Origin of the sequence: Citrobacter sp. Cu231 (assembly GCF_030332265.1) — a bacterium.
GTDB lineage: Bacteria > Pseudomonadota > Gammaproteobacteria > Enterobacterales > Enterobacteriaceae > Citrobacter > Citrobacter meridianamericanus.
In genome coordinates this window covers 173,014-230,684 of sequence record NZ_JAOWIE010000048.1, presented here as the reverse complement: position 1 = coordinate 230,684, position 57,671 = coordinate 173,014, and the positions used below count along the sequence as shown (strand labels likewise).

General features: G+C 52.0%; 52 protein-coding genes and 2 pseudogenes (2 of these 54 only partly in view). 33 read left to right on the top strand and 21 right to left on the bottom strand.

What is annotated here, in order from left to right:
* Both mog and OGY15_RS22050 read left to right on the top strand, forming a co-directional pair.
* Positions 1-317, top strand: the 3' portion of a protein-coding gene (gene mog, locus OGY15_RS22055) for a molybdopterin adenylyltransferase (RefSeq protein ID WP_278238272.1). Its footprint begins 271 nt before the window's first position; only the last 317 of its 588 coding nucleotides appear in the window; the start codon falls outside the window, past its left edge; the stop codon is at positions 315-317.
* A 124-nt stretch (positions 318-441) separates the two neighbouring features.
* Complete coding sequence (locus OGY15_RS22050) at positions 442-1,749, top strand: MFS transporter (protein ID WP_151216689.1); 1,308 nt, start codon at positions 442-444, stop codon at positions 1,747-1,749.
* Positions 1,750-1,783: 34 nt separating this feature from the next.
* Here OGY15_RS22050 and satP read toward each other — a convergent pair whose 3' ends face one another.
* From satP to OGY15_RS22035, 3 genes and pseudogenes are all read right to left on the bottom strand, one after another.
* On the bottom strand, positions 1,784-2,350 hold the full coding sequence (gene satP / locus OGY15_RS22045; RefSeq protein WP_187253704.1) for an acetate uptake transporter: 567 nt from the start codon (positions 2,348-2,350) through the stop codon (positions 1,784-1,786).
* 148 nt (positions 2,351-2,498) lie between these two features.
* Positions 2,499-2,685, bottom strand: a pseudogene (locus tag OGY15_RS22040) (hypothetical protein); the annotation flags it as partial.
* A gap of 72 nt (positions 2,686-2,757) precedes the next feature.
* A complete protein-coding gene (locus OGY15_RS22035; RefSeq protein WP_187259123.1) occupies positions 2,758-3,162 on the bottom strand; it encodes a DUF2541 family protein in 405 nt (134 codons plus the stop codon).
* 383 nt (positions 3,163-3,545) lie between these two features.
* Between OGY15_RS22035 and dnaK the strand changes: the two genes are divergently transcribed.
* From dnaK to nhaR, 8 genes are all read left to right on the top strand, one after another.
* Entirely contained in the window at positions 3,546-5,468 is a 1,923-nt protein-coding gene (gene dnaK / locus OGY15_RS22030; RefSeq protein ID WP_151216692.1) for a molecular chaperone DnaK, read from the top strand.
* 87 nt (positions 5,469-5,555) lie between these two features.
* Positions 5,556-6,689, top strand: a complete 1,134-nt coding sequence (gene dnaJ / locus OGY15_RS22025) for a molecular chaperone DnaJ (protein ID WP_008786151.1) — start codon at positions 5,556-5,558, stop codon at positions 6,687-6,689.
* A 443-nt stretch (positions 6,690-7,132) separates the two neighbouring features.
* Positions 7,133-7,897, top strand: a complete 765-nt coding sequence (locus tag OGY15_RS22020; RefSeq protein ID WP_286541107.1) for an outer membrane protein OmpK — start codon at positions 7,133-7,135, stop codon at positions 7,895-7,897.
* A 20-nt stretch (positions 7,898-7,917) separates the two neighbouring features.
* Positions 7,918-9,411 carry a sulfatase family protein gene (locus tag OGY15_RS22015; RefSeq protein ID WP_286541106.1) on the top strand — a complete coding sequence of 498 codons (1,494 nt, stop codon included), beginning with the start codon at positions 7,918-7,920 and terminating at the stop codon, positions 9,409-9,411.
* A gap of 103 nt (positions 9,412-9,514) precedes the next feature.
* On the top strand, positions 9,515-10,711 hold the full coding sequence (locus OGY15_RS22010; protein ID WP_286541104.1) for an anaerobic sulfatase maturase: 1,197 nt from the start codon (positions 9,515-9,517) through the stop codon (positions 10,709-10,711).
* A gap of 26 nt (positions 10,712-10,737) precedes the next feature.
* Positions 10,738-11,997, top strand: coding sequence for an IS1/IS1595 family N-terminal zinc-binding domain-containing protein (locus OGY15_RS22005; RefSeq protein ID WP_286541102.1), 1,260 nt, complete (start codon positions 10,738-10,740; stop codon positions 11,995-11,997).
* A gap of 133 nt (positions 11,998-12,130) precedes the next feature.
* Positions 12,131-13,297, top strand: a complete 1,167-nt coding sequence (gene nhaA / locus OGY15_RS22000; RefSeq protein WP_286541100.1) for a Na+/H+ antiporter NhaA — start codon at positions 12,131-12,133, stop codon at positions 13,295-13,297.
* A 36-nt stretch (positions 13,298-13,333) separates the two neighbouring features.
* Positions 13,334-14,227, top strand: coding sequence for a transcriptional activator NhaR (gene nhaR / locus OGY15_RS21995; protein WP_151216694.1), 894 nt, complete (start codon positions 13,334-13,336; stop codon positions 14,225-14,227).
* A gap of 159 nt (positions 14,228-14,386) precedes the next feature.
* Here nhaR and rpsT read toward each other — a convergent pair whose 3' ends face one another.
* Positions 14,387-14,650: a 30S ribosomal protein S20 gene (gene rpsT / locus OGY15_RS21990; RefSeq protein WP_038637070.1), complete on the bottom strand. Its 264-nt coding sequence runs from the start codon at positions 14,648-14,650 to the stop codon at positions 14,387-14,389.
* A 117-nt stretch (positions 14,651-14,767) separates the two neighbouring features.
* On the opposite strand from rpsT, the pseudogene OGY15_RS21985 reads away from it, so the two are divergent.
* The 9 genes and pseudogenes from OGY15_RS21985 (at position 14,768) to OGY15_RS21945 (ending at position 23,204) form a co-directional block, all read left to right on the top strand.
* A pseudogene (locus tag OGY15_RS21985) lies at positions 14,768-14,971 on the top strand (DUF2575 domain-containing protein).
* 7 nt (positions 14,972-14,978) lie between these two features.
* Positions 14,979-15,917 (top strand): bifunctional riboflavin kinase/FAD synthetase, encoded by a 939-nt coding sequence (ribF, locus tag OGY15_RS21980; RefSeq protein WP_151216695.1) that lies wholly within the window; start codon positions 14,979-14,981, stop codon positions 15,915-15,917.
* A 37-nt stretch (positions 15,918-15,954) separates the two neighbouring features.
* Positions 15,955-18,771: an isoleucine--tRNA ligase gene (gene ileS / locus OGY15_RS21975; protein ID WP_187253706.1), complete on the top strand. Its 2,817-nt coding sequence runs from the start codon at positions 15,955-15,957 to the stop codon at positions 18,769-18,771.
* Positions 18,771-19,268, top strand: a complete 498-nt coding sequence (lspA, locus tag OGY15_RS21970; RefSeq protein WP_003018932.1) for a signal peptidase II — start codon at positions 18,771-18,773, stop codon at positions 19,266-19,268. The genes ileS and lspA overlap by 1 nt, the downstream gene beginning before the upstream one ends.
* A gap of 117 nt (positions 19,269-19,385) precedes the next feature.
* The gene (gene fkpB, locus OGY15_RS21965; protein WP_003018929.1) at positions 19,386-19,835 is read left to right on the top strand and encodes an FKBP-type peptidyl-prolyl cis-trans isomerase; all 450 of its coding nucleotides are present in this window, start codon (positions 19,386-19,388) and stop codon (positions 19,833-19,835) included.
* A gap of 1 nt (position 19,836) precedes the next feature.
* Positions 19,837-20,787 carry a 4-hydroxy-3-methylbut-2-enyl diphosphate reductase gene (ispH, locus tag OGY15_RS21960; protein ID WP_151216696.1) on the top strand — a complete coding sequence of 317 codons (951 nt, stop codon included), beginning with the start codon at positions 19,837-19,839 and terminating at the stop codon, positions 20,785-20,787.
* A gap of 66 nt (positions 20,788-20,853) precedes the next feature.
* A complete protein-coding gene (rihC, locus tag OGY15_RS21955) occupies positions 20,854-21,768 on the top strand; it encodes a ribonucleoside hydrolase RihC (protein WP_286541093.1) in 915 nt (304 codons plus the stop codon).
* A 97-nt stretch (positions 21,769-21,865) separates the two neighbouring features.
* The gene (locus tag OGY15_RS21950) at positions 21,866-22,429 is read left to right on the top strand and encodes a glucose-6-phosphate isomerase family protein (RefSeq protein WP_187253707.1); all 564 of its coding nucleotides are present in this window, start codon (positions 21,866-21,868) and stop codon (positions 22,427-22,429) included.
* Positions 22,422-23,204 carry a glucose-6-phosphate isomerase family protein gene (locus tag OGY15_RS21945; RefSeq protein ID WP_286541090.1) on the top strand — a complete coding sequence of 261 codons (783 nt, stop codon included), beginning with the start codon at positions 22,422-22,424 and terminating at the stop codon, positions 23,202-23,204. Before OGY15_RS21950 ends, OGY15_RS21945 begins: the two co-directional genes overlap by 8 nt.
* Before the next feature lie 40 nt (positions 23,205-23,244).
* Here the strand turns inward: OGY15_RS21945 and OGY15_RS21940 are convergent, their stop codons facing one another.
* From OGY15_RS21940 to OGY15_RS21920, 5 genes are read right to left on the bottom strand one after another with little or no spacing between them, the layout of a single operon-like run.
* Positions 23,245-24,063, bottom strand: coding sequence for a PTS system mannose/fructose/sorbose family transporter subunit IID (locus OGY15_RS21940; RefSeq protein ID WP_286541088.1), 819 nt, complete (start codon positions 24,061-24,063; stop codon positions 23,245-23,247).
* Complete coding sequence (locus OGY15_RS21935) at positions 24,063-24,863, bottom strand: PTS mannose/fructose/sorbose/N-acetylgalactosamine transporter subunit IIC (protein WP_151216701.1); 801 nt, start codon at positions 24,861-24,863, stop codon at positions 24,063-24,065. The genes OGY15_RS21940 and OGY15_RS21935 overlap by 1 nt, the downstream gene beginning before the upstream one ends.
* Positions 24,864-24,873: 10 nt before the next feature.
* Positions 24,874-25,368, bottom strand: coding sequence for a PTS sugar transporter subunit IIB (locus OGY15_RS21930; RefSeq protein WP_151216702.1), 495 nt, complete (start codon positions 25,366-25,368; stop codon positions 24,874-24,876).
* 11 nt (positions 25,369-25,379) lie between these two features.
* Entirely contained in the window at positions 25,380-25,808 is a 429-nt protein-coding gene (locus tag OGY15_RS21925; protein WP_151216703.1) for a PTS sugar transporter subunit IIA, read from the bottom strand.
* Positions 25,809-25,812: 4 nt separating this feature from the next.
* The gene (locus OGY15_RS21920) at positions 25,813-27,558 is read right to left on the bottom strand and encodes a class I mannose-6-phosphate isomerase (RefSeq protein WP_151216704.1); all 1,746 of its coding nucleotides are present in this window, start codon (positions 27,556-27,558) and stop codon (positions 25,813-25,815) included.
* A gap of 187 nt (positions 27,559-27,745) precedes the next feature.
* Here OGY15_RS21920 and OGY15_RS21915 point away from each other — a divergent pair, with 187 nt between their 5' ends.
* From OGY15_RS21915 to caiF, 5 genes are all read left to right on the top strand, one after another.
* Positions 27,746-28,753, top strand: a complete 1,008-nt coding sequence (locus OGY15_RS21915) for a LacI family DNA-binding transcriptional regulator (protein WP_151216705.1) — start codon at positions 27,746-27,748, stop codon at positions 28,751-28,753.
* A gap of 133 nt (positions 28,754-28,886) precedes the next feature.
* A complete protein-coding gene (gene dapB, locus OGY15_RS21910) occupies positions 28,887-29,708 on the top strand; it encodes a 4-hydroxy-tetrahydrodipicolinate reductase (RefSeq protein WP_151224536.1) in 822 nt (273 codons plus the stop codon).
* A gap of 455 nt (positions 29,709-30,163) precedes the next feature.
* Positions 30,164-31,312, top strand: a complete 1,149-nt coding sequence (gene carA / locus OGY15_RS21905) for a glutamine-hydrolyzing carbamoyl-phosphate synthase small subunit (RefSeq protein ID WP_187253708.1) — start codon at positions 30,164-30,166, stop codon at positions 31,310-31,312.
* 17 nt (positions 31,313-31,329) lie between these two features.
* Positions 31,330-34,557 carry a carbamoyl-phosphate synthase large subunit gene (gene carB / locus OGY15_RS21900; protein ID WP_151216707.1) on the top strand — a complete coding sequence of 1,076 codons (3,228 nt, stop codon included), beginning with the start codon at positions 31,330-31,332 and terminating at the stop codon, positions 34,555-34,557.
* A gap of 272 nt (positions 34,558-34,829) precedes the next feature.
* Positions 34,830-35,225: a carnitine metabolism transcriptional regulator CaiF gene (gene caiF / locus OGY15_RS21895; RefSeq protein ID WP_151216708.1), complete on the top strand. Its 396-nt coding sequence runs from the start codon at positions 34,830-34,832 to the stop codon at positions 35,223-35,225.
* Between the two features lie 76 nt (positions 35,226-35,301).
* On the opposite strand, the gene caiE is transcribed toward caiF, so the two are convergent.
* From caiE to caiT, 6 genes are all read right to left on the bottom strand, one after another.
* A complete protein-coding gene (gene caiE, locus OGY15_RS21890) occupies positions 35,302-35,898 on the bottom strand; it encodes a carnitine operon protein CaiE (RefSeq protein WP_151216709.1) in 597 nt (198 codons plus the stop codon).
* A gap of 6 nt (positions 35,899-35,904) precedes the next feature.
* A complete protein-coding gene (gene caiD, locus OGY15_RS21885; RefSeq protein WP_116360653.1) occupies positions 35,905-36,690 on the bottom strand; it encodes a crotonobetainyl-CoA hydratase in 786 nt (261 codons plus the stop codon).
* 54 nt (positions 36,691-36,744) lie between these two features.
* A complete protein-coding gene (gene caiC, locus OGY15_RS21880) occupies positions 36,745-38,298 on the bottom strand; it encodes a crotonobetaine/carnitine-CoA ligase (RefSeq protein ID WP_286541078.1) in 1,554 nt (517 codons plus the stop codon).
* A gap of 62 nt (positions 38,299-38,360) precedes the next feature.
* Entirely contained in the window at positions 38,361-39,578 is a 1,218-nt protein-coding gene (gene caiB, locus OGY15_RS21875) for an L-carnitine CoA-transferase (RefSeq protein ID WP_286541076.1), read from the bottom strand.
* Positions 39,579-39,683: 105 nt separating this feature from the next.
* Entirely contained in the window at positions 39,684-40,826 is a 1,143-nt protein-coding gene (caiA, locus tag OGY15_RS21870) for a crotonobetainyl-CoA dehydrogenase (protein ID WP_005124373.1), read from the bottom strand.
* 34 nt (positions 40,827-40,860) lie between these two features.
* The gene (caiT, locus tag OGY15_RS21865) at positions 40,861-42,378 is read right to left on the bottom strand and encodes an L-carnitine/gamma-butyrobetaine antiporter (protein WP_151216712.1); all 1,518 of its coding nucleotides are present in this window, start codon (positions 42,376-42,378) and stop codon (positions 40,861-40,863) included.
* Between the two features lie 481 nt (positions 42,379-42,859).
* Here caiT and OGY15_RS21860 point away from each other — a divergent pair, with 481 nt between their 5' ends.
* The 9 genes from OGY15_RS21860 (at position 42,860) to folA (ending at position 51,146) form a co-directional block, all read left to right on the top strand.
* Positions 42,860-43,630, top strand: a complete 771-nt coding sequence (locus tag OGY15_RS21860; RefSeq protein WP_286541073.1) for an electron transfer flavoprotein FixA — start codon at positions 42,860-42,862, stop codon at positions 43,628-43,630.
* A 15-nt stretch (positions 43,631-43,645) separates the two neighbouring features.
* Positions 43,646-44,587, top strand: coding sequence for an electron transfer flavoprotein subunit alpha/FixB family protein (locus OGY15_RS21855; RefSeq protein WP_151216714.1), 942 nt, complete (start codon positions 43,646-43,648; stop codon positions 44,585-44,587).
* Positions 44,588-44,636: 49 nt separating this feature from the next.
* Complete coding sequence (locus OGY15_RS21850) at positions 44,637-45,923, top strand: FAD-dependent oxidoreductase (protein ID WP_286541071.1); 1,287 nt, start codon at positions 44,637-44,639, stop codon at positions 45,921-45,923.
* Positions 45,920-46,207, top strand: a complete 288-nt coding sequence (gene fixX / locus OGY15_RS21845; RefSeq protein ID WP_000203736.1) for a ferredoxin-like protein FixX — start codon at positions 45,920-45,922, stop codon at positions 46,205-46,207. The genes OGY15_RS21850 and fixX overlap by 4 nt, the downstream gene beginning before the upstream one ends.
* Positions 46,208-46,311: 104 nt before the next feature.
* Complete coding sequence (locus tag OGY15_RS21840) at positions 46,312-47,655, top strand: MFS transporter (RefSeq protein ID WP_151216715.1); 1,344 nt, start codon at positions 46,312-46,314, stop codon at positions 47,653-47,655.
* A gap of 90 nt (positions 47,656-47,745) precedes the next feature.
* The gene (locus OGY15_RS21835; protein ID WP_003018880.1) at positions 47,746-47,979 is read left to right on the top strand and encodes a YgdI/YgdR family lipoprotein; all 234 of its coding nucleotides are present in this window, start codon (positions 47,746-47,748) and stop codon (positions 47,977-47,979) included.
* Positions 47,980-48,082: 103 nt separating this feature from the next.
* The gene (kefF, locus tag OGY15_RS21830; protein ID WP_151216716.1) at positions 48,083-48,613 is read left to right on the top strand and encodes a glutathione-regulated potassium-efflux system oxidoreductase KefF; all 531 of its coding nucleotides are present in this window, start codon (positions 48,083-48,085) and stop codon (positions 48,611-48,613) included.
* Complete coding sequence (gene kefC / locus OGY15_RS21825; RefSeq protein ID WP_151216717.1) at positions 48,606-50,468, top strand: glutathione-regulated potassium-efflux system protein KefC; 1,863 nt, start codon at positions 48,606-48,608, stop codon at positions 50,466-50,468. Before kefF ends, kefC begins: the two co-directional genes overlap by 8 nt.
* Positions 50,469-50,666: 198 nt before the next feature.
* Positions 50,667-51,146 carry a type 3 dihydrofolate reductase gene (gene folA / locus OGY15_RS21820; protein WP_003018873.1) on the top strand — a complete coding sequence of 160 codons (480 nt, stop codon included), beginning with the start codon at positions 50,667-50,669 and terminating at the stop codon, positions 51,144-51,146.
* 110 nt (positions 51,147-51,256) lie between these two features.
* Here the strand turns inward: folA and apaH are convergent, their stop codons facing one another.
* The 6 genes in view from apaH to lptD are tightly spaced (at most 54 nt apart) and all read right to left on the bottom strand, a layout consistent with a single transcriptional unit that may run on beyond the window.
* A complete protein-coding gene (apaH, locus tag OGY15_RS21815) occupies positions 51,257-52,105 on the bottom strand; it encodes a bis(5'-nucleosyl)-tetraphosphatase (symmetrical) ApaH (RefSeq protein ID WP_151216718.1) in 849 nt (282 codons plus the stop codon).
* Between the two features lie 10 nt (positions 52,106-52,115).
* The gene (gene apaG, locus OGY15_RS21810; RefSeq protein WP_003018867.1) at positions 52,116-52,493 is read right to left on the bottom strand and encodes a Co2+/Mg2+ efflux facilitator ApaG/CorD; all 378 of its coding nucleotides are present in this window, start codon (positions 52,491-52,493) and stop codon (positions 52,116-52,118) included.
* Between the two features lie 2 nt (positions 52,494-52,495).
* Complete coding sequence (gene rsmA, locus OGY15_RS21805; RefSeq protein WP_187253710.1) at positions 52,496-53,317, bottom strand: 16S rRNA (adenine(1518)-N(6)/adenine(1519)-N(6))-dimethyltransferase RsmA; 822 nt, start codon at positions 53,315-53,317, stop codon at positions 52,496-52,498.
* On the bottom strand, positions 53,310-54,302 hold the full coding sequence (gene pdxA, locus OGY15_RS21800; protein ID WP_151216720.1) for a 4-hydroxythreonine-4-phosphate dehydrogenase PdxA: 993 nt from the start codon (positions 54,300-54,302) through the stop codon (positions 53,310-53,312). Before pdxA ends, rsmA begins: the two co-directional genes overlap by 8 nt.
* Positions 54,302-55,588, bottom strand: a complete 1,287-nt coding sequence (gene surA / locus OGY15_RS21795) for a peptidylprolyl isomerase SurA (RefSeq protein WP_187253711.1) — start codon at positions 55,586-55,588, stop codon at positions 54,302-54,304. The genes pdxA and surA overlap by 1 nt, the downstream gene beginning before the upstream one ends.
* A 54-nt stretch (positions 55,589-55,642) precedes the next feature.
* A protein-coding gene (gene lptD, locus OGY15_RS21790; protein WP_151216721.1) for an LPS assembly protein LptD crosses the window boundary here: on the bottom strand, positions 55,643-57,671 show its 3' portion. It continues 332 nt past the right edge of the window; only the last 2,029 of its 2,361 coding nucleotides appear in the window; its start codon lies beyond the right edge, outside the window; its stop codon occupies positions 55,643-55,645.

Below are 57,671 nucleotides of genomic sequence, written 5' to 3'. Positions count from 1 at the left end.
TCGCTGACCGTCAGATGCCAGGCTTTGGCGAACAGATGCGCCAGATAAGTCTGCACTTTGTGCCAACGGCGATCCTCTCCCGTCAGGTCGGCGTAATTCGTAAACAGGCGCTGATCCTGAATCTGCCTGGACAGCCGAAATCGATCAAAGAAACGCTGGAAGGCGTGAAAGAGGCTGACGGTAAGGTTGTCGTGCCCGGCATTTTTGCTAGTGTACCGTATTGTATACAGCTATTAGATGGACCGTATGTCGAAACCACACCGGCTGTTGTAGCATCTTTTCGTCCAAAAAGTGCAATACGCGATACAAACGCCTAAAAGTAGCCCGATCGCGGCATAAGTGCCAATGACAGTGGAGTATTGAATTGTTTACGATATAGTAATTTTTGCTTTACATATATCGACAGACAGATTCAATAACTCCACTGACTGATGGTTTGCTATGTCACAACACAATCGACCGCTGAATCGCCAGGATTATAAAACCCTAACGCTTGCTGCTCTTGGCGGTGCGCTTGAGTTTTATGATTTCATTATCTTTGTCTTCTTTGCCGCTGTTGTTGGCGAACTCTTCTTTCCTGCAGATATTCCTGAATGGCTACGTCAGGTGCAAACCTTCGGCATCTTTGCCGCCGGATATCTGGCGCGTCCACTGGGTGGCATCATCATGGCGCATTTTGGTGATCTGGTCGGGCGTAAGAAAATGTTCACGCTGAGTATTTTACTGATGGCAATACCAACGCTGGCGATTGGACTGCTGCCTGATTACGCCTCAATTGGGATCCTGGCGCCGCTGCTGTTACTGCTGATGCGCATTTTGCAGGGCGCAGCCATTGGGGGGGAAGTACCAGGTGCGTGGGTATTCGTGGCCGAACATGTACCAGAGCGTCGCATCGGCATCGCCTGCGGAACGTTGACCGCTGGGCTAACGGTGGGAATTCTGCTGGGGTCAGTGGTTGCGACGTTAGTGAACACCAGTTTTACGCAGCAAGCGGTGCATGACTATGGTTGGCGTATCCCTTTCCTGCTGGGGGGCGCGTTTGGGTTGGTGGCAATGTATCTACGCCGTTGGCTGCAGGAGACGCCCATCTTCCTCGAAATGCAGCAGCGTAAAGCGTTGGCGCAAGAGCTACCGGTGAAATCGGTGGTGAGTAAACATAAAAAAGCAGTGGTGGTGTCAATGCTACTAACCTGGCTGCTCTCTGCCGGGATTGTGGTAGTGATCCTGATGTCGCCAGTCTGGTTGCAGAAGCAATATGGCTTTGCGCCGGCGCTGACGTTACAAGCTAACAGCGTCGCCACAATTATGCTGTGCATCGGTTGTTTACTGGCGGGGTTTATTGTCGACCAGGTTGGTGCCAGCAAAACTTTTATTGTCGGTAGCCTGCTGCTGGCCTGTTCGAGCTGGTTTTTCTATCACCTGACCGGCAGTCATCCCGAATACCTGTTTGGGTTGTACGGCCTGGTAGGGTTATGCGTTGGCGTCGTGGGGGCAGTGCCTTACGTGATGGTGCGGGCGTTTCCGGCAGAAGTCCGTTTTACCGGTATTTCCTTTTCCTATAACGTCTCGTATGCCATTTTCGGTGGGCTAACACCCATCGCAGTAACGGTGTTGATGAGCGTGTCGCCAATGGCTCCGGCCTGGTATGTACTGGCGTTATCGCTGGTAGGGCTTGGTTTGGGAATTTGGCTGCGACAGGATATTTATCATCGCGATTCGAACGTACAGGCAGAGTTACAGCAGTTGTAAGAACTATCCCCCCGGAAGGGGGGATAGTATCAGATTAATGTGCTTCACCAATCGGCAGGATGGTGCGGCCAAACTGTTCGTTCAGCACTTCACCCATCGCTAGGTAAATGGCGCTTGCGCCGCACACTAAGCCAACCCATCCAGCAATGTGAATGATTGCTTCGTTACCTGCAATGTTGCCAACGGCCAGCAGGGCGAACAGCACTGTCAGGCTCAGGAACACGAACTGCAGCATGCGCGCGGCTTTCAGCGTACCGAAGAACATGAACAGAGTGAACACACCCCACAGACCCAGATAAGCGCCCAGGAACTGACCATTGGTTGCATCCGCGAGGCCCATTTTCGGCATCAGCAGGATCGCAACCAGCGTCAGCCAGAACGAACCGTAGGAAGTAAAGGCGGTTAAACCGAAGGTGTTGCCTTTTTTATATTCCAGCAGACCGGCAAAAATTTGCGCGATACCGCCGTAGAAAATGCCCATCGCCAGAATAATAACGTCTAAAGCGAAGAAACCCGCATTATGCAGGTTAAGCAGAATGGTGGTCATGCCAAAGCCCATCAGGCCCAGCGGTGCCGGATTAGCCAACTTAGTGTTGCCCATAATTCCTCAAAATCATCATTGATTGAATGGTGAAATAGTTTCCCCGAATAACGATCACTGTCTTCGGGGCGCGGCATAATAATCAGGGGAGAGAGCACTGTCTATGATCTAACGAAGGGAAAACGAATTATTTTCCCTGTGATGGGCATCACGTTTGTGTGTGGTTGAGCATTCTGCGCAGGCAGGCGATGTGGAGTACCGCTGGGATCGTCACGCGATAGGCGCTGCCGCTTACCGCTTTAACCTCGTTTTAGGCCGCCAAGTCCGGCTCCGCGCAGTAATCCGTGCCCGATTACGCCGACGGCGGCGTGGGTTCGCAGAATTTTGGTTAACTCTCTATCAGCTTTTAGCTTCATCAAATAGGTGACATTCATGTTTCTGAGGCATCTGAATAAAAGTATGGCGAATTAGTCGTCGCCGATGATTTTCAGCGTCGCCATATCAGAAGAGTTCACCGTATGACCGGAGAAGGTTATTTTTTTCACGCAGCGCTTATTGTCGTTGTCGCTATTGATGTTGATCCAATTGGTTGTTTGCCCTTCTTTGATGGAGGAAGGCACGTTCAGACTCTGGCTGGACATGCGGGCAGCCTTGAAGTAAACCGATGCACCACTGAGCTGTAAATCACCATGATCGGCCGTAAGTTGAATGCGTTTCACCACGCGGCAAACGGGTAGTTTCAGCGTTAGATCGGTGGTTTCATTACGGGGCATGGCGATCACACCGAGGACTTTATGATCGTTAGCGCGTGCGGCGCTGCTCAGCAGCAGGCCCATAAGCAGGCTGGCGGAAAGGGTTAATACGGATTTCATGGAATTTCTCTTTGACGGCTGTAAAAGTGTGTCGTTTCAGACCATCTTACCGCTGTCAGAATCATGATTCATGCTTGTAATATTTTCTTTTTATTACAATTTTTATGTGAATGGCTGTGCTGAATTTATCTGTTTTATGAATTAGTTTTGATTTGAGACTATTCATTTTTTAATCTTTTAGCCTTTTTTCTGCGATTTTATTGCCACAAGGCTAAAAAAAATTTTCATGCCCCCCTTGATGACGTGGGTTACGACCCCATCTTGTAAGCAACCGCAGTGGTGAGTCTGAAAAAAAACGATTCAGGGTAGTTGAAACCGCACGTTTCGCCCTTATTACAGATTCACAACCACATGATGACCGAATTTTTAGTGGAGACGTTTAGATGGGTAAAATTATTGGTATCGACCTGGGTACTACCAACTCTTGTGTAGCGATTATGGATGGCACTACTGCACGTGTGCTGGAGAACGCCGAGGGCGATCGCACCACGCCTTCTATCATTGCTTATACCCAGGATGGTGAAACTCTGGTTGGTCAGCCGGCTAAACGTCAGGCAGTGACAAACCCGCAAAACACCCTGTTTGCGATTAAACGCCTGATTGGCCGCCGCTTCCAGGACGAAGAAGTACAGCGTGATGAAGCCATCATGCCGTACAAAATCATCGGTGCTGACAACGGTGATGCATGGATTGACGTTAAAGGTCAGAAACTGGCACCGCCGCAGATTTCTGCTGAAGTACTGAAAAAAATGAAGAAAACGGCTGAAGATTACCTGGGTGAACCAGTAACTGAAGCTGTTATCACCGTACCTGCATACTTTAACGATGCTCAGCGTCAGGCAACCAAAGATGCTGGCCGTATCGCAGGTCTGGAAGTAAAACGTATCATCAACGAACCAACCGCAGCTGCGCTGGCTTACGGTCTGGATAAAGAAGTCGGCAACCGTACTATCGCGGTATATGACCTCGGTGGTGGTACTTTCGATATCTCTATTATCGAAATCGACGAAGTTGACGGCGAAAAAACCTTCGAAGTTCTGGCAACCAACGGTGATACCCACCTGGGTGGTGAAGACTTCGACAGCCGTATGATCAACTACCTGGTTGACGAGTTTAAGAAAGATCAGGGTATCGACCTGCGTAATGACCCGCTGGCGATGCAGCGTCTGAAAGAAGCCGCAGAAAAAGCGAAGATCGAGCTGTCCTCTGCGCAGCAGACCGACGTGAACCTGCCGTACATCACTGCAGACGCGACTGGTCCTAAACACATGAACATCAAAGTGACCCGTGCGAAACTGGAAAGCCTGGTTGAAGACCTGGTTAACCGTTCTATCGAGCCACTGAAAGTTGCTCTGCAGGATGCTGGCCTGTCCGTATCTGATATCAACGACGTTATCCTCGTTGGTGGTCAGACGCGTATGCCGATGGTGCAGAAGAAAGTCGCTGAGTTCTTCGGTAAAGAGCCGCGTAAAGATGTTAACCCGGACGAAGCCGTAGCAATCGGTGCAGCTGTTCAGGGTGGTGTATTGACCGGTGATGTTAAAGACGTGCTGCTGCTGGACGTTACCCCGCTGTCTCTGGGTATCGAAACCATGGGTGGCGTAATGACTCCGCTGATCGCGAAGAACACCACCATCCCGACCAAGCACAGCCAGGTGTTCTCTACCGCTGAAGACAACCAGTCTGCGGTAACCATCCATGTGCTGCAGGGTGAACGTAAACGTGCTGCTGATAACAAAGATCTGGGGCAGTTTAACCTGGATGGTATCAGTCCGGCTCCGCGCGGTATGCCGCAGATCGAAGTTACTTTTGACATCGATGCCGACGGTATTCTGCACGTTTCCGCGAAAGACAAAAACAGCGGTAAAGAGCAGAAGATCACCATCAAGGCTTCTTCTGGTCTGAACGAAGAAGAAATTCAGAAAATGGTTCGCGAAGCAGAAGCGAACGCAGAATCTGACCGTAAGTTTGAAGAGCTGGTTCAGACCCGTAACCAGGCTGATCATCTGCTGCACAGCACTCGCAAGCAGGTTGAAGAAGCAGGCGACAAACTGCCGGCTGACGACAAAACTGCCATCGAGTCTGCACTGACCGCGCTGGAAACTTCTCTGAAAGGCGAAGACAAAGCGGATATCGAAGCGAAGATGCAGGCGCTGGCACAGGTTTCCCAGAAACTGATGGAAATCGCTCAGCAGCAGCACGCCCAGCAGCAGGCTGGTGCAGCAGGCGCTGATGCTTCTGCAAACAACGCGAAAGATGACGACGTTGTCGACGCTGAGTTTGAAGAAGTGAAAGACAAAAAATAATCGCCCTGATGCAGGGTAGTTAATCGGCACGGGCGTAGAGGTTTCCTCTTCGCCCGTGCTCGTATGTTAAGGGGCTTAAAAAAACCAATGGCAAAGCAAGACTATTACGAGATTTTAGGCGTTTCCAAATCAGCGGAAGAGCGTGAAATCAAGAAGGCCTACAAGCGCCTGGCCATGAAATATCACCCGGACCGCAATCAGGGTGATAAAGAGGCCGAAGCCAAGTTTAAAGAGATCAAAGAAGCGTACGAGATCCTGACCGATGCGCAAAAACGTGCGGCTTACGATCAGTACGGCCATGCAGCGTTTGAGCAAGGTGGTATGGGCGGCGGCGGCGGTTTTGGCGGCGGGGCAGACTTCAGCGATATCTTTGGTGACGTGTTTGGCGATATCTTTGGCGGCGGTCGTGGTCGTCAGCGCGCCTCACGTGGGGCTGATTTACGTTACAACATGGATCTCACTCTGGAAGAAGCCGTGCGTGGCGTCACCAAAGAGATCCGCATCCCTACGCTGGAAGAGTGTGACGTCTGCCACGGCAGTGGCGCGAAGGCGGGCACACAACCGCAGACCTGTCCAACCTGTCACGGTTCCGGTCAGGTGCAGATGCGCCAGGGTTTCTTCGCCGTACAGCAGACATGTCCACACTGTCAGGGTCGCGGTACGCTGATCAAAGACCCGTGCAACAAATGCCACGGGCATGGTCGCGTTGAGAAGAGCAAAACGCTGTCTGTTAAGATCCCTGCAGGGGTTGATACCGGCGACCGTATTCGTTTAGCGGGTGAAGGCGAAGCCGGTGAGCATGGCGCGCCAGCGGGTGATTTGTACGTGCAGGTGCAGGTAAAACAGCACCCAATTTTCGAACGTGAAGGCAATAACCTGTACTGCGAAGTGCCGATTAACTTTGCGATGGCAGCCCTGGGCGGTGAGATTGAAGTCCCGACGCTGGACGGTCGCGTGAAGTTAAAAATTCCGGGTGAAACGCAGACCGGTAAACTGTTCCGCATGCGTGGTAAAGGCGTTAAGTCTGTACGCGGCGGCGCACAGGGCGATCTGCTGTGCCGTGTGGTTGTTGAAACCCCGGTTGGCCTCAACGACAAGCAGAAACAGCTGCTGAAAGACCTGCAGGATAGCTTTGGTGGTCCTACCGGCGAGCAAAACAGCCCGCGTTCCAAAAGCTTCTTCGACGGCGTGAAGAAATTCTTTGACGATCTGACGCGCTAAAATAAAAGTAGAGAAAAGGCCATTTCAGCGATGAGATGGCTTTTTTTTTACCTGGCAGACGGATATCCAGACCCTTACTGGCAGCGGACATATTATCCCAACCTTGTTGGGATAGTATGATGTGTGGATCAGTTCTACGGTTTTAGAACTAACATCTTTTTTTTGTTATTCACAGCTGCATACCTGGTTGATGTGATTGTTTTAACATCAATAAATAATCGTGGCCAACCTAATTCAAAAGGCAACTACAGTCATATTTCTGGCAAAATAATTACTTATCTCCTCTCAAGCAACATATTCTGACACACTACCAGTAATAACGATTCACCTTCCTTGATGTGAGATTTACATCACTATCCTGTCATTATATTTCATTATTATTCGTCACCGCGGGAATACAATATTTATTGATGGATTAATTATAATTATGGGGAATACATTCAATGCCTCGGATAAAAAATGGACTATTAGCTTGTCTTATACTTATAGTGCCTTCTCTTTTTAGCCATGCAGCACAAGCTCTGGAGTATAAAAATTCTTTTGGGTCGATTAATGCCGGTTATGCCGACTGGAATAGCGGGTTCGTCAATGTACACCGTGGCGAGGTTTGGAAAGCAACAGCTGATTTTGGTGTCAATTTCCGAGAAGCCGAGTTCTATTCATTTATTGAAAGTAATGTTTTAAATCATGCTGTTGCCGGTCGAAATCATACGGTGTCGGCGACGACCCATGTGCGTTTTTTTGATTCTGATTATACCTTCTTTGGCAAGATTTATGGCCAGTGGGATAACTCCTGGGGCGACGATCTGGATATGTTTTATGGGCTGGGTTATCTCGGCTGGAGCGGAGATTGGGGGTTTTTAAAACCCTATATAGGTTTGCATAACCAATCTGGTGATTATGTATCACAACGATATGGACAAACCAGCGGCTGGAATGGCTACGTTATTGGCTGGACTGCGGCTTACAATTTTACTTTATTTGGTGAGAAATTTGTTTTGTCTGACTGGAATGAAATTGAGCTTGATAGGAATGATGCTTATGCGGAACAGCAATTTGGCCGGAATGGATTAAATGGCGGATTAACACTGGCCTGGAAATTTTATCCACGATGGAAAGCTACGGTAACGTATCGTTATTTTGAAAACAAATTGGGGTATGACGGTTACGGGGACCAGATGATTTATATGATTGGGTATTCATTTTAAATAAAACCAAAGGATCGGAAATGAAAAAAACAGTCGTGGCGAGTTTGGTTGGACTAGCATTATGTGCCGGGAGCACATTACAAACAACATATGCAGCTTCAGCGAAACAGCCTAATTTAGTGATTATTATGGCTGATGATTTGGGCTATGGCGATCTCGCGACTTATGGTCATCAAATCGTCAAAACGCCTAATATCGACAAGCTGGCGCAGGAAGGGGTGAAATTTACCGACTACTATGCGCCCGCGCCGCTGTGCTCTCCTTCTCGTGCTGGTTTATTAACGGGACGTATGCCATTCCGTACAGGGATCCGTTCCTGGATCCCTGAAGGCAAAGATGTCGCGTTGGGACGGAATGAACTGACGATTGCCAACCTGTTAAAGCAACAGGGGTATGACACGGCGATGATGGGGAAATTGCACCTGAATGCCGGTGGCGATCGCACCGATCAACCGCAGGCGAAGGACATGGGTTTTGACTACACCCTGGTAAACCCGTCGGGATTCGTCACGGATGCTACACTTGATAACGCAAAAGAACGTCCCCGCTATGGCATGGTGCATCCCACTGGCTGGATCCGTAATGGACAGCATATTGGTCGTGCGGACACCATGAGCGGCGAGCTTGTCAGTTCTGAAGTCGTCAACTGGCTGGATAACAAGAAAGACGACAAACCGTTCTTCTTATATGTCGCGTTCACGGAAGTTCACAGCCCGCTGGCCTCGCCGAAAAAGTACCTCGACATGTATTCGCAATATATGAGCGCTTACCAGAAACAGCATCCGGATCTGTTTTATGGCGACTGGGCGGATAAGCCGTGGCGCGGAACGGGTGAATACTACGCGAACATCAGCTATATGGATGCTCAGGTTGGTAAAGTAATGGATAAGATCAAGGCAATGGGTGAAGAAGATAACACCATTGTCATTTTCACCAGTGATAACGGCCCAGTGACACGCGAGGCTCGCAAAGTATATGAACTGAATCTGGCGGGTGAAACGGATGGGCTTCGCGGTCGTAAAGATAACCTTTGGGAAGGCGGTATCCGTGTTCCGGCAATCATCAAGTACGGTAAACATATTCCGCAGGGGATGGTAACGGATACGCCAGTTTATGGCCTTGATTGGGTGCCGACGTTAGCAAACATGATGAATTTTAAACTGCCAGCAGATCGTACCTACGATGGGCAGTCTCTGGTTCCATTACTGGGACAGAAAACGTTAGCACGTCAGAAACCACTCATCTTTGGCATTGATATGCCGTTCCAGGACGATCCAACTGACGAATGGGCGCTCCGTGATGGCGACTGGAAGATGATTATCGATCGTGAAAATAAACCGAAATACCTCTACAACCTGAAAAAAGATCGCTTTGAAACCATTAACCAGATTGGGAAACAACCTGAAATCGAGAAACAACTGTATGGCAAGTTCCTGAAATATAAACAGGACATTGACAACGATTCGCTGATGAAAGCTCGCGGTGACAAGCCAACGCCAGTCACCTGGGGCTAACTGAAAAATTATAAGAAACATAAGGTATGCCACTTAGGGCTATGCCCGCCTGGTTCAGTATTTTTATGCTGAGCCGGGTTCTTTTATTTATGGAGCTATCGCGATGCAGACAAAAAGTTGTCAGGTCATGATTAAACCGACTGGCTCGGTATGTAATCTGGACTGTAAATACTGTTTTTATCTGGAAAAGGAGATGCTTTATCCGGATAGAAAAGCGAATTACAGAATGTCAGATGACATGCTTGAGTTATTCATCAAACAGCATATTGCCGCGCAGGATGTGAATGACGTGATTTTTGCGTGGCAGGGGGGAGAACCTACGCTGATGGGGCTGGCATTTTATCGGCGAGCGCTAGCATTGCAGCAGCGTTATTCTGGCGGTAAAACGATTATAAATACCTTCCAGACTAACGGTATATTGATTGACGACGAATGGGCTATTTTTTTTAAGCAGCATGCCTTCCTGGTGGGAGTTTCTATTGATGGTGATGCCGCGTTACATGATGAATGGCGGGTTACTCGTTCGGGTAAACCGACGCATGGAAAAGTTGAACAGGCCGTTAAATGCCTGGTACGTCACGGTGTAGAATTTAATACGCTGACGGTGGTGAATAGCACGAATATGAATCACCCGGTGCTAGTATATGACTATCTGAAAAGCATTGGCAGTCGCTATATGCAATTTATTCCGCTCATCGAAAGAAGCGCTGAAGAGGGCGGTATTGGTCTGGCACAGCCTGAAGACGAACAAACGAGAATGATGCCGTGGTCGGTTGATTCATTGCAATTTGGCCATTTCCTCAACGCTATTTTTGACGTCTGGGTCCGTAACGATATTGGCGATATCGGCATACAAATGTTTGAGCAGACACTCGCGGCGTGGTGTAGGTTACCGCCACAGGTCTGCGTGTTTGCGCCAACCTGCGGTAGTGCATTCGCAATGGAAATGAACGGTGATGTGTATAACTGCGATCACTTTGTGTATCCAAAATATAAGTTGGGGAACATTCAAGATTCGCCGCTGCGCGCGATGAACAATAGCGAAAAAAACCGGCAGTTTGGCGAGGATAAGCGACGCACAATGGCACAAGAATGTGACTCCTGCTCATGGCAGTTCGCCTTTTATGGCGGTTGTCCTAAGCACCGTTTTTTGCCGTCAATATCAGGTAAAAGAAATCACAACTATTTGTGCGCGGGATATAAGGCGTTTTTTTCACATATCGCAATGACGATGAATGCCATGAAAACACTCTACGAAAATGGTTTTTCACCTGTAGAGATAAAATCAGTATTTGCTTGAACGTATCGTATTCGCAGGGAGTGAATATGTTTTCTTGGATTAATGTCGATAGTTGTAAAACGCCTGGTTGCAAAAATGTGGGCATATTGAACAGCCCGGATTACCAAAACCAAGGGAAAAATATACTATGCCGGGCTTGCGGTTTTCTCTTCCCCGTTATTTCGGAACGATCGCTCAACCGTTTTCGTCAGTCGGTCAATCAGGCCTGGAAAGGATTGATTAAATCCTGCCCCAATTGCGGTGGGATTTCACTCAAAAAGTACGGTTTTTCCGCGCAAGGAGAACCGCGTATTTACTGTCAGCGCTGCCATAAAACATTTATTTCTCCTGCCATGCAGAAAACAGATGCACGTCAGGATTATCTCGCCACGCTGATTCAGGAAGGTGCGACACTGGCGGATATTCGCACCGCGCTCATGCTGGATAGCACCGGGTTGAATCGGGAGTTACAGAAGCTCTCTCGCAGTGCAAATCTGGCTGAACGCGAATTTACCTTTCCTACGTTTGATATCGCCATGAGCACGCGCGCCTTTCGGATCAAATTTAACGGTGGTGATAATTTTCTGTATGCGCTGGTCACCGCAGAAGAAAATACCGGTCGAATTGTTGCCGTGACCACAAATTACTCGGCTCATCCCGTAGAAGCCGAGTATCAGTATCATTCTGACTATGAAGAACGCCTGCCTCCCGGTTCGCTGGCGCATATTGTGCAACGTAAAGAAGTGATAACGATGCGGCGGGAGACGCTTTTTGATGTGGATTACGGCCCCGCAATATTGCACAAAAATGATCCTGGGATGTTAGTTAAACCCGTTTTACCAGCTTATCGCCATTTCGAGTTAGTTAAAATGCTCACGGATGAACGCTCTCTCAATATTCAGCATTATCTCGATCAGGAATGCTTTATCCTGGGAGGATGCATGATGGCGAATATACAGCATGTTCAGCAAGGGCGTTGCCATATTGCTTTTGTGAGAGAGCGCGGAGAATCAGCACCGCAAAAAGATATCCCGCCAAGACTGTTCCTGAGTGGCGGTATCCGTAATAACGTTTGGCGAACATTCTCCACGCGTGACTACGCGCTGGCAGTGTGTAACCTGACGCAGAACCGAAAAACGAGTATGCAGCGCAGCGCCACGCTTGCGAGTGCGACCCGTTTTATCCATTTTATCGATACACATCCTTTTCTGGCACACCTCAACCGTATGTCTCCGGCAAATGTGACGGCAACGCTTGACCATCTCAGATACGCGTTTAATGGGAGGCATCACGCCGATGCAGACTAACTAATCCTGTGTTCTCTCATTAGATAATGCTCGGGAAATACGATCTATTCATCATAAATAATCTAATTTTAACGAGCTTTTTGAGGGTGTAAGATAGTAATTACGAAGTATTCACCCAATAGAGAGAATAAAAGTGAAACATCTGCACCGTTTTTTTAGTAGCGACGCCTCGGGAGGTATCATTCTGATCATCGCTGCCGCAGTCGCTATGATGATGGCAAATATCGGGGTTACCAGTGGATGGTACCACGCCTTTCTGGAAACACCTGTCCAACTGCGGGTTGGCGCGCTTGAGATCAACAAAAATATGCTGCTGTGGATCAACGACGCGTTAATGGCGGTGTTTTTCCTGTTGATTGGTCTGGAAGTGAAGCGTGAGTTAATGCAGGGTTCGCTTGCCAGCCTGCGTCAGGCGGCGTTTCCGATCATTGCCGCGATCGGGGGCATGATTGTCCCGGCGTTGCTGTATCTGGCATTCAACTATGCCGACCCTATCACTCGTGAAGGATGGGCAATTCCGGCAGCAACGGATATCGCTTTTGCATTAGGCGTGTTGGCGCTGTTGGGCAGCCGTGTTCCGCTGGCGTTGAAAATCTTCCTGATGGCGCTGGCGATTATCGATGACCTCGGCGCCATCGTGATCATCGCGTTGTTCTACACCAGCGATCTCTTTTTGTTGTCTCTGGGCGTCGCCGCGTGCGCAATTCTCGTCCTGGCGGCATTGAATCTGTGTGGTGTGAGACGTACCGGTATTTATATTCTGGTTGGCGTCGTGCTGTGGACGGCAGTGCTGAAGTCCGGCGTGCATGCCACTCTGGCTGGGGTGATCGTCGGTTTCTTTATTCCGTTGAAGGAAAAACATGGGCGTTCACCCGCGAAGCGACTGGAGCATGTCCTGCATCCGTGGGTGGCCTATCTGATCCTGCCGCTGTTTGCTTTTGCTAATGCGGGTGTTTCACTGCAGGGCGTGACGATGGACGGGTTGACCTCCATCCTGCCGCTGGGGATTATTGCCGGCCTGCTTATCGGTAAGCCACTGGGGATCAGCCTGTTCTGCTGGCTGGCATTACGGCTCAAGGTAGCGCAGCTGCCTGAAGGTACGAATTTCCAGCAAATTATGGCGGTCGGTATTCTGTGCGGCATTGGCTTTACGATGTCGATTTTCATCGCCAGCCTGGCGTTTGGTAACGTTGATCCAGAGCTGATTAACTGGGCAAAACTGGGGATCCTGATCGGCTCTCTGCTGTCGGCAGTTATCGGTTATAGCTGGCTGCGTACCCGGTTGAATACGTCAGCCTGAGCAGATAACTCTTGGTGACAATTTCAGGGAGAGAGTATGTCTCATATAAATTACAACCACCTGTATTACTTCTGGCATGTGTATAAAGAAGGATCGGTGGTAGGTGCCGCAGAAGCGCTTTATCTGACACCACAAACTATTACCGGGCAGATCAAAGCGCTTGAGGAACGCTTACAAGGGAAGTTGTTTAAGCGTAAGGGGCGCGGGCTGGAACCCAGTGAACTGGGGGAATTAGTCTTTCGGTATGCAGACAAAATGTTCACCTTAAGCCAGGAAATGCTGGATATCGTGAACTATCGCAAAGAGTCGAATTTGCTGTTTGATGTCGGTGTGGCGGATGCATTGTCCAAACAACTGGTCAGCAGCGTGCTGGATGCCGCGGTGGTTGAGAATGAGCAAATCCACCTGCGTTGTTTTGAATCAACGCACGAGATGCTGCTGGAGCAACTCAGCCAGCATAAGCTGGACATGATCATTTCCGATTGTCCGATCGACTCAACGCAGCAGGAAGGGCTGTTCTCGGTGCGGATAGGCGAATGCAGCGTGAGTTTTTGGTGTACCAAGCCGCTGCCTGAGAAACCGTTTCCGGCCTGTCTGGAAGAGCGTCGATTGCTGATCCCTGGACGTCGTTCGATGCTCGGACGTAAGCTGTTGAACTGGATTAACTCACAAGGACTGAACGTTGAAATCCTTGGCGAGTTTGATGACGCCGCGCTGATGAAAGCGTTTGGCGCAACGCATAACGCTATTTTCGTTGCGCCTACGCTGTATTCGCATAATTTCTATGCTGATGATTCTATTGTTGAAATTGGACGCGTAGAGAATGTGATGGAGGAGTATCACGCCATATTTGCGGAGAGGATGATCCAGCATCCGGCTGTGCAGCGTATTTGTAATGCGGACTACTCGACATTATTTAAGCCGCAGTAATCAAGAAAGCCGTCATGATTCCGGCTGCGGTATGTTCCCGCAGCCGGAATCATTCTACATCTGCGGATCGCGGTTGCCTTCGAAGTTGGTTGCACAAACAACAGGCATAAAAAAACCCGCTTTCGCGGGTTTTTTCACAAAGCGACAACAGACGGGCGATTAAGCCAGTTTGTTGATCTGTGCAGTCAGGTTTGCTTTATGACGTGCAGCTTTGTTTTTGTGGATCAGACCTTTAGCAGCCTGACGGTCCACGAGTGGTTGCATTTCGTTAAATGCTTTCAGTGCAGTAGCTTTGTCGCCAGCTTCAATAGCTGCGTATACTTTCTTGATGAAAGTACGCATCATAGAGCGACGGCTAGCGTTGTGCTTGCGGGCCTTTTCAGACTGAACGGCGCGCTTCTTAGCTGATTTGATATTAGCCAAGGTCCAACTCCCAAATGTGTTCTATATGGACAATTCAAAGGCCGAGGAATATGCCCTTTTAGCCTTCTTTTGTCAATGGATTTGTGCAAATAAGCGCCGTTTAAATTCCAGCACTCGTTGCGTAGTGATGGCGCAGGATTCTACCAGCTTGCGTGGCGTGAATACAGCTTTTCCACGAGAAAAATTGCATTGGTGTGCCCGTGAAGGGCGTCAATTTGATTCATAACAATGAAAACCATCCTCTTTCTGTTTCGTAGAAACAATCGCCGGTTAACGTTGACCGCGGTACAGGGTATACTTTCACGATTTTCACTGTTTTGAGCCAGACATGAAGCTGATACGAGGCATACATAATCTCAGTCAGGCCCCGCATGGGTGTGTGCTGACTATTGGTAATTTCGACGGCGTGCACCGGGGCCACCGTGCGTTACTGCAGGGGTTACGGGAAGAAGGGCGCAAGCGCAATTTACCGGTAATGGTGATGATTTTCGAGCCGCAGCCGCTGGAGCTGTTTGCGACAGACAAGTCGCCTGCGCGCCTTACTCGTCTGCGGGAAAAACTGCGTTATCTGGCGGAATGTGGCGTGGATTACGTACTGTGCGTGCGTTTTGACAGGCGTTTTGCCGCATTAACGGCGCAGACCTTTATCAGCGATCTGCTGGTTAATCGCCTTGGTGTACAATTTCTTGCCGTTGGTGATGATTTCCGCTTTGGCGCTAGCCGTGCGGGCGATTTCTTGTTATTACAGGAAGCGGGCGCTGAGTATGGTTTTGATATCACCAGCACCCAAACCTTCTGTGAGGGCGGTGTGCGCATCAGCAGCACCGCGGTCCGTCAGGCACTGGCAGAAGATAACCTGCAACTGGCCGAAAGTCTGCTTGGGCATCCTTTTACTATCTCAGGACGTGTAGTTCATGGTGACGAGTTAGGGCGCACGATCGGTTTTCCGACGGCAAACTTACCGCTTCGTCGCCAGGTTTCTCCAGTGAAAGGGGTTTATGCGGTTGAAGTGATGGGACTGGGTGACAAACCTTTCCCCGGCGTCGCCAACATCGGCACCCGTCCGACGGTAGCAGGCGTACGCCAACAGTTGGAAGTGCATCTGTTGGATGTTGTAATGGACCTGTATGGTCGCCATATAGATGTAGTGCTGCGTAAAAAAATACGCAGCGAACAGCGATTTGCCTCGCTGGATGAACTAAAAGCGCAGATTGCGCGTGATGAGTTGACTGCCCGCGAATTTTTTGGGCTAACAAAACCGGCTTAATGCCTATACGAGTTTTAAATACGGAACCGAGAATCTGATGAGTGACTATAAATCAACCCTGAATTTGCCGGAAACAGGGTTCCCGATGCGCGGCGATCTCGCCAAGCGTGAACCGGGAATGCTGGCGCGTTGGACTGATGATGACCTGTACGGCATCATTCGTGCGGCCAAAAAAGGCAAAAAAACCTTCATTCTGCATGATGGCCCTCCTTATGCGAATGGCAGCATTCATATTGGTCACTCGGTTAACAAGATTCTGAAAGACATTATCGTGAAGTCCAAAGGACTCACGGGCTATGACTCGCCGTACGTTCCGGGCTGGGACTGCCACGGTCTGCCTATCGAGCTCAAAGTAGAGCAGGAATATGGCAAGCCGGGCGAGAAGTTCACCGCCGCTGAGTTCCGCGCCAAGTGCCGTGAATACGCCGCTACGCAGGTTGACGGACAGCGTAAAGACTTTATCCGTCTTGGTGTGCTGGGCGACTGGTCGCATCCGTACCTGACCATGGACTTCAAAACCGAAGCCAACATCATTCGCGCGCTGGGTAAGATCATCGGTAACGGTCATCTGCATAAAGGTGCGAAGCCGGTTCACTGGTGCGTTGACTGCCGTTCCGCGCTGGCGGAAGCGGAAGTTGAGTATTACGACAAAACCTCCCCGTCCATCGACGTGGCGTTCCACGCTGTCGATCAGGATGCGGTGAAAGCGAAATTTGGCGTTTCTGACGTCAACGGCCCGATCTCACTGGTTATCTGGACTACCACCCCGTGGACGTTACCAGCGAACCGCGCAATCTCCCTGGCACCTGATTTTGACTATGCGCTGGTACAGATTGACGGTCAGGCCGTGATTCTGGCGAAAGATCTGGTTGAAAGCGTCATGCAGCGTATTGGCGCGGCTGAATACACCATTCTCGGCACCGTGAAAGGCGCTGAGCTGGAACTGCTGCGCTTTACCCACCCGTTTATGGGTTTTGACGTGCCGGCGATCCTGGGCGATCACGTTACGCTGGATGCGGGTACCGGGGCGGTACATACCGCGCCTGGCCACGGCCCGGACGACTATGTCATCGGTCAAAAATACGGTCTGGAAGTGGCGAACCCGGTGGGTCCGGATGGCGCTTACCTGGCGGGAACCTACCCGACCTTGGACGGTGTGAACGTTTTTAAAGCCAACGATATTGTTGTCGCTCTGCTGAGCGAAAAAGGCGCGCTGCTGCACGTTGAAAAAATGCAGCACAGCTACCCATGCTGCTGGCGCCACAAATCGCCGATCATCTTCCGTGCAACGCCGCAGTGGTTTGTTAGCATGGATCAGAAAGGCCTGCGCGCGCAGTCGCTAAAAGAGATCAAAGGCGTGCAGTGGATCCCGGACTGGGGCCAGGCGCGTATTGAATCGATGGTTGCCAACCGTCCTGACTGGTGTATCTCCCGTCAGCGTACGTGGGGTGTGCCGATGTCTCTGTTTGTCCACAAAGACACCGAAGAACTGCATCCGCGCGCTATCGAACTGATGGAAGAAGTGGCCAAACGCGTTGAAGTTGACGGCATCCAGGCGTGGTGGGATCTCGATCCGAAAGATATTCTCGGCGACGAAGCTGACCAGTATGTCAAAGTCCCGGATACGCTGGACGTATGGTTCGATTCTGGTTCAACCCACTCATCCGTCGTGGATGTGCGTCCTGAGTTTGCAGGGCATGCGGCAGATATGTATCTGGAAGGTTCTGACCAGCATCGCGGCTGGTTCATGTCATCTCTGATGATCTCCACCGCCATGAAAGGCAAAGCGCCATACCGTCAGGTACTGACCCACGGTTTCACCGTTGATGGGCAGGGGCGCAAAATGTCCAAGTCTATCGGCAATACCGTTTCTCCGCAGGACGTGATGAACAAACTGGGCGCGGATATTCTGCGTCTATGGGTCGCTTCAACCGACTACACCGGCGAAATGGCCGTTTCTGACGAAATCCTGAAACGTGCTGCCGACAGCTATCGTCGTATCCGTAACACCGCGCGCTTCCTGCTGGCGAACCTGAACGGGTTCGATCCGGTAAAAGATATGGTGAAACCGGAAGATATGGTGGTGCTGGATCGCTGGGCGGTAGGTTGCGCGCAAGCGGCGCAGGAAGAGATCCTGAAAGCTTACGAAGCCTATGACTTCCACGAAGTGGTACAGCGCCTGATGCGCTTCTGCTCCGTAGAAATGGGTTCGTTCTACCTCGACATCATTAAAGACCGCCAGTACACCGCGAAAGCCGACAGTGTGGCGCGTCGTAGCTGCCAGACCGCGCTGTTCCATATTGCAGAAGCCCTAGTTCGCTGGATGGCGCCGATCATGTCCTTCACCGCAGATGAAATCTGGGGTTACCTGCCGGGCGAGCGTGAGAAGTACGTCTTTACCGGTGAGTGGTATGAAGGCCTGTTTGGCTTAGGCGAAACCGAAGCGATGAACGATGCCTACTGGGACGAACTGCTGAAAGTGCGTGGCGAAGTGAACAAGGTCATCGAGCAGGCGCGTGCGGATAAGAAAGTCGGCGGTTCTCTGGAAGCGGCAGTGACCCTGTACGCTGAACCTGAACTGGCGGCGAAACTGACCGCATTGGGCGAAGAGTTGCGTTTTGTACTGCTGACCTCTGGTGCGACGGTTGCGGATTTTGCAGCGGCTCCTGCTGATGCTCAGCAGAGCGAACTGCTCAAAGGTCTGAAAATAGTACTGAGCAAAGCCGAAGGTGAGAAATGTCCGCGCTGCTGGCATTACACTACCGACGTCGGCCAGGTGGCGGAACATGCAGATATCTGCGGACGCTGTGTCAGCAACATCGCCGGTGATGGCGAACAACGTAAGTTTGCCTGATGAGTAAGCCTCTTTGTTCAACAGGACTACGCTGGCTGTGGCTGGTGGTAGTCGTGCTGATTATCGATTTAGGCAGCAAATACCTGATCCTCCAGAACTTTGCTCTGGGGGATACGGTGTCGCTGTTTCCATCGCTTAATCTGCACTATGCGCGTAACTATGGCGCGGCGTTTAGCTTCTTAGCTGACAGCGGTGGCTGGCAACGTTGGTTCTTTGCCGGTATCGCTATCGGAATTTGTGTCATTCTGATGGTGATGATGTATCGCTCTAAGGCGACGCAGAAGCTAAATAACATCGCGTATGCGTTAATCATTGGCGGTGCGCTGGGCAATCTGTTTGATCGCCTGTGGCACGGTTTCGTGGTTGATATGATTGACTTTTACGTTGGTGACTGGCATTTCGCGACATTCAACCTTGCCGATACGGCGATCTGTATCGGTGCGGCATTGATTGTTCTGGAAGGCTTCTTACCGTCGAAAGAGAAAAAAGCCGCATAAAAAAATGCCGGATGGCGCTATGCTAATCCGGCCGACAATTTACTGCGATCCTTGTAGGCCCGGTAAGCGTAGCGCCACCGGGCAGACAGGCGGCAGCAATTTTAAAGAGCAACCTGCATGTCTAAATCAGTACAGAGTAACAGTGCGGTGCTGGTGCACTTCACCCTTAAGCTCGACGATGGCTCCACCGCAGAGTCAACCCGCAATAACGGCAAGCCTGCGCTGTTTCGCCTGGGCGACGGTTCTCTGTCTGAAGGGCTGGAGCAACACCTGCTGGGGCTAAAAGAAGGCGATAAAACCACTTTTGCTCTGGAGCCGGATGCCGCCTTTGGCGTGTCAAGTCCGGACTTAATTCAGTATTTCTCGCGTCGGGAATTTATGGACGCGGGTGAGCCAGAAATTGGCGCTATCATGCTCTTTACCGCAATGGACGGCAGTGAGATGCCAGGCGTGATCCGCGAAATCAATGGTGACTCGATCACGGTCGATTTCAACCATCCGCTGGCTGGGCATACCGTTCATTTTGATATTGAAGTGCTGGAAGTCGAACCGGCACTGGAGGCGTAAAATGCAGATCCTGTTGGCCAACCCGCGCGGTTTTTGCGCTGGCGTAGACCGCGCTATCAGCATTGTCGAAAACGCGTTGGCTATTTACGGCGCGCCGATTTATGTCCGTCATGAAGTGGTACATAACCGCTATGTGGTGGATAGCCTGCGCGAGCGCGGGGCCATTTTTATTGAGCAAATCAGCGAAGTGCCGGATGGCGCGATCCTGATCTTCTCTGCCCACGGCGTGTCTCAGGCGGTGCGTAACGAAGCCAAAGGCCGCGACCTCACGGTTTTTGATGCAACCTGTCCGCTGGTAACGAAAGTGCATATGGAAGTTGCCCGCGCCAGCCGTCGTGGCGAAGAGTCGATTCTGATTGGTCATGCCGGTCACCCGGAAGTCGAAGGCACGATGGGGCAGTACAGTAACCCGCAAGGGGGAATGTACCTGGTTGAATCACCGGAAGACGTGCTGAAACTGAATGTGAAAAATGAAGGCAAATTATCCTTCATGACGCAGACCACACTCTCCGTTGATGATACCTCTGACGTCATTGACGCACTGCGCCAACGTTTCCCGAAAATTGTCGGGCCGCGCAAAGATGATATCTGTTATGCCACCACCAACCGTCAGGAAGCGGTCCGTGCGCTGGCGGAACAGGCCGATGTGGTGCTGGTGGTCGGCTCGAAAAACTCCTCTAACTCCAACCGTCTGGCTGAACTGGCCCAGCGAATGGGGAAAGCGGCGTATTTGATTGACGATGCGACCGATATCCAGGAAGCATGGGTGAAAGAAGCCAGGTGCGTGGGCGTGACGGCTGGAGCCTCAGCGCCGGATATCCTGGTGCAAAACGTGATTGCTCGTCTGCAGGAGCTTGGCGGTGGGGAAGCTATTCCGCTGGAAGGCCGTGAAGAAAACATCGTTTTCGAAGTGCCGAAAGAGCTGCGTGTGGATGTTCGTGAAGTAGAGTAAGTCTTTCAGGTTACGATTATGAGAAGATGCCAGACTTAACGTCTGGCATTTTTTTATGGAGAAACCATGCGCTTACCGATCATTCTTGATACCGATCCCGGCATTGATGATGCCGCCGCTATTGCCGCTGCGCTGTTTGCCCCTGAGCTGGATCTGCAAATGATGACTACTGTCGCAGGCAATGTGTCGGTGGAAAAAACTACCCGTAATGCGTTGCAACTGCTGCACTTTTGGAATGCGGATATTCCGCTGGCGCAGGGGGCATCAATGCCGTTGGTGCGACCGCTGCGTGATGCCGCTTCCGTACACGGTGAGTCCGGTATGGAAGGGTATGATTTTGTCGAGCACGGCCGCCACGCGATGGCAAAACCCGCCTTCCAGGCCATTCGCGATGTGCTGATGCACGCCTCACAGCCCATGACGCTGGTGGCAATTGGCCCCCTGACAAATATTGCGCTGCTGCTGACTCATTATCCTGAATGCGTGTTCAACATTAAGCGCCTGGTGATTATGGGCGGTTCTGCCGGGCGGGGAAACTTCACGCCAAACGCCGAGTTTAATATTGCTATCGACCCCGAGGCCGCCGCGAAAGTCTTCCAGAGCGGGCTGGAGATTGTGATGTGTGGGTTGGATGTCACTAATCAGGCCATGCTCGCCCCGGACTACCTGGCGACGTTGCCTCAGCTTAACCAGACGGGAAAAATGCTGCACGCGCTGTTCAGCCATTATCGTAGTGGCAGTATGAATACGGGGCTGCGCATGCACGATCTGTGCGCTATTGCCTGGCTGGTGCGCCCGGAGCTGTTTACCCTGCAACCATGCTTCGTGGCGGTTGAAACCCAGGGCGAGTATACCTCGGGTACGACGGTGGTGGACATTGAAGGACGTTTAGGTCATCAGGCAAATGCGCAGGTCGCGCTGGGGCTGGACGTTGAGGGATTTCAGCAGTGGGTGGCAGAGGTACTGGCGCTGGCCCCGTGAGGTTGTGATCCGGTCCGCAATATGCGGACAGAATTAGCAGGTTAATCGATTAATCTGCTAATCTGATGTTGTTGTTCTCCTCGGGCCGGAGACACATATGAACCTTTCTTTTATCCAGCCACCGCAGGTGGCGTGGGCAAGCGGCGCTTTAGCCGATGGCCCATTATTGCGTAAATCCACCCGTATTCAGGATCTTACTGACGTTTTTGCCGATGAAATCGCCCGTCAACAGTTGACCGGCGAGCAGGTTGTGTATGACGTTGAAATGCTGGATACGTCTCCCGCTGAAGGCGAACTCTATACCGGCGTTACTCATCTTTATCCTGGCCGGGTTGGTTGCGAATATTTTATGACTCGCGGGCATTTCCATGCGCGCCGCGAACAGGGGGAAGTCTATTTTGGCCTGCGTGGCAAGGGCCTGCTGTTGCTGCAGACTGAACAGGGCGACGCGCGGTTGGAAAAGGTATTCGCCGGATCTGTCCACATCATCCCCGGTTTTACCGCGCACCGGTTAATCAACACCGGGGAAGAGGTGCTGTCGGCGCTCGCCGTATGGCCAGGAATTGCGGGTCATGATTATGCGGCGCTCACCAGGGGCTTCAGAATAAGAGTCTTTGAGGAGAATAAGACGGTCCAGGCGAAGGAGGTACAGAATGGCTGACTTAGCACATTCTTACGGCCTGGATATGACGGTCCATCATCACCCACTTGGTTTTAGCTATGGGGACGACGTTACCGGACCGATGCCAGAGATTCGTCAACTCGATCACATTCGTGCCTCGCTGCGCGATCCGCACTGTGAAGGACCGCAGGAGGTGTATGCCATTGCGATGGATGTTGCGCGAATGCAGGATCGCGAAGAATTGAAAAAGCGGATGCTGCTGTTTGGCGTGGTTACCTATGCAGCGGGAAGGTTGGGGAAAGAACCGGTGCGTAGTCAGGGACATGTTCATCGTATCAGTCAGCACAGCGGCTGGTCTCCGCCGGAGCTTTACGAAATCTGGCAGGGAAAAGCGATCATTTATATGCAGGAATATGTTGAGGATGACCCTGGCCGGTGTTTTGCCGTCATTGCCGGACCGGGAGAGAAAGTGCTGGTACCGCCCGGCTGGGGACATGCGACCATCTCCGCAGACCCGGATGTACCATTAACCTTTGGCGCGTGGTGCGATCGTGAATATGGTTTTGAGTACGACGCCGTGCGTGCACATAAAGGATTGGCATGGTATCCGCTACTGCAGGGCAACAACATTATCTGGCAGCATAATCCCCGTTATATTCCCGGACGACTGCAGGCCGTAACGCCCCGGCAATATACGGAGTTCTCGATTACTTCCGCGCCTGTTTACCAGCAATTCATCGAGGATCCAGCGCGCTTTCAATTTATCTCGCATCCGGACAAACACCCCGAGCTGTGGCAAAACTTTCATCCATAAAAAACCGGGGCATCGCCCCGGTTGTAATGTTTTCTGTGTATTAACCCGCAAACAGGCCCGTAGCGACGCCAAGAGCGGCCAGAATCAGCAGTAAAATCATCGCTTTCACTGGTGATACACCGCGCTTGGCCATCAGATACCAGGTGCCAAGCACCACAACCAGCGGCAGTAACTGCGGGAAGATACCGTCCAGCATCTGCTGAACGTGAATGTTCACCCCATCTTTAGTGATAAATTCCAGCCCGGTGCCAAGCTTCACGTAGCTTGCCGCTACGCCTCCCATGACAAATACTCCCAGCAGCGATAACGCTTCACGCAGACGGGCAGATTTGCTACTCACCAGCATTTCCACCGAGCCAGATCCCATTTTGTAACCTTTCAGGAACAGGAACCACGAACCAGGAATGATGATGGCCAGCCAGGCAACGGTATAAAACAGCGGTCCCAGAATGTTACCGCCGGCCGCCAGGGCCATGCCGATACTGAGCAGGATAGGGATCAACATCCCAGGGATCATGGAATCGCCGATCCCGGCGATCGGGCCCATCAGGCCAACCTTCAGGGTATTAATGGTCTCGCCATCGATCGGCTCACCGTTCGCTTTTTTCTCCTCCAGCCCCAGCACCATACCATTTACGATTGCGCCAATCTGAGGTTCCGTATTATAGAACGAGGCGTGGCGGCGCAGCATTTCAGTACATTGGGCTGGATCGGGATAGAGTTTTTTTGCCACCGGAAGCATGCTCAGACAAAAGCCAAAAGATTCCAGACGTTCAAAGCTCATCGATGACAAGTTGTGCATCATCCATGCACGCCAGCAGCGGCGAAGATCTTTACGCGTAAGTGTACGTTCTTCCATCAGAATTCATCCTCATCATCATCCACAACCGACTTTGCATTCGCGGTCTGCTGTGGTTCCGGTTTGTAGTTGTAATGGATCAACGCCAACAGCGAACCGACGATCACCAGCGCGACCATGTTGAGTTTTAAAAAGACGATGCAGACAAAACCCACGAGAAAGTAGATCAACATGGTGTAGTTTTTGATGATCTGTTTCAGCAAAATCGCGATCCCGACGGCGGGTAAAATGCCGCCCAGTACGTTCATCGTCGACAAGACAATTTTCGGCAAACTGTCCATAAAACCGCTGATGTATTGCGCCCCAAAGTAGACTGCAATAAAGGTCGGTACAAAACGCAGGACAAAGTTTGTTACCTGTGGCCAGATGGCGCTGTTCAGGTAAATACCGCGTTCGTCGCCTCGTTCCAGCGCCACATCTGCCCGGTGATTCCAGAAGGAATTCAGTACCATCATCGCGTTAAACAAAATGGTTCCGGCGATACCGATAGTGGCTGCCAGCGCGACCGCAACCTCGGGGCCTTTTCCTGAAAGGATACCTAAAGCAATTGCCGGGTAAGCAACAAAGTTGAGATCGGCCGGCATCGAACCGCCGGGCGTTACCATCGCGATATACACTGCCTGAACCGCGACGCCAATCATGATTCCGGTTTTAATGTCGCCGAGGATAATCCCGACCAACATTCCGGAAATCAGTGGGCGGGTGATCAGATACCAGCCGCCGGTCAGTCCCAGAAGCCAGGGGCTGCTGAGGGCGCCGAGATAGCAAAGTATGCCAATCAACGTAGCTTCGATAATCATCGTACGCTCCTTATTTCAGCTTCTGGCGTGCGTCCTGCCAGCTGTAGCTACTGGCATCAGGAACCAGGCGAAACTCAACCAGATGTCCATGCTGCGTCAGCCAGTCAAAGGCGGCAATTTCATCCCCGTTGACCGACTGATTCGGGCCGATGGTGGTCGTATCAGCACGAGCACTCATTGGACCCACATTAATCTTGCCGTTGGCATTTTTCAGGCTGATACCCGCTTCTTCAATGCGCTTGAGCGTGACGGGAGATTTGCCAATGACGAAATAACGCTTTTCGCTGGCAATGACTTTCGGCAATTTTTCAATCGCGGTAGCCGTATCAAATAACCAGACTTTAGTGTCCTGTACGGCGCCTTTCATCACCGAGGAGAGCAGAGGGTCGGCCGCGACGGCGTCGTCTATAGCGACAATCCCGTCACAGGGCAGCTCTTTGGCCCAACGTGTCACGAGCTGCCCATGAATTACGCGGTCATCGATACGTACAAAAGAAATACTCATAATGGTTTCCTTTAAAAATCGTCGGACTGAACGGATAAAACCGGGGCGGCTTTAATCAGCGTGGGTACTGTTAACGCCAACAGCTCGACGGCTGCGGCATGAACATCCGTTAAATGGCAGATCTCCTCACTTTGTAACAGCATCGGGAAATTAACGCCCGCGACGACAGCAACGGGAGGAACCGTTTGTGCAGAAAACGCATGATGGCAGGCGACATTCCACGGCGTACCGCTTTGCATGTCACACAGCACCAGAACGCCGTCAGCGTCTTTTCCCGCACTCGCGAGAACCTGAGTGAACGTCTGTTTAAACCCTTCGATACCCGCCTGTTCACTCAGCGTGACGGGGAAAACGTGCGGTAATTCTCCATAAACCATACGACCGCTGGCGAGAAGCGCTTCCGCCAGGGGACCATGGGTGGCAACAATAACGTTAATCATGCGCTTATCCTCTAACCCAGGCTTTAATCGTGGCGAGCTGTTGACCGATGCCTTTGCCAAAAGGCGAAATGCGATACTCTCCTACGGCGGCTGGGATGATAAAGGTCTCTGCATAGTTGACGACGAACGGGGGAAATGCGCCGTTCGGGCTTTCGACAACGGCCTGCGCGCCTTCGACCAGGTTCAGGACGTTGACGCCGCCATGGGTATGGTGAGTGACGGGCGCCGTAAACCAGTGGCGACGCGTTTCGATAAATTCGCGTTCGTGCATCCCGGTTCTTTCTTCCCGCCAACCGTCACCTTCAGCGATGGGTTCAATACGGTTGATCAGGTTGTCGTGCACCCATTGCGTGTCGCGCTGCCAGTCAATAACCTGCTGACCGTGATCAAGATGCACTGGGCGCGGTAAGCCGTCTAAGCCTAAACGACCCCAGTCCCACAGCTTGAAGGTGAAAATATAAGGTGTTGCGCTGATCTCCAGCACCATGGTTCCTGCTCCCGAGCAATGTACGGTGCCGGCGGGGATCAGGAAGTGATCATGTTTATGCGCGGGGATCTGATTCACGAATCGCTCATCATCAAAGATTTTTTCGCCACGTCCTGCGGCCCGGAGATCATCGAGCATATCCTGCGGTGCGATCCCAGTTTTTGTCCCGAGATACACCACGGCCCCCGGTTCGGCTTCGAGAATGTAATAGCTCTCATCCTGGGTATAGTGCATACCAAACTGCTGCTGTATGTATTCGGTGAGCGGATGAACCTGGAAGCTCAAATTCTGCCCGCCAATGGTGTCAAGGAAGTCAAAACGGATCGGGAATTCCGCGCCAAAGCGCGCGTGAACTTTTTCACCCAGCAGGGGGCGCGGATAAGTTAATACCAGGTCCTGAGAAGGGATCTCGATCCGCACGTTGCCAAAACGCAGTAACAGGCTGTTTTCCTCGGGCACGCAATCAAAACACCACGCGTAATTGGGGGCTGAGGGATCGAGATCGAAGTGTTGTTTCATCCATTGGCCGCCCCAGACGCCAGGGTCAAAGAAAGGGGCAACGCGAAACGGTTGTTCGGTTGTTTGTTGCAGGCCAGCGCGTAGCGCGTCACCGCTGACCATCGCGGGATTACTTTCTACCGTGGTATCAAGCAAATAATCGGCGCGTTTGAGTAACGGTGTTTTGTGTCTGTCGAATACCCGCCATTCAATGAAAAAAGCACGTTTGTAACGACGAAGAATATCTTCATCCTGGTTTTCTGCCCCCCAGTTTCCCAGCCCGTCATGGCGCATACGCTGTTGAATTTCCCAACGGGGAAGATCGGCATAAACCAGTATGTCACCAGAATGTGCCAGCGCAGCGCCAGAGCCGTACACCACGACAAGCCCTTCGGTAACGGCATCAATTTGTTGGCGGAGCTGGCGGAGTTTATTGCTATCAAAAAACTCATCCAGATGGTGGCAGGAGAGAACACCAAATACGCGATCGTCGGTCAGGTTGCGCGCCAGTAAATGATGCAGGGCCTGCTCATCGCGGCGGGCGGATTCAATATTCAGCACCAGTGCGGCATCTAACGTCGTAACGAGCTGTTGCTCCAGCTCGTCAAGCCGCACGCCCGGATAGCAATCGACGATCAATACGGTTTTTGCTGCATCAGAAACTCTGGCGTTAAGCACTGAATGGATCGACGACCACCCCTGCCAGGCGTGGTTGTCATAGCCCTGAACGGTAACCTCAGGGAATTTATTATAAGTTGTATGCATTTTCTGTCTCCGTGTTGGCTTATTTAAGATTAATCGATTAACCTTATTTTCATAGTGTGGTTAACGCGATTAACCCGCCATAATCTGAAACCAGTGCGATGAAAAGCACGCTGGCGTGATGTGAATCACACGTAAAAAGGCATTATTTCGGTTATTCGATTAACCTTTGAAAAAAACAGGAGAAGTCATGACCACAGTCACGCTGGCGCAGGTTGCTGAACGCGCGGGAGTGTCCACGGCAACCGTTTCAATGGTGCTGCGTAACCGGGGACGCATTTCTCAGGCAACACGTGACCGGGTACTTAAAGCGCTGGACGATGCTGGCTACGTTTATAATCAAACCGCTGCTAATCTGCGTAACCGGAGCAGTAATCAGGTTGGATTGTTGTTACACGACATCACTAACCCTTTTTATGGTGAGATGACAGCAGGGCTAAGCCATGAGATGGAGCGGCATGACCTGCTGTTGTTTCTGGCAAACAGCGAAGAGTCAGGAGAACGGCAGCAAAAATTTGTCGACTCATTAATGCGCAATAATGCCTGCGGGATGGTGCTCTGCGCGGCGCGCGAAACACCGACATCCTTTTTTGAAGCACTGAAAAGGCGCAATATTCCTGCCATCATGGTGGTCCGCCCCCTCAGCGATCCTGATTTTGATTTTGTGGGAACGGATAACTTTCTTGGTACGCAAATGGCCACTACTCATTTAGTCAGAATGGGGCATAAGAATATTGCGTTTATTGGGGGGAGCCCAAGTTCAGGTAGCCGGGCACAGCGTATCGGTGGCTTCACCAGCACGTTGCTGGAGCAGGGGATATCACCGAATCCGGAATGGATAGTCGCCACGCAGGCCAGCCAAATTGACGGCGCAAAAGCGGCGGAGTCTCTTTTTCTGCGTTTCCCGCAAATTACCGCCGCCGTTTGTTATCAGGACATCGTAGCGCTTGGGGTCATGCAGGCATTACGTAAAATGGGGCGTGAACCGGGGCGCGATTTTGCGCTGGTGGGATTCGATGACATCACCGAAGCGGCGCTGGTGCAACCAGCGCTTACTACCGTCTCAGTGGCCGCAAAAGAGATTGGTCGCAAGGCTGGAGAGCTGCTTTATAGCCGCATTCAGGGAAATGACGAACCACCGAAACGCATTATTCTGCCACCTGCGCTGGTAGTCAGAGAATCATGTGGTTTTTGCTGATCGTCATGCCTTTTACTGATATCTCTGCCTGTTTATCATTAAATTCTAATTATCGACGTTTTGGGCTGGCGGCGCAGCGATGCGCTGGTTAATCTGAAAACGATTTACGTAAAATTAACAAAAGAGAATAGCTATGCATGATGCACAAATCCGCGTTGCCATCGCGGGAGCCGGAGGACGCATGGGGCGTCAGTTGATTCAGGCCACTCTCGGCATGGATGGCGTACAGCTCGGCGCGGCGCTGGAGCGTGACGGTTCTTCCTTATTAGGAAGCGATGCAGGAGAGTTGGCGGGAGCCGGGAAAACGGGCGTAACCGTACAAAGTAGCCTTGAAGCGGTGAAAGATGATTTCGATGTTTTCATCGATTTTACCCGCCCGGAAGGCACGCTGGCGCATCTGGCGTTTTGCCGCCAGCACGGTAAAGGGATGGTGATTGGCACCACCGGCTTTGATGACACAGGTAAACAGGCTATTCGCGATGCCGCGCAGGAGATTGCTATTGTTTTCGCCGCGAACTTTAGCGTGGGTGTGAATGTCATGCTGAAGCTACTGGAGAAGGCGGCGAAAGTGATGGGTGATTACACCGATATTGAGATTATCGAAGCGCACCACCGCCACAAGGTGGATGCGCCGTCAGGCACTGCGCTGGCCATGGGCGAGGCGATTGCTGGGGCGCTGGATAAAGATCTGAAAGACTGCGCAGTCTATTCCCGTGAGGGTTACACTGGCGAGCGCGTACCGGGCACGATCGGTTTTGCCACGGTACGAGCGGGGGATATCGTCGGGGAACACACCGCGATGTTCGCCGATATTGGCGAGCGTATTGAGATTACGCACAAGGCGTCCAGTCGCATGACCTTTGCTAACGGTGCGGTGAGATCGGCAATTTGGCTGAAATCAAAGTCAAATGGTCTTTTTGATATGAAAGATGTGCTTAATTTACGTAATTTATAGCTTTTACTACCCTTCGTGATGTGGTTATTGTAATCATAATTAATTGATTACATGGGGCAATATTTTATTGCCCTTTAATTTTTAGTGTTTGAGTATTGTTTTTCATTTAAATGCGATTTTACCAGTTTTTTGTGGTGGTGTTTTGTTATCTGAATGTGAATTTTGACCAAATGGTCCACTTTTTACTATCGCACTTCCTGTTTTTACACTCTTTATCTGCCGCAAGCGTTTTCCATCCCAAGTTAGCTGATCTTTTTGCCTGTTAAATCGTGTGATTTATCCCAGTGGCGTAAAATAATAATAAAAAATGTCCTTTTGGGTAGACTTTTACGTGGGCTGTCTCTAGAATGCCGCCGTTTGCCAGAAATCCATAGGTAAGCAAATTTGCATTGATTCATGATGTGTAAATGAATTAATATGCAAATAAAGTGAGTGAATATTCTCTGGAGGGTGTTTTGATTAAGTCAGCGCTATTGGTTCTGGAAGACGGAACCCAGTTTCACGGTCGGGCCATAGGGGCAACAGGTTCGGCGGTTGGGGAAGTCGTTTTCAATACTTCAATGACCGGTTATCAAGAAATCCTCACTGATCCTTCCTATTCCCGCCAAATCGTCACTCTTACTTATCCTCATATCGGTAATGTCGGCACCAATGAAGCCGATGCTGAATCTTCTCAGGTACATGCGCAAGGCCTGGTCATCCGCGACCTGCCGCTGATTGCCAGCAACTTCCGCGATACCGAAGACCTCTCTTCCTACCTCAAGCGCCATAACATTGTGGCGATTGCTGATATTGATACCCGTAAGTTGACGCGTTTGCTGCGTGAAAAAGGCGCACAAAACGGTTGCATCATTGCGGGCGATAACCCGGATGCCGCGCTGGCGCTGGAAAAAGCGAAAGCATTCCCGGGCCTCAATGGTATGGACCTTGCGAAAGAAGTCACCACCGCGGAGCCGTATAGCTGGACGCAAGGTAGTTGGACGCTGGCCGGTGACCTGCCGGAAGCCAAATCTACCGATGAACTGCCGTTCCACGTTGTGGCGTACGATTTCGGCGCTAAACGTAACATTCTGCGTATGTTAGCGGACCGCGGCTGCCGCCTGACGGTGGTTCCAGCGAAAACCTCCGCTGAAGACGTTCTGAAGATGAATCCGGACGGTATCTTCCTGTCTAACGGCCCTGGTGACCCGGCACCGTGTGATTACGCGATCACGGCAATTCAAAAGTTCCTCGAAACCGATATTCCGGTATTTGGCATCTGCCTCGGCCATCAGTTGCTGGCGCTGGCGAGCGGTGCGAAGACCATCAAGATGAAGTTCGGCCATCACGGCGGTAACCACCCGGTAAAAGACATTGATAAAAATGTGGTGATGATTACCGCGCAGAACCACGGTTTTGCGGTTGATGAAACCACGCTGCCGGCTAACCTGCGCGTGACCCACAAGTCGCTGTTCGACGGCACCCTGCAAGGGATTCATCGCACCGACAAACCGGCGTTCAGTTTCCAGGGGCACCCGGAAGCGAGCCCGGGTCCGCACGATGCCGCACCGCTGTTCGACCACTTTATCGAGTTAATTGAGCAATACCGTCAGTCCGCGAAATAATCAGGAGTAAAAGAGCCATGCCAAAACGTACAGACATAAAAAGTATCCTGATTCTGGGCGCGGGTCCGATTGTTATCGGTCAGGCGTGTGAGTTTGACTATTCCGGCGCACAGGCGTGTAAAGCCCTGCGTGAAGAGGGTTACCGCGTTATTCTGGTGAACTCTAACCCGGCAACCATCATGACCGACCCGGAAATGGCCGATGCCACCTATATCGAGCCGATTCATTGGGAAGTGGTACGCAAAATTATTGAGAAAGAGCGCCCGGATGCGGTGCTGCCAACCATGGGCGGCCAGACAGCGCTGAACTGCGCGCTGGAGTTGGAGCGCCAGGGCGTACTGGCTGAGTTCGGTGTGACCATGATTGGCGCAACGGCGGATGCCATTGATAAAGCGGAAGACCGTCGTCGCTTCGATATCGCGATGAAGAAGATTGGTCTCGACACCGCGCGTTCAGGCATCGCTCACACCATGGAAGAAGCGCTGGCAGTTGCCGCTGACGTTGGCTTCCCGTGCATTATCCGTCCTAGCTTCACCATGGGTGGCACTGGCGGCGGTATCGCCTACAACCGTGAAGAGTTCGAAGAAATCTGTGAACGCGGTCTGGACCTTTCCCCAACCAACGAATTGCTGATTGATGAATCGCTGATTGGCTGGAAAGAGTACGAGATGGAAGTGGTTCGTGATAAAAACGACAACTGCATCATCGTCTGCTCCATCGAAAACTTCGACGCGATGGGCATCCATACCGGTGACTCCATCACTGTGGCGCCAGCCCAGACGTTAACCGACAAAGAATATCAAATCATGCGTAACGCCTCGATGGCGGTACTGCGTGAAATCGGCGTGGAAACCGGCGGCTCTAACGTCCAGTTTGCGGTAAACCCGAAAAACGGTCGTCTGATTGTTATTGAGATGAACCCGCGCGTGTCCCGCTCCTCAGCGCTGGCGTCCAAAGCAACCGGCTTCCCGATTGCTAAAGTCGCTGCCAAGCTGGCGGTAGGTTACACACTCGACGAGCTGATGAACGACATCACTGGCGGCCGCACTCCGGCTTCGTTTGAGCCGTCCATCGACTACGTTGTGACGAAAATTCCCCGTTTCAACTTCGAGAAATTCGTTGGCGCTAACGACCGTCTGACCACGCAGATGAAATCTGTCGGTGAAGTGATGGCGATTGGCCGTACCCAGCAGGAATCGCTGCAGAAAGCGCTGCGTGGTCTGGAAGTGGGCGCGACCGGCTTCGACCCGAAAGTAAGCCTGGACGATCCTGAAGCGCTGACCAAAATTCGCCGCGAGCTGAAAGACGCGGGTGCAGAGCGTATCTGGTATATCGCCGATGCCTTCCGCGCGGGCCTGTCCGTCGACGGCGTGTTCAACCTGACCAACATCGACCGCTGGTTCCTGGTGCAAATTGAAGAATTGGTACGCCTGGAAGAAAAAGTAGCCGACCTTGGCATCAACGGCCTCGACGCTGACTTCCTGCGCATGCTGAAACGTAAAGGTTTCGCCGATGCGCGTCTGGCGAAACTGGCCGGCGTTCGCGAAGCGGAAATTCGCAAACTGCGTGACCAGTACAATCTGCATCCGGTCTACAAGCGCGTGGATACCTGCGCAGCAGAATTTGCCACCGACACCGCCTACATGTACTCCACTTATGAAGATGAGTGTGAAGCAAATCCGTCCGTCGACCGCGATAAAATCATGGTGCTGGGCGGCGGTCCAAACCGTATCGGTCAGGGCATCGAGTTTGACTACTGCTGCGTACACGCCTCGCTGGCACTGCGCGAAGATGGTTTTGAGACCATCATGGTCAACTGTAACCCGGAAACCGTTTCTACCGACTACGACACCTCCGACCGTCTGTACTTCGAGCCGGTAACGTTGGAAGACGTACTGGAAATCGTGCGCATCGAGAAGCCGAAAGGCGTTATTGTGCAGTACGGTGGCCAGACTCCGCTGAAGCTGGCGCGCGCGCTGGAAGCAGCAGGTGTGCCGGTAATCGGTACCAGCCCGGATGCCATTGACCGTGCGGAAGACCGTGAGCGCTTCCAGCACGCGGTTGACCGTCTGAAGCTGAAACAACCGGCGAACGCCACCGTGACGGCCATTGAACAGGCTGTTGAGAAGGCGAAAGAGATTGGTTACCCGCTGGTGGTGCGCCCGTCCTACGTTCTCGGTGGTCGCGCGATGGAAATCGTCTATGACGAAGCCGACCTGCGTCGCTACTTCCAGACTGCGGTCAGCGTGTCTAACGATGCACCGGTGCTGCTGGACCGTTTCCTTGATGATGCGGTTGAAGTGGACGTGGATGCTATCTGCGACGGCGAAATGGTGCTGATTGGCGGCATCATGGAGCACATCGAACAGGCGGGCGTACACTCTGGTGACTCCGCATGTTCTCTGCCTGCGTACACGCTGAGCCAGGAAATTCAGGATGTAATGCGCCAGCAGGTGCAGAAACTGGCGTTCGAACTGCAGGTTCGCGGTCTGATGAACGTCCAGTTTGCGGTGAAGAATAACGAAGTTTACCTGATTGAAGTCAACCCGCGTGCGGCACGTACCGTTCCATTCGTCTCCAAAGCAACGGGTGTACCGTTGGCGAAAGTCGCGGCGCGCGTAATGGTCGGAAAAACGCTGGCACAGCAGGGCGTCACCAAAGAAGTTATCCCGCCATACTACTCGGTAAAAGAAGTGGTGTTGCCGTTCAACAAGTTCCCGGGCGTTGACCCGCTGTTAGGGCCTGAAATGCGCTCTACCGGGGAAGTGATGGGCGTGGGTCGTACCTTCGCAGAAGCGTTCGCCAAGGCACAGCTGGGCAGCAGCTCCACCATGAAAAAACAGGGTCGTGCACTGCTCTCCGTTCGCGAAGGCGATAAAGAGCGCGTGGTTGACCTGGCGGCGAAGCTGCTGAAGTTTGGTTTTGAGCTGGATGCAACGCACGGCACGGCAATTGTGCTGGGCGAAGCGGGTATCAACCCACGTCTGGTGAACAAGGTGCATGAAGGGCGTCCGCACATTCAGGATCGTATCAAGAATGGCGAGTACACTTACATCATCAACACCACCGAAGGTCGTCAGGCGATTGAAGACTCTAAGCTGATTCGCCGCAGCGCGCTGCAGTACAAAGTGCATTATGACACCACTTTGAACGGCGGTTTCGCGACGGCGATGGCGTTGAATGCCGATGCCACTGAGAAGGTGACCTCGGTGCAGGAAATGCACGCGCAGATCAAAAAGGCATAAGCAAAGGGGCCGGTGATAATTGCGTTAACCGGACCTGTAATATTATCTTGAAAGGGTTTCTGTAAAGAAACCCTTTTTTACCTCTCGTAAGGTCATTCCTGGCCAAATGCAGTTTCATAACCACATTTTCAATGTAATAAGCACGATATTGCTCACACTAATCAACATTCAAGTCGCATACTATCTTTTATATCCACAATTTTAATATGGCTTAGTTTTTATTAATTTGGACAGGCCGTAGCCAGATTTTTAATTTGTGAAATGGTGTGCTTATGTGTGAAAAATATGTTGAAAGACCGCTTTATTTGTTAATTGCTGACTGGATGATGGCTGAAGATCGTTGGATCACCGCAAAGGAAATTTCCCGCCATTTTGATATTGAACACTGCAAGGCAATTAATACGCTCTCTTATATTTTGTCGGAAGTGGGAGAAATTGTTTGTGAAGTTAAGATGATCCCTAATCAGATTGCAGGCCGGGGCTGCCAGTGCCAGCGTCTGGTGAAAGTCATCAGTATTGATTCCCACCTCTACAACCGATTGAGCCACAATTTGCAGGAAAAAAAGGTGAGTGTGGCGAAAACGCCGCGACTGTCTGGCGTTCCGCCAACAGAGCTCAACCGTGAGCAGAAATGGCAGATGATGCTGTCAAAAAGTATGCGTCGCTAATGATTCGCTTACCTGATGGTAGCGTTAACGGTGATTGATTCGTAGGCCGGATAAGCGTTAGCGCATCCGGCATAGATTACTGGGCTGATTTGGGTTTCACGTCCGTCGTGCCTTTCAGGCGCGGCCGGTTTTCTTCGACCTGCGTTAATGGCTGCGTTTCACGTAAACCTGCCCGGCAGCGGACCGCAAGGTCCTGATACTCTTTAGTGTTCAGTCGCTTCCAGTGCAGTTCCTGGTCAGTGACTTCACGCAGTACGCGAGCAGGTGAACCGACCAGCAGTTGCCTTGCTTCCCCCTGAAATCCGGCTTTGACAAAGCTCATGGCGGCGACAATGCTCTCTTCGCCAATCACCGCGCCGTCCATAATTACGCTGTTCATGCCGATCAGCGCGTCCCTGCCCACCACGCAACCGTGCAGGATTGCACCGTGGCCGATGTGCCCATTTTCATGCACGATGGTGTCAGTGTCGCAATAACCATGCATGATGCAGCCATCCTGCAAGTTAGAACCCGCCTCCAGAATCAGGCGACCATAGTCACCGCGCAGTGAGGCGTGTGGGCCGACGTAGACGCCAGCTCCCACGATCACATCACCAATCAACACGGCGCTGGGATGAACATACGCCTCTGGATGCACTACCGGAATCAGGCCTTCAAAGGCGTAATAGCTCATCGGTTATCAGCGTCCTTTCCACACCGGATCGCGTTTTTCTGCAAATGCCTGAGGTCCTTCGAGCGCATCTTCTGAGTGCAGCACCGACGGATAGTGCTTCAGTACTCCGCTGCGGATGTAACGGTAGCCCTCTTCTACCGGCATTTCACTGGTCGCACGATAAATTTCTTTCAGTGCGGCGATAGCCAGCGGGGCGCTATTCACCAACTGCTGCGCCAGTTCGCGCGCGCTATCCATCAGCTCGCTCTGGCTGACAACGCGGTTGACGATACCCCAACGCAGCGCTTCTTCTGCGCTCATTCGTCTGCCTGTCATCACCATTTCGTTGACGATAGCCGGTGGCAGCAGTTTAGGCAGACGCAGTACGCCGCCGCTGTCAGGTACGATCCCCAGTTTGGCTTCTGGTAGCGCAAAGCTGGCATTTTCCGCACAGACGATAAAATCCGCTGCCAGCGCCAGCTCAAAACCGCCACCAAACGCATAGCCGTTAACTGCGGCGATAACCGGCTTATCGAGGTCGAAAATTTCGGTTAAACCAGCAAAACCGCCGGGGCCAAAGTCGGCATCAGGCGCTTCACCTTCGGCCGCTGCTTTTAAGTCCCAGCCCGCAGAAAAGAATTTCTCACCGCCGCCGGTGATAATCGCGACGCGTAATTCCGGGTCGTCACGAAAATGAAGAAAAGCTTCCCCCATGGCAAAACTGGTTTTTGCGTCAATAGCGTTGGCTTTAGGACGATCGAGAGTAATTTCCAGGATCGGGCCATTACGGGTCAGATGTAATGATTCACTCATAGTTCATCTCCAGATAAATAAATTTCCCGGCAGGAGGAATTCCAGCCGGAAGGGTTATTTCAGATTTTTTTTGATTATTTTTCCTGAACAATTGCGTGGCAGGTCGGTTCTGATCTCCATAAACGAGGGAACCTTGAATTTCGCCATATTGTTTTCGCAGAAGCTAAAGAACTCAGCTTCGCTTAATGTTTCACCTTCATTGAGCACGATAAATGCTTTAATGGCTTCATCACGGATCGAATCTTTTATACCGACAACCACAATGTCCTGAATTTTCGGGTGCGCAGAAATAATATTTTCCAGCTCGACGCAGGAGACATTTTCCCCGCCGCGTTTAATCATGTTGCAGCGCCTGTCGACGAAATAAAAAAATCCGTCCGCATCCTGGTAACCCGAATCTCCTGTATGTAACCAACCCTCAGGTTCCAGCGCTTTGGCGGTAGCCTCCGGCTGCGCATAGTACTCTTTGAAGATAGTTTTGCCCGGCACGCCTTTAATGCAGATTTCGCCAATTTCTCCGGCGGGCAGGGGACGGTTTTGATCGTCACGGATTTCGGCTTCATAGCTAAAACCCACGCGACCTATAGAGGGCCAGCGCCGTTTGTCTCCTGGGCGATCGCCAATAATGCCAACGATGGTTTCGGTCATACCGTAGGACGTCAGCAGCCTGACGCCAAAGCGTTCGGTAAAGGCGTCTTTTTCCTGCTCGGATAAATTGAGATAGAACATCACTTCGCGCAGGCGATGCTGTCTGTCCGTTGGGGCCGCGGGTTGTACCATCAGGGTTCTGATCATCATCGGAATGCATTCGGTGACCGTCGCCTGGTATCTACGTACCTGATCCCAGAACGCCCTGGCGCTGTACTTCTCCAACAGCACAAAGGTGCTGCCTGCAGAGAATGCCGCCATGGCTGCCGTACACTGACAGTCGATATGAAAAGCGGGCATCACCGTCATGTAGACGTCGTCATCACGCAGGGCGATTTGCCAGGAGGTGTAATAGCCGGCAAATCGCAGGTTGTAGTGGGTAATCACTACCCCTTTAGGTCGTGAGGTGGTGCCAGAGGTAAACAGAATTTCTGCCGTATCATCAGTGGATAACGCGGGCGTATAACACAGCGTAGTCGACTGGCGGGTTTGCAGTTGGGTAAAGTGGCTCACGCCGTCGTCAACCGGAAGTTGCTCGCCAATCAGACAGATATGATTAAGCGGAGTCGTATTTTCCAGCCGTATCTGGCGGTACATAGGATAAAACTGGGCACTGGTGACTAACAGGCTCACATGGCTGTTTTGCAGGATCCAGGCGCTTTCTTCGCCCAGTAATCGGGCATTAATCGGCACCATAATGGCGCCAATTTTTGCCAGCCCAAACCAGCAAAAGATGAATTCCGGACAGTTATCAAGATGCAACGCGACCTTGTCGCCTTTGCGGATCCCTAAGGAATGGAAAAGGTTCGCCGTGCGGTTAATCTCTTCATTGAGCGAGGCATAGCTAAACTGCCGAACGTTTCCTTCGCAGGATTCGAAAATTAACGCCGTTTTATCTTCGTACACCCCGGCCAGGTCGTCCCACATCTGACGTAAGTTTTGTCCGCCAACGATATCCATATTGCTTTATCCACTGAAATCAGGCGTGAGCGCTAACCCACTCGCGGGTCAGCGCGTCACGTTTATTCCTCAACTCTGGCCAGGCCTTTGCCGACCAGCTCATTTATGTCTGCTTCGCTATAACCAATGTTTTTCAGAATGGCGGCGGTATCCATGCCATGTGACGGCATGCCACGCCAGATTTTCCCCGGGTTGTTTTTAAATTTCGGCATGATATTCGGTCCTTTGCAGGTGCGACCATCCATCGTTTGCCACTGAGTAATAGATTCACGAGCAACGTACTGCGGGTTGCCTTCCAGTTCCGGAATGGTCAGTACCTTCGCGCAGGCGATATTCAGCTCTGCAAAGCGCGCCTGCACTTCGGCGATGGTGTGCGCTGCCAACCACGCATCCAGTTTCTCTTCCACGAGCGGGCCATAAGGGCATTCCACGCGATGGATAAGCTGGGTACCTTCCGGGACTTCTGGCGTACCAAGAATATGGGCGAGGCCGATATCTTTGAAGCATTCATTGATTTGTGTGATGCCTACCAGCTCCATGACGATATAACCATCGGCGCATTTATACAGGCCGCAGCCAGCGTAATACGGGTCTTTGCCTTTGGTCATGCGTGGGCAAATTTCGCCGCCGTTAAAGTAATCCATCATGAAGTACTGACCCATACGCAGCATGACTTCGTACATGGCGATATCAATGCTTTCACCTTTGCCCGTTTCGCGTACTTTGTGCAGGGCAGCCAGCGCCGCTGTCGTTGCGGTCATTCCTGAGAAGTAATCGGCGGTGTACGGGAAAGCAGGCATCGGCTGATCAACGTCGCCGTTTTGGATCAGATAGCCGCTGAACGCCTGCGCGATAGTGTTATATGCCGGAAGATTAGTGTACTCATCGGTCCCAAACTGGCCGAAGCCGGAAAGGTGGGCGATTACCAGTTTCGGGTTATGTTCCCACAGCACTTCATCAGTAATTCCGCGACGAGCAAAGGCCGGGCCTTTACTGGCTTCAATGAAGATATCGGTGGTTTCCATTAGCTTCAGAAATGCTTCCCGACCTTCATCTTTGAAAATATTCAGCGACAGGGCGTGTAGGTTACGACGTGAGAGCTGCGGATAGTTAGGCTGTACGCGGATGGTATCGGCCCACGCAACGTTTTCAATCCAGATAACCTCAGCACCCCATTCGGCGAACATCTGTCCGGCGAACGGACCGGCAATCTCGATCCCTGAAAATACAACTCGTACCCCGGCAAGTGGGCCAAAGGTTGGCATTGGTAAGTGATCCATAATTTTGCTCCTGGCATTTTTTTGTATGCCCGGTAAGCACAGCTCCACCGGGCATATTGCCGGATGGCGGCGTTAACGCCTTATCCGACCTACGAAACGAACGAATCAACGGTATTGCTTCAATACCGCACGACCCAACGTCAGGATCTGCATTTCGTCAGAACCACCAGAAACACGGTCAACGCGCAGGTCACGCCAGAAGCGCGTGATGCGATGATTGCCCGCGATACCCACTCCGCCCAGCACCTGCATGGCGGTGTCTACCACTTCAAATGCCGCGTTGGCGCAGAAGTATTTGCACATTGCCGCGTCACCCGAGGTAATGGTGCCGTTATCCGCTTTCCAGGCAGCTTCCAGCAGCATGTTTTTCATGGAGTTCAGTTTGATCGCCATATGCGCAAACTTCTCCTGAATCAGCTGGAAACGGCCGATAGCTTCGCCAAACTGCACGCGCTGATTGGCGTAGCGCGCCGCATCTTCAAACGCGCACATTGCCGTACCGTAGTTGGTCAGTGCGACGAGGAAGCGTTCATGGTCAAACTCTTCTTTCACGCGATTGAAACCGTTACCTTCCCGACCGAACATGTCTTTCTCGTCCAGCTCAACGTCGTCAAAGGTGATTTCACAGCAGCTATCCATGCGCAGACCGAGTTTCTCCAGTTTGTTGACCTTGATGCCCGCTTTGCTCATGTCAACGAACCACTCGGTGTAAACAGGTTTATCCGGCGATGCGCCATCTCTCGCCATTACCACGATGTAAGGGGTATAGGCACTACTGGTGATAAAGCACTTACTGCCATTAAGATAAACCTTACCATTTTTACGTGTATAAGTGGTTTTCAGGCTGCCAACATCCGATCCCGCTCCCGGTTCGGTGATCGCAGAGTTCCACATCTGCTTACCGGTTCCCTGGAACGCCATAATTTTATCGATTTGTTCCTGGGTCCCTTCACGCAGGAAGGTGTTAAAACCCCCCGGTAACTGGTACAGCACATAGGTTGGCGCGCCCAGGCGGCCGAGTTCCATCCAGACGGCGGCCACGGTGACAAAACCCGCTTCCAGTCCACCGTGTTCTTCCGGAATCAACAGGCTATCGATGCCCATATCCGCCAGCGCTTTAACAAAACGCTCAGGGTAGACGCTGTCGCGATCGCACTCGGCAAAATAAGCTTCCCAGTTCTCACTGGCCATCAGTTCACGAATACCGGCGACAAACAGCTCCTGCTCGTCATTTAAGTTGAAATCCATCTTTCAGCCTCTTGATCAATTGGGTTAATAAGAATTACTTGTCTTTCCAGTGCACTTTGGCGTCTTTAATAAAGGACAGCGTCACCATGATATTGACGAAGAACAGCGGGCATCCTCCGGCGATAATCGCGGTCTGTATTGGCTTCAGCCCGCCCAGCGCCAGTAGAACGATACCGATGATGCCGACCAGCACGGACCAGCCGATACGCACTAACAGCGGTGGTTCTTCACCATCGCGGACTTCGCGACAGGTGGACATCGCCAGGGTATAAGAGCAGGCGTTAATCAACGTGACAGTGGCAATAAAACAAAGGATGAAGAAGCCCCACATGGTGGCGGTGCTGAATGGCAAGGCGGCCCAGGTTTCGATAATGGCGCGCGCCACGCCGTGTTGTTCAATCAGCTGTGGGATGTTGAGAATGTTTTTATCCATCAGCAGCAGGGTATTGCTGCCAAGGACTGTCCACAGGATCCAGGTAGAAGCGGTCAGGCCCAGCACCATCCCAAAGCACAGTTCACGTACGGTACGACCACGAGAAATACGTGCCAGGAAGATGCTCATCTGGATGGCGTAAATGACCCACCATGCCCAGTAGAAGACGGTCCAACCCTGCGGGAAGCCGCCTTTGCCGATGGCATCGGTATAGAACAGCATGCGCGGCAGATACATCAGCAGCATGCCGACCGAGTCGGTAAAGTAGTTCATGATGAAGCTGGCGCCGCTGACGATAAACACCCAGCCCAGCATCAGGAAGCTCAGGTAGCTACGTACGTCGCTGGCGATTCTGACTCCTTTTTGCAGGCCGCAGGCTACGCAAATGGCGTTCAGAATGATCCAGCAGGTAATGATGATGGCATCTAATTGCAGTGTATGCGGAATACCGAACAGCCATTGCATACACTCGGTTACCAGCGGTGTCGCCAGACCGAGGCTGGTACCCATCGCAAAAATCAGCGCTACCAGGTAGAAGTTATCAACGATGGTGCCGAACAGCCCTTTCGCATGCTTTTCGCCCACTAATGGTACCAGCGTGGAGCTAGGACGGATGACGTCCATCTTGCGCACAAAGAAGAAATAGGCGAAGGCCACGGAAAGGAAGCTGTAGGTTGCCCATGGCAGCGGTCCCCAGTGGAACAGGCTGTAAGCCAGACCTATCTCTTTCGCACCCGTGGAATTGGGTTCCAGGGCGAACGGTGGGGTGGAGATATAGTAGTAGATCTCGATGGAGCCCCAGAACAGTACCGCTGCTGAAGTACAGGAGGCGAACATCATAAAGATCCAGCTGGCGGTACTAAACTCCGGTTTTTCGTCGCCTAATTTCTTTTTGGCATACGGGCCAAAAACCAACCAGAACCAGCCGAAGAGCATGACGACCATATACCATTCAAATGCCCAGCCCCAGACACTGGTGACATAACTGAATACCGCATTAATAACGACGTTAGCGGCATCGAGATCTCTTACTGTTAGCCAACAAAGTATTCCAACTATTATTAATGGCGGAAAAAAAACCTTCGGTTCAATTCCCGACTTTCTCTTTTCATTTTTCATAAGTGAATTCCAGTGTGAAAACGAAATTTATTTAGCGTGCCCGTGTGTGATCGTTTGTTTATTTATTATTAATGATTTGTTGATAACTTTTTAACCTCTGGGGGCGCCTCAGTGAGTAACTCATAATGAGTATTCATTTCGGGTGATTCTGTTATCTGTGTCACACTTTTTTACGCTGGTTAATTTGCTTAAATTCATGCTGTTTTTTGTTGTTAATCAGTGTGTTATCTGTGGTTTTTTAACTTTTTTAAGTGGCTGGCGTTCAATATTGTTGAACCCGCAGACAATATTGAAAATTTTTATATTTGTCGTAATTCTTTCAATATTGGTGAGGTGCGTAACACTATTGAAAGTTACGAATTTCAATGTGTGACATTTTCAATATTGGTGATTAAGGTTTTATTTCCGAATTAAAGAGCGTGATATCTGTATTTAACACCGCCGATATAAATACGTTTCCTTCATGATTTCTGGAGATGCAATGAAGATAATTACTTGCTACAAATGCGTACCTGATGAACAGGATATTGCGATTAATAATGCTGATGGTTCACTCGATTTCAGCAAAGCGGATGGCAAAATCAGCCAGTACGACCTGAATGCGATCGAAGCAGCTACCCAGTTAAAACAACAGGCAGGCGAGGCCCAGGTTGTGGCCATGAGCGTCGGCGGCAAAGCGCTGACCAATGCAAAAGGGCGCAAAGATGTGCTCTCCCGTGGTCCTGATGAACTGATTGTTGTGATTGACGATCAATTTGAACAGGCGCTGCCACAACAAACGGCTACCGTGTTGGCTGCCGCCGCGCAAAAAGCCGGTTTCGATCTAATTATCTGTGGTGACGGTTCTTCCGATCTCTATGCTCAGCAGGTTGGCCTGCTGGTGGGCGAAGCACTGAACGTTCCCACGATTAACGGCGTGAGTAAAATCCTCTCTCTTACCGACAGCACGCTGACGGTAGAGCGTGAACTGGAAGATGAAGTCGAAACACTGAGCATCCCGCTTCCGGCGGTCATCGCGGTCTCAACGGATATCAACACCCCACAAATCCCTTCCATGAAAGCCATTCTTGGCGCGGCGAAAAAACCGGTTCAGGTTTGGTCGCCTGCAGACATTGGACTGAACAGCGTGCAGGCGTATTCCGCACAGCAGGTTGCTGCGCCGAAGCAGCGCGAGCGTCAGCGCGTTGTGATTGAAGGTGACGGTGAAGAACAGATTGCCGCGTTTGTCGAGAATCTTCGCAAAATCATTTAATTATCAGGGGATGTTATGAACAAATTTTCCAGTATCTGGGTATTCAGCGATACCCCTTCTCGTCTGCCGGAACTGATGAAAGGTGCGCAGGCTTTAGGTGAAAAAGTTAACACGTTTGTACTGAGCGATGCAGACAGCGCGACGGCATGTCATTTGGGGGCAGATCATGTCTGGTTGCTCAGCGGTAAACCAGAAGAGCGTATGGTCGAAGACTACGCCGATGTGATGGCCCAGACCATTCGTCAGCACAGCGAGGACGGCGCAGTACTGCTGCCCAATACGCGTCGGGGCAAGTTGCTAGCGGCAAAACTGGGCTTTCGCTTGTCAGCTGCAGTTTCAAACGATGCCAGCGCAGTCGTCGTACAGGATGGTAAAGCGGCGGTCAAACATATGGTCTACGGCGGCCTGGCGATAGGGGCGGAAACAATCGCTTCGCCGTTTGCCGTGATTACACTCAGCAGCGGGACGTTTGACGCGCAGCAACCCGATGCTACCCGCAGCGGCGAGATGCATACCGTACAGTGGCAGGCTCCGGCCGTTGCCGTGACCCGTACGGCAACTCAGGCACGTCAGAGCAACAGCGTCGACCTCGACAAGGCTCGCCTGGTGGTCAGCGTGGGACGTGGTATCGGCAGCAAAGAAAATATCTCGCTGGCCGAAGCGCTGTGCCAGACGATTGGCGCTGAGCTGGCCTGTTCCCGTCCGGTGGCGGAAAACGAGAAGTGGATGGAGCACGAACGCTACGTCGGTATCTCCAACCTGATGCTCAAGCCTGAACTGTATCTGGCGGTGGGGATTTCCGGGCAGATCCAACATATGGTCGGCGCCAACGGCGCACAGACGATTTTCGCCATTAACAAAGATAAAAATGCGCCGATATTCCAGTATGCGGATTACGGCATTGTTGGCGATGCGCTGAAGATCCTGCCTGCGCTGACGGCTGCCTTAGCGCGTTAAACCATTTCGGGCAGGATGCGAAGGTGTCCTGCCGCTGACAGGAGTACGTATGTCCGAAGATATCTTTGATGCCATCATCGTGGGTGCAGGTCTGGCTGGTTCGGTTGCGGCGCTGGTGCTGGCTCGGGAAGGCGCACAGGTGCTGGTTATCGAGCGCGGCAATTCTGCTGGCGCGAAGAATGTCACCGGTGGGCGCATGTATGCGCATAGCCTGGAGCGCATCATTCCCGGTTTTGCTGAGCAGGCCCCCATTGAACGCGTCATCACCCACGAGAAACTCGCCTTTATGACCGATAAAGGGGCGATGTCCATTGATTATTGCAACGGCGAAGACGCCACATCGTCGCAGGTTTCTTATTCCGTCTTACGCAGCAAATTTGATGCCTGGCTGATGGAACAGGCCGAGGAGGCGGGCGCTCAGCTCATCACCGGTATTCGCGTGGATAACGTTGTGCAGCGCGAGGGTAAAGTCGTGGGCGTGGAAGCCGATGGCGATATTCTGGAGGCCAGGGTAGTGATCCTTGCTGATGGCGTAAACTCTCTGTTGGCTGAAAAGTTGGGTATGGCAAAGCGCGTCGAGGCATCGCATGTTGCCGTCGGCGTAAAAGAGCTGATCGAATTGCCGAAATCAGTGATTGAAGATCGTTTCCAGTTACAGGGGAACGAAGGCGCAGCCTGTCTGTTTGCCGGATCGCCAACCGATGGATTGATGGGCGGTGGCTTTCTCTATACGAATGAAACAACCCTTTCTCTGGGACTGGTCTGCGGTCTTCATCATCTGAAAGACGCGAAAAAATCGGTCCCACAAATGCTGGAAGATTTCAAACAGCATCCGGCAGTTGCCCCGCTGATCGCCGGTGGCAAGCTGGTGGAATATGCCGCGCACGTTGTACCTGAAGCCGGTATCAACATGCAGCCAGAACTGGTGGGTGACGGCGTACTGATTGCCGGTGACTCTGCCGGAATGTGTATGAACCTCGGCTTTACTATTCGCGGTATGGATTTGGCCATCGCCGCAGGCGAAGCGGCGGCGAAAACGGTGCTTTCAGCCATGAAGCGTGACGACTTTAGCAAGCAGTCGCTGGGTGAATACCGTCAGCATCTGGACGACGGCCCGATGCGTGATATGCGTATGTATCAAAAGCTGCCCGCTTTTCTTGATAACCCGCGCATGTTTACCGCTTATCCCGAAATGGCGGTCAGTATCGCACGCGACCTGTTCACCGTAGATGGTTCCGCCCCGGTGCCAATGCGTAAAAAAATCCTGCGCCATGCGAAGAAAGTGGGCTTCATCAACCTGATGAAAGATGGCCTGAAAGGAGTGACCGTATTATGACTTCTCCCGTCAATGTGGACGTAAAACTGGGCGTCAATAAGTTCAATGTCGATGAAGACAGCCCACACATCATTCTCAAAACCGATCCTGATAAACAGGCGCTGGAGGTGCTGATTAAGGCCTGCCCGGCTGGACTGTATAAAAAGCAGGACGACGGCAGCGTACGCTTTGATTACGCCGGATGCCTCGAGTGTGGGACGTGTCGAATTCTTGGACTCGATACAGCGCTGGAAAAATGGGAATACCCGCGCGGGACGTTTGGCGTGGAGTTCCGCTATGGCTAAACCTGGTGCCGGATGGCTGCTTCGCCTTATCCGGCTTACAGGTACGGTTCATAGGCCTGATAGGCGTTATCAGGCATTAAGTTAAAATAAAACAGGATATAGCCATGCAGCAGCCCAGGAACTTTGATGACATCAAATTTACCTCTATTCACCGCCGGATAATGCTGTGGGGAAGCGGTGGGCCGTTTCTGGATGGTTATGTGCTGGTGATGATTGGCGTGGCGCTCGAACAGCTCACGCCAGCGTTGAAACTGGATGCCGAGTGGATTGGTCTGCTGGGGGCTGGTACGCTCGCCGGTTTGTTTGTCGGGACGTCGCTGTTTGGCTACATTTCCGATAAGGTCGGGCGCCGTAAAATGTTTATCATCGATATTATCGCCATTGGCGTGATATCGGCGGCAACCATGTTTGTCTCCTCGCCCGTTGAGTTGTTGGTGATGCGGGTGCTGATCGGGGTGGTGATTGGGGCTGATTACCCGATCGCAACCTCAATGATTACCGAGTTCTCCAATACCCGCCAGCGCGCTTTCTCCATCGGTTTTATCGCGGCGATGTGGTATGTCGGCGCCACCTGTGCCGATCTGGTCGGTTACTTTTTGTATGATGTTGAGGGCGGATGGCGCTGGATGTTGGGCAGCGCGGTGATCCCCTGCATTTTGATCCTGATTGGGCGTTTCGATCTTCCTGAATCGCCACGCTGGTTGCTGCGTAAAGGTCGGGTGAAAGAGTGCGAGGAGATGATGATCAAACTGTTTGGCGAACCGGTGGTATTCGACGAAGAAGCACCCCAGCAGACGCGTTTCCTTCAGTTGTTTAATCGCCGACATTTCCCGTTTGTCCTGTTTGTTGCCGCCATCTGGACCTGTCAAGTGATCCCGATGTTTGCCATTTATACCTTTGGTCCGCAGATTGTTGGGCTACTGGGGCTCGGCGCCGGGAAAAGCGCCGCGTTGGGCAATGTGGTGATCAGCCTGTGCTTTATGCTGGGGTGTATTCCTCCCATGTTCTGGCTCAATAGCGCGGGCCGTCGACCGCTGTTAATTGGCAGCTTTATTATGATGACGCTGGCGCTGGCTGTGCTGGGGCTAATCCCTGATATGGGCGCATGGCTGGTGGTGCTGGCGTTTGCCGTGTACGCGTTTTTCTCGGGGGGGCCGGGAAACCTGCAATGGCTATACCCAAACGAACTGTTTCCCACCGATATTCGTGCCTCTGCAGTCGGGGTGATTATGTCGTTAAGCCGTATCGGCACCATTGTGTCAACCTGGGCGCTGCCGGTGTTCATCACCAAATACGGGATCAGTAATGTGATGCTGATGGGCGCGGGAATTTCGCTGGTAGGCCTGCTCGTGTCCATCGCTTTCGCCCCGGAAACGCGAGGTCTGACGCTGGCGCAAACCAGCCAAATGACGATTCGTAGTAAGCCGGTGGTCAGGGCAGGCTATTAAGAGTGTTCTGTATTTTCCCTGCAACTCAGTCAGTTAGCCTACAGTTAACGGATATATCACTGAAAACGACTGAAAAGCAGGGAGAACACCATGCAGAAACATATTCTGATCACTTCCATTTTTACCGCAGCAGCACTGTTTACCGTAGCCGGTTGCTCCTCAAATCAGGCGGTGAAAACCACCGATGGTAAAACCATCGTCACCGACGGCAAACCGCAGGTTGATGATGATACCGGCCTGGTGTCGTACAAAAACGCGCAAACAGGTAAGACGGAACAAATTAACCGCGATCAGGTTAAGGATATGAGCGAACTGGATAACTAGCTCAGATTTTTCCATTTATCTGCTCAATAATATTGACTGTTAGCCTGTGGATTAACTGACTAAACTCACTGTTATTACAATAATGCAGTGATACAGGCTAATCATGATTCTCATCATTTACGCGCATCCCTATCCTCAGCATTCGCATGCGAATAAGCGGATGCTTGAACAGGCAAGGACGCTGGAGGGCGTGGAGATCCGCTCGCTCTACCAGCTCTACCCCGACTTTAATATCGATATTGCCGCTGAACAGGAAGCCCTGGCGCGCGCAGAGTTGATTATCTGGCAGCATCCTATGCAGTGGTATAGCACACCTCCGTTACTCAAGCTGTGGATGGATAAGGTCCTTGCACACGGTTGGGCATACGGTCACGACGGTACTGCGCTGCACGGTAAGCATCTCATGTGGGCTGTGACCACCGGCGGCGGTGAAAACCACTTTAATATCGGCTCCCATCCAGGCTTTGATGTGCTTTCCCAACCTTTGCAGGCCACGGCATTATATTGTGGTCTCAAATGGCTGCCGCCATTTGCGATGCACTGTACGTTTATCTGTGATGACGAGACGCTGCAGGCGCAAGCGCGTCATTATAAACAGCGTCTGCTCGAGTGGCAGGAGGTTCATCATGGATAGTCATACGCTGATTCAGGCGCTGATTTATCTTGGATCGGCGGCGCTGATTGTCCCCATCGCCGTGCGGCTGGGGCTAGGGTCGGTACTGGGGTATCTCATCGCCGGGTGCATTATCGGACCATGGGGTCTGAGGCTGGTGACGGACGCCGAATCAATCCTGCATTTTGCCGAGATCGGCGTGGTGCTGATGCTGTTTGTCATCGGCCTGGAGCTGGATCCGCAGCGTTTGTGGAAACTGCGGGCTTCGGTGTTCGGCGGCGGTGCGCTACAGATGGTGGTTTGCGGCGGTTTGATTGGTTTGTTCTGTATGTTCCTTGGCCTGCGCTGGCAGGTGGCGGAGCTGATCGGCATGACGCTGGCGCTTTCCTCGACGGCCATCGCGATGCAGGCGATGAATGAACGTAACCTGATGGTGTCGCAACTGGGGCGTAGCGCATTTGCCGTGCTGCTGTTCCAGGATATCGCCGCTATTCCTCTGGTGGCAATGATTCCCTTACTGGCGGCAAGCGGCGCATCGACCACGCTTGGGGCATTTGCATTGTCAGCCCTTAAGGTAGCTGGCGCGCTGGTGCTGGTGGTGCTGTTAGGGCGTTATGTCACCCGTCCTGCCTTGCGTTTTGTTGCGCGCTCAGGCCTGCGGGAAGTTTTCAGCGCCGTCGCGCTGTTCCTCGTTTTCGGTTTTGGTCTGCTGTTGGAAGAAGTTGGTCTTTCGATGGCGATGGGGGCGTTCCTGGCCGGCGTGTTGCTGGCGAGTTCTGAGTATCGCCACGCGTTGGAAAGCGATATTGAGCCGTTTAAAGGGCTGCTGCTGGGGCTGTTTTTCATCGGCGTGGGGATGTCTATCGACTTTGGTACGCTGATTGATAATCCTTTGCGCATCATCATTCTGCTGGTTGGTTTTCTGGTGATTAAAACAGTCATGCTATGGCTGATAGCGAAACCGTTACAGGTGCCGAACAAGCAGCGCAGATGGTTTGCCGTATTACTTGGGCAGGGCAGTGAGTTTGCCTTCGTGGTGTTTGGCGCGGCACAAATGGCAAACGTGCTTGATCCTGACTGGGCGAAATCGCTGACGCTGGCGGTGGCGTTGTCGATGGCGGCTACGCCGATTTTGCTGGTGATTTTGACGCGTCTGGAAAAATCGGCGACTGGTGAAGCGCGGGAAGCGGATGAAATCGATGAGGAGCAACCGCGGGTGATCATCGCTGGATTTGGGCGATTTGGCCAGATAACCGGTCGTTTGCTGTTGTCGAGTGGGGTCAAAATGGTGGTTCTGGATCATGACCCGGACCATATCGAAACGCTGCGTAAATTCGGCATGAAGGTTTTCTATGGCGATGCGACCCGGATGGATCTGCTGGAGTCAGCCGGAGCGGCTAAAGCAGAGGTGATTATTAATGCCATTGACGATCCCCAAACCAGCCTGCAACTGACCGAAATGGTGAAAGAGCATTTCCCACATCTACAAATTATTGCCCGCGCGCGCGACGTGGATCATTACATCCGTCTGCGTCAGGCGGGTGTGGACATGCCTGAACGTGAGACCTTTGAAGGCGCGCTGAAAACCGGACGCCTGGCGCTGGAAGGGCTCGGGCTTGGGCGCTATGAAGCGCGTGAGCGGGCCGATGTCTTCCGCCGCTTCAATACGTTGATGGTTGAGGAGATGGTGAAAGGGGAAAATGACGCAATTTCCCGCGCGGCGGTTTATAAGCGCACCAGTGCAATGCTAAGTGAAATTATTGCGGAAGATCGTCAGCACTTATCATTGATTCAACGCCATGGCTGGCAAGGCACGGATGAAGGTAAACATACGGGCGATGTCGCCGATGAACCGGAAGTGAAACCGTCAGCATAGGGTAAAAAATGTGATGTTCTGCAAACTTTACTGCTAATTGGCTGTTTTTGAACTACTGTAATGCTGGGAGTCCACTCAGAAGTCGCGGACTCGCCAGCAGAACAGAAAATTTTCATGCACATCTTCCTTTGGCTAGTCGACGAAAGATTGCGCTTTCCGTATAGTGGCGACAATTTTTTTGTATCCGGGAAATATTCAATGATCAGTCTGATTGCGGCGTTAGCGGTAGATCGCGTCATCGGTATGGAAAACGCCATGCCGTGGAACCTACCTGCCGATCTCGCCTGGTTTAAACGTAATACCTTAAACAAGCCGGTCGTCATGGGGCGCCACACTTGGGAATCAATCGGGCGACCGTTGCCGGGGCGTAAAAATATCGTCATCAGCAGCAAGCCCGGCACCGACGATCGTGTGCAGTGGGTGAAGTCTGTTGATGAAGCCATTGCGGCCTGTGGCGATGAGCCTGAAATTATGGTGATTGGCGGTGGGCGTGTGTATGAGCAGTTCCTGCCGAAAGCGCAGAAGCTGTATCTGACACACATTGATGCGGAAGTGGAGGGAGATACCCATTTCCCGGACTACGAACCGGACGACTGGGAATCTGTTTTCAGCGAATTCCACGATGCCGACGCGCAAAACTCTCACAGCTACTGCTTCGAGATTCTGGAACGTCGTTAATACTGTAAGTGCCGGATGGCGGCGAAATGCCTTATCCGGCCAACTCTTGTGCCCGATGTAGGCCTGATAAGCTTAGCGCCATCAGGCCTGAACCTCTCAGCAGACGATTATCAGGCGTTGACCGCTTCGCCGGGATCCATATTCAGATGGCGATTTGATGGCTGCACAAAGTAGCGTTTGTCTTCCCAGCGCAGACAGGTGAGATCACCTCCCCAGCAACACCCCGTATCCAACGCGTAAATACCTTCTGGCGTGCCTTTGCCCTCCAGCGATGCCCAGTGCCCGAATGCAATGCTATAGGCGTCACTAACGGGGCCTGGAATGGCAAACCACGGCTTCAGCGGAGCTGGCGCATCTTCTGGCGACTCTTTGCTGTACATATCAAGTTGACCGTTGGGGAAGCAGTAACGCATGCGGGTGAACGCGTTGGTAATAAAACGCAGACGGGCCAGCCCCGTCAGCTCCGGGGTCCAGTTATTAGGCATGTCACCGTACATTGCATCGAGGAAAAACGGATACGAGTCGCTCGACAACACGGCTTCAACATCGCGTGCACAGTCCTTCGCCGTCTGTAGGTCCCACTGTGGGGTAATCCCTGCATGCGCCATCACCAGCTTCTTCTCTTCATCAATCTGCAACAGCGGCTGGCGACGCAGCCAGTTAAGCAGTGCATCAGCATCCGGAGCTTCAAGCAGCGGTGTGAGTCGGTCTTTCGGTTTATTACGGCTAATGCCGGCAAACACGGCCAGCAGGTGTAAATCGTGATTACCGAGAACTAACCGCACGCTATCGCCCAGCGATTTAACGTAGCGTAAAACGTCTAACGAGCCCGGCCCTCGCGCAACCAGATCGCCGGTGAGCCATAAGGTGTCTTGCTCGGGATTAAAGTCTACCTGGTGCAGCAAGGCTATCAGTTCATCATAACAACCGTGAACGTCGCCAATGAGGTATGTTGCCATAGCTATTGTTTTAATGAATGAGTGTAGGAACGGCGAGTCTGAACACGGGAATGTCGATGGTAAAGGCGATCCCTTGTTCATCGATCATTTCGTAATGACCCTGCATGGTGCCAAGCGGCGTTTCAATCACCGCGCCGCTGGTGTATTGGTACTCTTCGCCAGGTTCGATGTGGGGCTGAACGCCAACCACACCTTCGCCCTGAACTTCGGTTTCACGGCCATGACCATTGGTGATCAACCAATAACGCCCCAATAGCTGCACAGGCGCTCGCCCCAAATTGCGGATAGTCACGGTATAAGCAAAAACGTAACGTTCATCATCAGGTGAGGATTGCGCTTCAATGTAGACGCTTTGTACCTGAATGCACACTCGGGGCGAATTGATCATGTTTAACTCTCCTTCGATGGCGCGTTTTCCGACAGATAGTTAGCCATCCGGCAGTATTGCGCGACAGAGATATTTTCCGCTCGCATCGCCGGATCAACGCCCAGCTCTGTCAGTACTTCAACGCTAAACAAATTGCCGAGGCTGTTACGTACCGTTTTACGACGCTGATTAAACGCTTCAGTGGTAATACGGCTCAGCACACGAACATCTTTAACCGGATACGGCATTGTTGCGTGAGGGACCAGACGCACAACGGCAGAATCGACTTTAGGCGCTGGCGTAAATGCGGATGGCGGCACTTCAAGTACCGGGATCACATTGCAGTAATACTGCGCCATGACGCTTAATCGACCATACGCTTTACTGTTTGGCCCTGCAACCAGACGGTTTACCACCTCTTTTTGCAACATGAAATGCATGTCGGCAATGGCATCAGTATAGGTAAAAAGATGGAACATCAGCGGTGTGGAGATGTTGTACGGCAGGTTACCGAATACGCGCAGCGGTTGCCCCATTGTTTGGGCGAGTTCGCCGAAGTTCATGGTCATGGCGTCTTGCTGATAAATCGTCAGCTTCGGCCCTAAAAACGGGTGCGTTTGCAGGCGCGCGGCGAGATCGCGGTCTAACTCAATGACCGTGAGCTGGTCCAGGCGTTCGCCTACAGGCTCGGTTAGCGCAGCCAGGCCTGGGCCGATTTCGACCATAGCCTGACCCTTCTGCGGGTTGATTGCAGAGACAATACTTTCGATCACAAACTGATCGTTGAGGAAGTTTTGCCCGAAACGTTTACGGGCTAAGTGGCCCTGATGGACTCGATTATTCATTGGTATTAACAATCATTTTGATGGCGAGATTAAGCGCCGTAATAAAACTGCCGACATCTGCTTGTCCACGTCCCGCAAGTTCAAGCGCGGTACCGTGATCGACGGATGTGCGAATAAAGGGCAGGCCCAGCGTGATGTTCACACCGCGACCAAATCCCTGGTATTTTAGCACGGGGAGACCCTGATCGTGGTACATTGCCAGCACGGCATCCGCGTGGTCGAGATACTTGGGCTGAAACAGCGTATCTGCGGGCAGCGGGCCATTCAATTTCATCCCCTGCGCACGCAGTTCATCGAGAACCGGAATGATAGTTTCTATCTCTTCCGTTCCCATATGACCGCCTTCACCGGCATGCGGGTTAAGACCGCACACCAGAATATGCGGATCGGCAATGCCGAACTTAGTGCGCAAATCATGATGCAGAATACCGATCACTTCCTGAAGCAGAGCGGGCGTAATGGCATCAGCAACGGCTCTGAGCGGCAGATGCGTGGTTGCCACGGCAACGCGCAGCTCTTCGGTTGCCAGCATCATGACAACTTTCTTCGCCTGTGATCGCTCTTCAAAGAACTCGGTGTGCCCGGTAAACGGGACGCCAGCGTCATTGATTACGCCCTTGTGAACCGGACCGGTAATCAATGCCGCAAACTCCCCTCGCAGACAACCATCGCAGGCGCGAGCCAGCGTATCCACCACATATTGCCCGTTCTCTACTGCCAACTGACCCGCGACTACAGGTGTTCGCAGCGCAATCGGTAACAGCGTCAGCGTGCCTGCTGATTGCGGTCGGGCTGGGGTATCTGGAGTGTAGGGGAGGAGTGAAAGCGGTAAACCGAGCATTGCTGCCCGGTCACTGAGGAGTGCTGCATCCGCACAGACAACGAGTTCTACAGGCCACTCACGCTGCGCGAGTTGAACCACCAGATCGGGGCCAATCCCGGCGGGTTCGCCGGGAGTGATAACAACGCGTTGAGTACGAGTCATTAGTTGCTCAGAACTTTGACGTAGGCGCTGGCGCGCTGTTCCTGCATCCAGGTTGCCGCTTCTTCCGAGAATTTACGGTTCATCAGCATACGATAAGCTCTGTCTTTCTGCGCGGCGTCAGTTTTATCAACGTTACGCGTGTCCAGCAGCTCGATCAGATGCCAGCCGAAAGAGGAGTGCACTGGGGTGCTCATCTGGCCTTTGTGAAGTTTGGTCAGCGCATCGCGGAAAGCCGGATCGAAAATATCCGCTGCAGCCCAGCCCAGATCGCCGCCCTGGTTAGCAGAACCCGGATCCTGAGAAAACTCTTTAGCTGCTGCCGCGAAGGTGGTTTTACCGCTCTTAATATCTGCCGCGATTTGTTCCAGTTTCAGACGCGCCTGTTGGTCGGTCATGATCGGCGACGGTTTGAGCAGAATATGGCGGGCATGAACTTCAGTCACGGAAATGCTTTGGCTCTGACCACGCATATCGTTGACTTTCAGAATATGGAAGCCGACTCCAGAGCGAATTGGACCAATGATATCGCCTTTTTTCGCGGTGCTTAACGCCTGGGCAAAGATGCCCGGCAGTTCCTGAATGCGTCCCCAACCCATCTGGCCGCCTTTCAACGCCTGCTGATCGGCGGAATAAGTGATGGCCAGTTTGCCAAAATCGCTACCGTTACGTGCTTCATCAACTACTGAACGCGCCTGGCTTTCCGCTTCGTTTACCTGATCGGAAGTTGGGTTTTCCGGCAGTGGGATCAGAATGTGGCTCAGGTTCAGTTCGGTGCTGGCATCATTTTGGTTGCCGACCTGCTTCGCCAGGGCATCCACTTCCTGTGGCAATATGGTAACGCGACGGCGAACTTCGTTGTTACGCACTTCAGAGATAGTCATCTCTTTGCGGATCTGGTTACGATAAGTGGAATAGTTTAAACCATCCTGTGCCAGACGGCTGCGCATCTGATCCAGCGTCATGTTGTTTTGCCTGGCGATATTGGCGATAGCCTGATCCAACTGCTCGTCAGAGATTTTTACACCCATCTTCTGACCCATCTGCAGGAGAATTTGATCCATGATCAAACGTTCCAGGATCTGATGACGCAGCGTGGCATCGTCCGGTAACTGTTGACCCGCCTGACCCGCATTTAGTTTTACTGACTGCATTAAGCCATCGACGTCGCTTTCCAGAACGACGCCGTTATTGACGACGGCTGCGACTTTATCGACCACCTGTGGGGCAGCGAAACTGGTATTCGCGATCATGGCGATACCGAGAAGCAGCGTTTTCCAGTTCTTCATACTTTTTCCATTATCAATTAACCGCAATGCGGATTACGTTGTAAATCAATCAGATCATAAAGAGCTTTGATACGGCAGAATGTTCGAACGCAGCATTTGGTTAGTGCCCAGACCATAGTTGGAACTCAGGCCGCGCAGTTCGATATTAAAGCCGATCGTGTTGTCATAAATCGCGTGTTTCTGGGTGTTATCCCAGCCGTTCAGCTTACGTTCGTAGCCGAAGCGAATGGCGTAACAGCAGGAGTTGTACTGCAGTCCCAGCATTGAATCTGCTTCTTTGTTCACGTTGGTATCGAAGTAGTAAGCGCCAACAATCGACCAACGGTCAGCGATTGGGAAGCTTGCCACCGCGCCTACCTGTGAGATCCCGTTTTTATACTGCTCTGCCGTAGAGTAGTAAGACGGCAGGGTAGCCTGGATATACTCCGAGCTGGCATAACGGTAGTTCAACTGCAGCATACGGTTTTCGTCGCGGCGGTATTCGATACTGCTGCTACTGGTTGCGACGCTGTCCAGACGTGTGTCGTACTGGATCCCACTGCGTAAACCCCAGCGGTCGGAGATGCGCCAGTAGGTGTCGCCAGCCCATACCAGTGAGCCCGTTTTGTCGTCATTCTCCCATTTTATGTTGTCATCGCCAGTGCGAGACTCGGTGAAATAGTAGATTTGACCCACGGAAATATTAAAACGTTCAACCGCCGCATCATCATAAACACGAGATGTGACCCCGGTCGTCACCTGGTTGGCTGAGGCGATACGGTCCAGGCCGCCATAAGTACGGTCACGGAACAGGCCGCTGTAGTCAGATTGCAGCAGGGAAGAGTCATAGTTATAGATATGACTTTGGTCACGATACGGTACGTAAAGATACTGCGCGCGCGGCTCCAGCGTTTGGGTATAGCCCGGCGCCAGCATTTGCATGTCACGCTCGAACACCAGCTTGCCGTCAACTTTAAACTGCGGCATGACGCGGTTGGCTGAATCATCGAGTTTGTTAACGTTACTCGGGTTATTGTTGTACCAATCGAGATTAGTCTGCTGATAGTGTGTTGCCAGCAGTTTTGCTTCGGTATTGATACTTCCCCAGTTGTTCGACAACGGCAGGTTGATGGTCGGCTCAAGATGAACGCGCGTGGCTTCCGGCATGTTGTCGTTAGTGTTAACGAAATGAACCGCCTGGCCATAAATACGGGTATCAAACGGCCCGACGTCATTCTGGTAATAGTTGACGTCTAACTGCGGCTGCGCAGAATAGCTGTTACTGTTTTGCGCGTCGAAGACCTGGAATTGCTTGGTCGAAACCGTCGCGTCAAAGTTTTGTACCGCGTAGCCAACGCTGAATTTTTGCGTGGCATAGCCGTCGGTACTGGAACCGTATTTATTGTCAAAATCATTAAAGTAACTGGTATCGCTGACCTTGGTGTAATCGACGTTGAAACGCCACACCTGGTCCATCACGCCAGCGTGCTGCCAGTAGAACAGCCAGCGACGAGAATTGTCATCCTTCGGATGTTCATCCTCGTACACTTTATCTGAGTTCAGATAGTCGAACTCCATCAGGCCAGCGCCCGCCTGAGTCAGGTAGCGGAATTCGTTCTCCCACATAACACCGCCACGACGGTGCATATAATGCGGCGTAATGGTGGCGTCCATGTTGGGCGCAATGTTCCAGTAATACGGCAGGTAGAACTCAAAATAGTTCGTGGTGGAGTATTTTGCGTTCGGGATCAGGAAACCGGAACGGCGCTTATCGCCGACGGGTAACTGCAAATAAGGACTATAAAAGACCGGAACTGGACCCAGTTTAAAACGGGCGTTCCAGATCTCTGCGACCTGTTCTTCACGGTCGTGGATCACTTCGCTACCCACGACGCTCCAGGTATCGGAACCCGGCAGACAGGAGGTGAAGCTACCGTTTTCCAGAATAGTGTAACGGTTTTCGCCTCGCTGTTTCATCAGGTCGGCTTTTCCGCGCCCCTGACGACCTACCATCTGATAATCACCTTCCCAGATGTTAGTATCTTTAGTATTCAGATTAGACCAGCCTTTCGGCCCCTTCAGAATAACCTGATTGTCATCATAA

Bases quoted from the DNA above. Each gene is read 5' to 3' on its own strand.
- OGY15_RS22050 (WP_151216689.1), top strand. From the start codon at position 442: ATGTCACAACACAATCGACCGCTGAATCGCCAGGATTATAAAACCCTA.
- satP (WP_187253704.1), bottom strand. From the start codon at position 2,350: ATGGGCAACACTAAGTTGGCTAATCCGGCACCGCTGGGCCTGATGGGC.
- OGY15_RS22035 (WP_187259123.1), bottom strand. From the start codon at position 3,162: ATGAAATCCGTATTAACCCTTTCCGCCAGCCTGCTTATGGGCCTGCTG.
- dnaK (WP_151216692.1), top strand. From the start codon at position 3,546: ATGGGTAAAATTATTGGTATCGACCTGGGTACTACCAACTCTTGTGTA.
- dnaJ (WP_008786151.1), top strand. From the start codon at position 5,556: ATGGCAAAGCAAGACTATTACGAGATTTTAGGCGTTTCCAAATCAGCG.
- OGY15_RS22020 (WP_286541107.1), top strand. From the start codon at position 7,133: ATGCCTCGGATAAAAAATGGACTATTAGCTTGTCTTATACTTATAGTG.
- OGY15_RS22015 (WP_286541106.1), top strand. From the start codon at position 7,918: ATGAAAAAAACAGTCGTGGCGAGTTTGGTTGGACTAGCATTATGTGCC.
- OGY15_RS22010 (WP_286541104.1), top strand. From the start codon at position 9,515: ATGCAGACAAAAAGTTGTCAGGTCATGATTAAACCGACTGGCTCGGTA.
- OGY15_RS22005 (WP_286541102.1), top strand. From the start codon at position 10,738: ATGTTTTCTTGGATTAATGTCGATAGTTGTAAAACGCCTGGTTGCAAA.
- nhaR (WP_151216694.1), top strand. From the start codon at position 13,334: ATGTCTCATATAAATTACAACCACCTGTATTACTTCTGGCATGTGTAT.
- ribF (WP_151216695.1), top strand. From the start codon at position 14,979: ATGAAGCTGATACGAGGCATACATAATCTCAGTCAGGCCCCGCATGGG.
- ileS (WP_187253706.1), top strand. From the start codon at position 15,955: ATGAGTGACTATAAATCAACCCTGAATTTGCCGGAAACAGGGTTCCCG.
- lspA (WP_003018932.1), top strand. From the start codon at position 18,771: ATGAGTAAGCCTCTTTGTTCAACAGGACTACGCTGGCTGTGGCTGGTG.
- fkpB (WP_003018929.1), top strand. From the start codon at position 19,386: ATGTCTAAATCAGTACAGAGTAACAGTGCGGTGCTGGTGCACTTCACC.
- ispH (WP_151216696.1), top strand. From the start codon at position 19,837: ATGCAGATCCTGTTGGCCAACCCGCGCGGTTTTTGCGCTGGCGTAGAC.
- rihC (WP_286541093.1), top strand. From the start codon at position 20,854: ATGCGCTTACCGATCATTCTTGATACCGATCCCGGCATTGATGATGCC.
- OGY15_RS21950 (WP_187253707.1), top strand. From the start codon at position 21,866: ATGAACCTTTCTTTTATCCAGCCACCGCAGGTGGCGTGGGCAAGCGGC.
- OGY15_RS21945 (WP_286541090.1), top strand. From the start codon at position 22,422: ATGGCTGACTTAGCACATTCTTACGGCCTGGATATGACGGTCCATCAT.
- OGY15_RS21940 (WP_286541088.1), bottom strand. From the start codon at position 24,063: ATGGAAGAACGTACACTTACGCGTAAAGATCTTCGCCGCTGCTGGCGT.
- OGY15_RS21935 (WP_151216701.1), bottom strand. From the start codon at position 24,863: ATGATTATCGAAGCTACGTTGATTGGCATACTTTGCTATCTCGGCGCC.
- OGY15_RS21930 (WP_151216702.1), bottom strand. From the start codon at position 25,368: ATGAGTATTTCTTTTGTACGTATCGATGACCGCGTAATTCATGGGCAG.
- OGY15_RS21925 (WP_151216703.1), bottom strand. From the start codon at position 25,808: ATGATTAACGTTATTGTTGCCACCCATGGTCCCCTGGCGGAAGCGCTT.
- OGY15_RS21920 (WP_151216704.1), bottom strand. From the start codon at position 27,558: ATGCATACAACTTATAATAAATTCCCTGAGGTTACCGTTCAGGGCTAT.
- OGY15_RS21915 (WP_151216705.1), top strand. From the start codon at position 27,746: ATGACCACAGTCACGCTGGCGCAGGTTGCTGAACGCGCGGGAGTGTCC.
- dapB (WP_151224536.1), top strand. From the start codon at position 28,887: ATGCATGATGCACAAATCCGCGTTGCCATCGCGGGAGCCGGAGGACGC.
- carB (WP_151216707.1), top strand. From the start codon at position 31,330: ATGCCAAAACGTACAGACATAAAAAGTATCCTGATTCTGGGCGCGGGT.
- caiF (WP_151216708.1), top strand. From the start codon at position 34,830: ATGTGTGAAAAATATGTTGAAAGACCGCTTTATTTGTTAATTGCTGAC.
- caiE (WP_151216709.1), bottom strand. From the start codon at position 35,898: ATGAGCTATTACGCCTTTGAAGGCCTGATTCCGGTAGTGCATCCAGAG.
- caiD (WP_116360653.1), bottom strand. From the start codon at position 36,690: ATGAGTGAATCATTACATCTGACCCGTAATGGCCCGATCCTGGAAATT.
- caiC (WP_286541078.1), bottom strand. From the start codon at position 38,298: ATGGATATCGTTGGCGGACAAAACTTACGTCAGATGTGGGACGACCTG.
- caiB (WP_286541076.1), bottom strand. From the start codon at position 39,578: ATGGATCACTTACCAATGCCAACCTTTGGCCCACTTGCCGGGGTACGA.
- caiA (WP_005124373.1), bottom strand. From the start codon at position 40,826: ATGGATTTCAACTTAAATGACGAGCAGGAGCTGTTTGTCGCCGGTATT.
- caiT (WP_151216712.1), bottom strand. From the start codon at position 42,378: ATGAAAAATGAAAAGAGAAAGTCGGGAATTGAACCGAAGGTTTTTTTT.
- OGY15_RS21860 (WP_286541073.1), top strand. From the start codon at position 42,860: ATGAAGATAATTACTTGCTACAAATGCGTACCTGATGAACAGGATATT.
- OGY15_RS21855 (WP_151216714.1), top strand. From the start codon at position 43,646: ATGAACAAATTTTCCAGTATCTGGGTATTCAGCGATACCCCTTCTCGT.
- OGY15_RS21850 (WP_286541071.1), top strand. From the start codon at position 44,637: ATGTCCGAAGATATCTTTGATGCCATCATCGTGGGTGCAGGTCTGGCT.
- fixX (WP_000203736.1), top strand. From the start codon at position 45,920: ATGACTTCTCCCGTCAATGTGGACGTAAAACTGGGCGTCAATAAGTTC.
- OGY15_RS21840 (WP_151216715.1), top strand. From the start codon at position 46,312: ATGCAGCAGCCCAGGAACTTTGATGACATCAAATTTACCTCTATTCAC.
- OGY15_RS21835 (WP_003018880.1), top strand. From the start codon at position 47,746: ATGCAGAAACATATTCTGATCACTTCCATTTTTACCGCAGCAGCACTG.
- kefF (WP_151216716.1), top strand. From the start codon at position 48,083: ATGATTCTCATCATTTACGCGCATCCCTATCCTCAGCATTCGCATGCG.
- kefC (WP_151216717.1), top strand. From the start codon at position 48,606: ATGGATAGTCATACGCTGATTCAGGCGCTGATTTATCTTGGATCGGCG.
- folA (WP_003018873.1), top strand. From the start codon at position 50,667: ATGATCAGTCTGATTGCGGCGTTAGCGGTAGATCGCGTCATCGGTATG.
- apaH (WP_151216718.1), bottom strand. From the start codon at position 52,105: ATGGCAACATACCTCATTGGCGACGTTCACGGTTGTTATGATGAACTG.
- apaG (WP_003018867.1), bottom strand. From the start codon at position 52,493: ATGATCAATTCGCCCCGAGTGTGCATTCAGGTACAAAGCGTCTACATT.
- rsmA (WP_187253710.1), bottom strand. From the start codon at position 53,317: ATGAATAATCGAGTCCATCAGGGCCACTTAGCCCGTAAACGTTTCGGG.
- pdxA (WP_151216720.1), bottom strand. From the start codon at position 54,302: ATGACTCGTACTCAACGCGTTGTTATCACTCCCGGCGAACCCGCCGGG.
- surA (WP_187253711.1), bottom strand. From the start codon at position 55,588: ATGAAGAACTGGAAAACGCTGCTTCTCGGTATCGCCATGATCGCGAAT.